This is a genomic window from Streptosporangium oxazolinicum, assembly GCF_039537505.1.
Taxonomy (GTDB): Bacteria; Actinomycetota; Actinomycetes; order Streptosporangiales; family Streptosporangiaceae; genus Streptosporangium; species Streptosporangium oxazolinicum.
On sequence record NZ_BAABAQ010000010.1, the window covers coordinates 1 to 57,671 of the forward strand.

42 protein-coding genes and 1 rRNA gene (1 of these 43 running past the window's edge) are annotated in these 57,671 nt (G+C 71.5%); 24 read left to right on the forward strand and 19 right to left on the reverse strand.

What is annotated here, in order from left to right; all coding sequences use genetic code 11:
• Positions 1–3 precede the first annotated feature (3 nt).
• A 5S ribosomal RNA gene (gene rrf, locus ABD817_RS24635) occupies positions 4–120 on the forward strand.
• Positions 121–485: 365 nt separating this feature from the next.
• Here rrf and ABD817_RS24640 read toward each other — a convergent pair.
• Positions 486–1,733: a phosphodiester glycosidase family protein gene (locus tag ABD817_RS24640; RefSeq protein ID WP_344920487.1), complete on the reverse strand. Its 1,248-nt coding sequence runs from the start codon at positions 1,731–1,733 to the stop codon at positions 486–488.
• Positions 1,734–2,276: 543 nt separating this feature from the next.
• On the opposite strand from ABD817_RS24640, the gene ABD817_RS24645 reads away from it, so the two are divergent.
• A complete protein-coding gene (locus ABD817_RS24645; protein ID WP_344920488.1) occupies positions 2,277–2,414 on the forward strand; it encodes a hypothetical protein in 138 nt (45 codons plus the stop codon).
• A gap of 170 nt (positions 2,415–2,584) precedes the next feature.
• On the opposite strand, the gene ABD817_RS24650 is transcribed toward ABD817_RS24645, so the two are convergent.
• On the reverse strand, positions 2,585–4,210 hold the full coding sequence (locus tag ABD817_RS24650) for a PucR family transcriptional regulator (protein ID WP_344920489.1): 1,626 nt from the start codon (positions 4,208–4,210) through the stop codon (positions 2,585–2,587).
• 444 nt (positions 4,211–4,654) lie between these two features.
• Between ABD817_RS24650 and ABD817_RS24655 the strand changes: the two genes are divergently transcribed.
• On the forward strand, positions 4,655–9,172 hold the full coding sequence (locus tag ABD817_RS24655) for a hybrid sensor histidine kinase/response regulator (protein ID WP_344920490.1): 4,518 nt from the start codon (positions 4,655–4,657) through the stop codon (positions 9,170–9,172).
• A 140-nt stretch (positions 9,173–9,312) separates the two neighbouring features.
• Here the strand turns inward: ABD817_RS24655 and ABD817_RS24660 are convergent, their stop codons facing one another.
• Positions 9,313–10,086, reverse strand: a complete 774-nt coding sequence (locus tag ABD817_RS24660) for a TetR/AcrR family transcriptional regulator (RefSeq protein ID WP_344920491.1) — start codon at positions 10,084–10,086, stop codon at positions 9,313–9,315.
• A 54-nt stretch (positions 10,087–10,140) separates the two neighbouring features.
• Here ABD817_RS24660 and ABD817_RS24665 point away from each other — a divergent pair, with 54 nt between their 5' ends.
• From ABD817_RS24665 to ABD817_RS24685, 5 genes are all read left to right on the forward strand, one after another.
• Positions 10,141–11,655, forward strand: a complete 1,515-nt coding sequence (locus ABD817_RS24665) for an MFS transporter (RefSeq protein ID WP_344920492.1) — start codon at positions 10,141–10,143, stop codon at positions 11,653–11,655.
• Positions 11,656–12,285: 630 nt separating this feature from the next.
• Entirely contained in the window at positions 12,286–13,584 is a 1,299-nt protein-coding gene (locus tag ABD817_RS24670) for an aspartate aminotransferase family protein (protein WP_344920493.1), read from the forward strand.
• Positions 13,581–15,086 carry a CoA-acylating methylmalonate-semialdehyde dehydrogenase gene (locus ABD817_RS24675; RefSeq protein WP_344920494.1) on the forward strand — a complete coding sequence of 502 codons (1,506 nt, stop codon included), beginning with the start codon at positions 13,581–13,583 and terminating at the stop codon, positions 15,084–15,086. Before ABD817_RS24670 ends, ABD817_RS24675 begins: the two co-directional genes overlap by 4 nt.
• A 165-nt stretch (positions 15,087–15,251) precedes the next feature.
• Positions 15,252–16,478, forward strand: coding sequence for a type 2 periplasmic-binding domain-containing protein (locus ABD817_RS24680; RefSeq protein WP_344920495.1), 1,227 nt, complete (start codon positions 15,252–15,254; stop codon positions 16,476–16,478).
• Between the two features lie 187 nt (positions 16,479–16,665).
• Positions 16,666–17,892, forward strand: coding sequence for a saccharopine dehydrogenase family protein (locus ABD817_RS24685; protein ID WP_344920496.1), 1,227 nt, complete (start codon positions 16,666–16,668; stop codon positions 17,890–17,892).
• Between the two features lie 79 nt (positions 17,893–17,971).
• Here the strand turns inward: ABD817_RS24685 and ABD817_RS24690 are convergent, their stop codons facing one another.
• The 4 genes from ABD817_RS24690 to gabT form a co-directional block, all read right to left on the reverse strand.
• Positions 17,972–19,225, reverse strand: a complete 1,254-nt coding sequence (locus tag ABD817_RS24690) for an RNA polymerase sigma factor (RefSeq protein WP_344920497.1) — start codon at positions 19,223–19,225, stop codon at positions 17,972–17,974.
• Complete coding sequence (locus tag ABD817_RS24695) at positions 19,222–19,575, reverse strand: YciI family protein (RefSeq protein WP_344920810.1); 354 nt, start codon at positions 19,573–19,575, stop codon at positions 19,222–19,224. Before ABD817_RS24695 ends, ABD817_RS24690 begins: the two co-directional genes overlap by 4 nt.
• Positions 19,576–19,897: 322 nt before the next feature.
• Complete coding sequence (locus tag ABD817_RS24700; protein ID WP_344920498.1) at positions 19,898–20,140, reverse strand: hypothetical protein; 243 nt, start codon at positions 20,138–20,140, stop codon at positions 19,898–19,900.
• Between the two features lie 244 nt (positions 20,141–20,384).
• Positions 20,385–21,737, reverse strand: coding sequence for a 4-aminobutyrate--2-oxoglutarate transaminase (gene gabT, locus ABD817_RS24705; protein WP_344920499.1), 1,353 nt, complete (start codon positions 21,735–21,737; stop codon positions 20,385–20,387).
• Positions 21,738–21,823: 86 nt separating this feature from the next.
• On the opposite strand from gabT, the gene ABD817_RS24710 reads away from it, so the two are divergent.
• The gene (locus ABD817_RS24710; protein WP_344920500.1) at positions 21,824–23,296 is read left to right on the forward strand and encodes a PucR family transcriptional regulator; all 1,473 of its coding nucleotides are present in this window, start codon (positions 21,824–21,826) and stop codon (positions 23,294–23,296) included.
• Positions 23,297–23,362: 66 nt separating this feature from the next.
• Here the strand turns inward: ABD817_RS24710 and ABD817_RS24715 are convergent, their stop codons facing one another.
• Complete coding sequence (locus ABD817_RS24715; protein WP_344920501.1) at positions 23,363–23,992, reverse strand: TetR/AcrR family transcriptional regulator; 630 nt, start codon at positions 23,990–23,992, stop codon at positions 23,363–23,365.
• A gap of 213 nt (positions 23,993–24,205) precedes the next feature.
• Here ABD817_RS24715 and ABD817_RS24720 point away from each other — a divergent pair, with 213 nt between their 5' ends.
• Positions 24,206–25,633 carry an aldehyde dehydrogenase family protein gene (locus tag ABD817_RS24720; protein ID WP_344920502.1) on the forward strand — a complete coding sequence of 476 codons (1,428 nt, stop codon included), beginning with the start codon at positions 24,206–24,208 and terminating at the stop codon, positions 25,631–25,633.
• A 24-nt stretch (positions 25,634–25,657) separates the two neighbouring features.
• On the opposite strand, the gene ABD817_RS24725 is transcribed toward ABD817_RS24720, so the two are convergent.
• Positions 25,658–26,719 (reverse strand): trypsin-like serine peptidase, encoded by a 1,062-nt coding sequence (locus ABD817_RS24725; protein WP_344920504.1) that lies wholly within the window; start codon positions 26,717–26,719, stop codon positions 25,658–25,660.
• 53 nt (positions 26,720–26,772) lie between these two features.
• Positions 26,773–27,882 (reverse strand): trypsin-like serine peptidase, encoded by a 1,110-nt coding sequence (locus tag ABD817_RS24730; RefSeq protein ID WP_344920505.1) that lies wholly within the window; start codon positions 27,880–27,882, stop codon positions 26,773–26,775.
• A 234-nt stretch (positions 27,883–28,116) separates the two neighbouring features.
• Here ABD817_RS24730 and dxr point away from each other — a divergent pair, with 234 nt between their 5' ends.
• From dxr to ABD817_RS24750, 4 genes are all read left to right on the forward strand, one after another.
• Complete coding sequence (gene dxr, locus ABD817_RS24735; RefSeq protein WP_344920506.1) at positions 28,117–29,301, forward strand: 1-deoxy-D-xylulose-5-phosphate reductoisomerase; 1,185 nt, start codon at positions 28,117–28,119, stop codon at positions 29,299–29,301.
• Positions 29,302–29,336: 35 nt separating this feature from the next.
• Complete coding sequence (gene ispG, locus ABD817_RS24740) at positions 29,337–30,503, forward strand: flavodoxin-dependent (E)-4-hydroxy-3-methylbut-2-enyl-diphosphate synthase (protein ID WP_344920507.1); 1,167 nt, start codon at positions 29,337–29,339, stop codon at positions 30,501–30,503.
• 181 nt (positions 30,504–30,684) lie between these two features.
• Positions 30,685–32,298 carry an alpha/beta hydrolase gene (locus ABD817_RS24745; protein WP_344920508.1) on the forward strand — a complete coding sequence of 538 codons (1,614 nt, stop codon included), beginning with the start codon at positions 30,685–30,687 and terminating at the stop codon, positions 32,296–32,298.
• Between the two features lie 60 nt (positions 32,299–32,358).
• Positions 32,359–33,201, forward strand: a complete 843-nt coding sequence (locus ABD817_RS24750; RefSeq protein WP_344920811.1) for a GNAT family N-acetyltransferase — start codon at positions 32,359–32,361, stop codon at positions 33,199–33,201.
• Between the two features lie 19 nt (positions 33,202–33,220).
• On the opposite strand, the gene ABD817_RS24755 is transcribed toward ABD817_RS24750, so the two are convergent.
• Both ABD817_RS24755 and ABD817_RS24760 read right to left on the reverse strand, forming a co-directional pair.
• Positions 33,221–33,598 (reverse strand): DUF3037 domain-containing protein, encoded by a 378-nt coding sequence (locus tag ABD817_RS24755; RefSeq protein ID WP_344920509.1) that lies wholly within the window; start codon positions 33,596–33,598, stop codon positions 33,221–33,223.
• A complete protein-coding gene (locus ABD817_RS24760) occupies positions 33,595–34,413 on the reverse strand; it encodes a HipA family kinase (RefSeq protein WP_344920511.1) in 819 nt (272 codons plus the stop codon). The genes ABD817_RS24755 and ABD817_RS24760 overlap by 4 nt, the downstream gene beginning before the upstream one ends.
• Positions 34,414–34,669: 256 nt before the next feature.
• On the opposite strand from ABD817_RS24760, the gene ABD817_RS24765 reads away from it, so the two are divergent.
• Entirely contained in the window at positions 34,670–36,703 is a 2,034-nt protein-coding gene (locus tag ABD817_RS24765) for a protein kinase domain-containing protein (protein WP_344920512.1), read from the forward strand.
• A gap of 23 nt (positions 36,704–36,726) precedes the next feature.
• Here ABD817_RS24765 and ABD817_RS24770 read toward each other — a convergent pair whose 3' ends face one another.
• Positions 36,727–37,269, reverse strand: a complete 543-nt coding sequence (locus ABD817_RS24770; protein ID WP_344920513.1) for a TetR/AcrR family transcriptional regulator — start codon at positions 37,267–37,269, stop codon at positions 36,727–36,729.
• A 124-nt stretch (positions 37,270–37,393) separates the two neighbouring features.
• Here ABD817_RS24770 and ABD817_RS24775 point away from each other — a divergent pair, with 124 nt between their 5' ends.
• Positions 37,394–39,628, forward strand: a complete 2,235-nt coding sequence (locus tag ABD817_RS24775; RefSeq protein ID WP_344920514.1) for an MMPL family transporter — start codon at positions 37,394–37,396, stop codon at positions 39,626–39,628.
• 212 nt (positions 39,629–39,840) lie between these two features.
• Here ABD817_RS24775 and ABD817_RS24780 read toward each other — a convergent pair whose 3' ends face one another.
• Complete coding sequence (locus tag ABD817_RS24780; protein ID WP_344920515.1) at positions 39,841–40,443, reverse strand: response regulator transcription factor; 603 nt, start codon at positions 40,441–40,443, stop codon at positions 39,841–39,843.
• A complete protein-coding gene (locus tag ABD817_RS24785; RefSeq protein ID WP_344920516.1) occupies positions 40,440–41,855 on the reverse strand; it encodes a sensor histidine kinase in 1,416 nt (471 codons plus the stop codon). Before ABD817_RS24785 ends, ABD817_RS24780 begins: the two co-directional genes overlap by 4 nt.
• Positions 41,856–42,027: 172 nt before the next feature.
• Here ABD817_RS24785 and ABD817_RS24790 point away from each other — a divergent pair, with 172 nt between their 5' ends.
• Positions 42,028–42,441, forward strand: coding sequence for a hypothetical protein (locus tag ABD817_RS24790; RefSeq protein ID WP_344920517.1), 414 nt, complete (start codon positions 42,028–42,030; stop codon positions 42,439–42,441).
• Complete coding sequence (locus tag ABD817_RS24795; RefSeq protein ID WP_344920518.1) at positions 42,434–43,015, forward strand: hypothetical protein; 582 nt, start codon at positions 42,434–42,436, stop codon at positions 43,013–43,015. The genes ABD817_RS24790 and ABD817_RS24795 overlap by 8 nt, the downstream gene beginning before the upstream one ends.
• Positions 43,016–43,320: 305 nt before the next feature.
• Here the strand turns inward: ABD817_RS24795 and ABD817_RS24800 are convergent, their stop codons facing one another.
• Positions 43,321–44,844, reverse strand: coding sequence for a CHAP domain-containing protein (locus ABD817_RS24800; protein ID WP_344920519.1), 1,524 nt, complete (start codon positions 44,842–44,844; stop codon positions 43,321–43,323).
• Positions 44,845–45,367: 523 nt separating this feature from the next.
• Here ABD817_RS24800 and ABD817_RS24805 point away from each other — a divergent pair.
• Positions 45,368–45,577: a DUF5999 family protein gene (locus ABD817_RS24805; protein ID WP_344920520.1), complete on the forward strand. Its 210-nt coding sequence runs from the start codon at positions 45,368–45,370 to the stop codon at positions 45,575–45,577.
• A 142-nt stretch (positions 45,578–45,719) separates the two neighbouring features.
• Positions 45,720–46,142, forward strand: a complete 423-nt coding sequence (locus ABD817_RS24810) for an ATP-binding protein (protein ID WP_344920521.1) — start codon at positions 45,720–45,722, stop codon at positions 46,140–46,142.
• A gap of 210 nt (positions 46,143–46,352) precedes the next feature.
• Here the strand turns inward: ABD817_RS24810 and ABD817_RS24815 are convergent, their stop codons facing one another.
• Together ABD817_RS24815 and ABD817_RS24820 are read right to left on the reverse strand one after the other, a co-directional pair.
• Positions 46,353–48,734 carry an ATP-binding protein gene (locus ABD817_RS24815; RefSeq protein WP_344920522.1) on the reverse strand — a complete coding sequence of 794 codons (2,382 nt, stop codon included), beginning with the start codon at positions 48,732–48,734 and terminating at the stop codon, positions 46,353–46,355.
• A gap of 282 nt (positions 48,735–49,016) precedes the next feature.
• Positions 49,017–51,272, reverse strand: coding sequence for a serine/threonine-protein kinase (locus ABD817_RS24820; RefSeq protein WP_344920523.1), 2,256 nt, complete (start codon positions 51,270–51,272; stop codon positions 49,017–49,019).
• A gap of 404 nt (positions 51,273–51,676) precedes the next feature.
• Here ABD817_RS24820 and ABD817_RS24825 point away from each other — a divergent pair, with 404 nt between their 5' ends.
• From ABD817_RS24825 to ABD817_RS24840, 4 genes are all read left to right on the forward strand, one after another.
• Positions 51,677–52,903: an ROK family transcriptional regulator gene (locus ABD817_RS24825; protein WP_344920524.1), complete on the forward strand. Its 1,227-nt coding sequence runs from the start codon at positions 51,677–51,679 to the stop codon at positions 52,901–52,903.
• Between the two features lie 226 nt (positions 52,904–53,129).
• Positions 53,130–54,545 carry an aldehyde dehydrogenase family protein gene (locus ABD817_RS24830; protein ID WP_344920525.1) on the forward strand — a complete coding sequence of 472 codons (1,416 nt, stop codon included), beginning with the start codon at positions 53,130–53,132 and terminating at the stop codon, positions 54,543–54,545.
• Positions 54,515–55,174, forward strand: a complete 660-nt coding sequence (locus ABD817_RS24835; protein WP_344920526.1) for a ThuA domain-containing protein — start codon at positions 54,515–54,517, stop codon at positions 55,172–55,174. The genes ABD817_RS24830 and ABD817_RS24835 overlap by 31 nt, the downstream gene beginning before the upstream one ends.
• Positions 55,171–56,193 carry a hydroxyacid dehydrogenase gene (locus ABD817_RS24840; RefSeq protein ID WP_344920527.1) on the forward strand — a complete coding sequence of 341 codons (1,023 nt, stop codon included), beginning with the start codon at positions 55,171–55,173 and terminating at the stop codon, positions 56,191–56,193. Before ABD817_RS24835 ends, ABD817_RS24840 begins: the two co-directional genes overlap by 4 nt.
• Before the next feature lie 114 nt (positions 56,194–56,307).
• Here the strand turns inward: ABD817_RS24840 and ABD817_RS24845 are convergent, their stop codons facing one another.
• Positions 56,308–57,671 carry the 3' portion of a GH1 family beta-glucosidase gene (locus ABD817_RS24845; protein WP_344920528.1) on the reverse strand. It continues 22 nt past the right edge of the window, so the window shows 1,364 of its 1,386 coding nt (coding positions 23–1,386); the start codon falls outside the window, past its right edge; its stop codon occupies positions 56,308–56,310.

Below are 57,671 nucleotides of genomic sequence, written 5' to 3' on the forward strand. Positions count from 1 at the left end.
GGTTACGGCGGTTATGGCGAAGGGGAAACACCCGGTTACATTCCGAACCCGGAAGTTAAGCTCTTCAGCGCCGATGGTACTGCACCGGGGACGGTGTGGGAGAGTAGGTCACCGCCGGACAATCGTTCATGAAGGGCCTCCACCGTTGGTGGGGGCCCTTCATGCTTTCCAGGACTTTTCCCGCTCACAGCCCTTCTGTGAATCCTGGCCACTCGTGCCCTGCTCACGCCCTGCGCTTACCGGCTTACCGGCCTTTTCTGAGGCCGGACCTTCCTCCGTTCACACCGAGATCACGCCGAGATCCGGCAGAGCGATCCGAGGAAAAGCAATCCCCCAGAAACAGGGGCCCCGGGAACGCGGGACCCCGACGAATGAGGATCCCGGGCGAACGAGGGTCCGGACAGCGGAGAGGCCCCGGTCCTTCCGGACCGGGGCCTCTCCGTTACGTCACCTGGATCATCGCTCATCAGGGAGTGGTGAACTCGTCAGGGAGTGATGAAGAGGCCGTCGCCCACGGTTCGCTCCGCGCCGTCCGAGGGCCGGTTCACGGCCTTGTGGCCGACGACCATCACACTGGAGCCGCCGCCGTCGAAGTTGATGGCCTGCTTGGCTCCCAGCCACCGCATCAGCTGGGCCGCCTCCACCATCGAGGCGCCCACGGTGACGCCCGGGTTGCGCCCGTCGACCGTGGCCAGGATCAGACCGCCCGACTTGTCGATACCGACCATCGTGCGCGGGTGGCGCCGGAGCATCATGTTGATCGAGGCGTGTCCGTCGGCCGCGGCGGTGATGCGTACCCGGCCGTTCCTGACCAGCCCGACCCCGCCGCCCATGATGTATGTCTCCGGGGTGAGTGGTATGGCCTGCTGGGTGCGCAGGTCGATGACCTTGTTGTCTACCTTCATCCAGGTTCCCTGAGCGTGTTCCTGGAGCCAGACGGCCATGAGGCCGGTGCCATGGAGCAGGTAGGTGCCCCGGGCGACGATGCCGCCGGCCTGGCGGACCTTGATGACCTTGTCCTGGGCGGCGTCGACGACGACCTCGATGCCCCCGTCGGCGGCCGTCTTGCCGCCGAACTCCTCGGTGTAGAGAACGAGCTCGTCGGCGTCGGCCGCCCGGTTGATGCCGTTAACCTCGGTCTTCGTCCCGTCGGAGGAGATCGCGGTGACCGTGGTCTTCAGCTCGGTGATGTGCGCCTTACGGCCCTGGGTGATGACGAGGCCGCTACGGCCCGGCACGGCCTCGCTGAGGAGCCTGCCGCCCACGACGGACACGCCGACAGGGTCGCCCTGGAGCGCCTTGGCCGTGTGGATGTTGAAGAAGCCACCGTTGACCCCGGCGATGGCGCCGGTCAGCTTCGACATCGAGCTGGTGGTCTCGCGCTTGGCCACGCTCTTGCCGACGCTCGTCTTGAAGGATCCCCTGAACACCTTCGGGTTCACCATCAGCACACGCATGTCCCAGGGGCCGGTGGTCTCGGTGCCGTCGTCACCGAGATAGTCGGTCTTGGCCCGGACGTCGAACTCCTTGAGCTCCTTCACGACCTTGTCGGCCTTGGCCCGCTGGCCGAACGACCACAGGCCGGTCCGGACCATGTAACGCTCCACGGAGGGAGCGTCCGCGGCGGCGGGCTGCACGACCTTCAGGATCTCGGGGATGAATCCCGCGGCCTCCACCGCCTGGGCCACCGTCTGCGCCGTGACAAGGGAACCGGCATCATGCCCGTTGGGCATAAGTGCGGAAACTGTCCACCCTTGGGTGGATTTGCCATGTTTCACACTAAAAAGGGTGATTCCTGGCGCCACGTTCTGCTGGTTCTTCACCGGCGCCACGCTCACGCCCAGAGGGAACGCGGAGGAGGGAAAGCCCGAACCCGCCTGCTCCGCCTCGGCGGGAATCGCCACGGTGGCAGTGAGCGTCAAGGCCGTCAATCCGGCGACAAGGTGTCGCGACATGTGCATCTCTCCCCGGTGGTCTCCGACTTCGTGCACCATCGTGCCGAGATCTACGAGTCAAGGGGAGCGAAACGCGTGAAACATCCCAAGAAAGTGTTGTTACTCACGCGCGGCCATCGGACGGACGAAGAGCGACGAAGGGGAATTCACCTGCCCGTGAAGACTCCGGAGGGGCAATGCCCCTGGTCAATAAGGATTAGTCCCCCGGCGTTTCGTCACGTGGGCGAGAAAGTGACGCTACGGTGCGGTAGGCCGCATTTCCTCAGATCAAGCGGCACAACTTTCCGAGAGGCAGCCGTCATGGGGCTGAGCGTTCTCATCGTGATCATCGCAAGCGTGCTCCTGGGTGTCATCCTCGGGGCGATCCTGACGCGTCCGCGCCGCTGGGATCTCCACATCTGCGCCGATGACCCCGTCGATCACGTCCGCATGGACGCCGCGTCCGACAGACACGGTTAGTCCGGACACCCACTTCAGAGACCGTCGATTCAGGCAGGCGCGGCCGGTCCGGGGAGGCCCAAAAGGGTCCCGGGAGCCATGGGGAGGGGAGTCCGAAGGAGTCCCGCACGACTTCGGGGAACCGTCACGGGACGGACCGGGAGACCGCGCCAAAGGACGGTGGGGACCTTTCAGGAACGGGGACTGTCTCTCCGGAAAGACTCCAGCGCCAGGAGGGCGACGTGCAGGGAGAGGCAGGATTCGACGTCGTCCAGATCGGTCTCCAGGACGCGTTCCAGCCTGCGGAGGCGGTCGTAGAAGGCGGGCCTGGAAAGGTGGGCCCGCTGGGCGGCGACGGCCTTGTTGCGGCCCGCGTCGAGATAGACCCGCAGGATCCTGGTGAGATCGCCGCCGCGCTGGGCGTCGTGGGCGAGCAGCGGTCCGAGCTCGCGCTCGGCGAAGGTCTGCAGCCGGGCGTCGTCGCGCAGAAGGTGGAGCAGACCTCTCAGGCGCAGGTCGGGCAGCCGGTAGAAGGCGCGGCCGTCGGGCTGCCTGACGGCCACGTCGGCGACCTGCTCGGCCTCCAGGAAACTCCTCCGTACGTCGCGAACCGACTCGACCACGGAGCCGGCGGCGAGGACGAAGGGGATCGCGAAGGCCGCGCGCAGGCGGTCGGCGAGCGTGGTCAGCGCGGACTCGGGGAGGACGCGCGGCGGCAGGGGGAGCAGGACGCCGATCCGGTTCTGGTCCAGGGCGCCGACGAGGGCGGGAAGGCGGGCCTCACGGCAGGCGGCGGCGGTCGCGTCCGCGAGCTCACCGAGCTGGGCGAGCTGCTCCTGGCCCTCCAGCGGTTTCTCCGTGGACTCGGCCAGGCGGAGCACCACGCTGATGAGCCTGCGGCCGGTGAGTGGCACACCGACCGCGCGGGCGCGTGCCGCGGCCTCCTCGGGGTCGGCGTACGCGTGGGTGAGGATTCCGGTGATGATCGTGCCGTGCGCCTGGCGTTCCAGTGACTCCTGGTGGCGCTCCAGCAGGCGGCCCAGGGCGAGGGTGGTCGCGGCGCGCTCGGCGAGCACGATGTCGCGCGGTCCCGGCTCCGTGTCGCAGATCATGATCAGGCGGCCCCAGTCCTGCCCCCGCGCGCCGACCATGGTGACGAGCCAGCCGGAGGCGGCGTCGTAGGCGGTGCGCGGGTCGGGTGCCACCGCGCGGGAGCGGGCCTCCCAGCCCGCCAGCAGCGAGCCGGTGTCGCGGCCGGCGGTCTCGCAGGCCAGCACCTGGTGGGCGAGGTTCTCCAGCAGCGCGGGGTGCCCGGACAGCCGGGCGACCTGGCCGAGGACCTCGGCGGGGGAGGCGCCCTCGACCGACAGCTCGGTGAAGACCTCGTGCAGTTGCTCGGAGGCGCGGAGCTCCTCCAGCTGGATGTCGATGATCCGGGCGTGCACCGACTCGGTGATCTGCACGAACGGCGTCTCCCTGGCCAGGGTGATCAGCGGCAGACCGTGATCCTCGGCGGCGCGGACCACGGCGCCGGGCAGCTCCCCGATGAACTTGCGGCCCAGCTCCACGATCAGCCCCGACGCGCCCACGGCGACGAGCTCGGCGATGTAGTCGGCGAGCTTGCCGGGATCGTCGGGCAGGGCTATGCCGGTGGTGAGCACGAGCTCGCCCCCGCGCAGCAGGTGCGCGATGTCGGTCACCTCGCCCACGTGCACCCAGCGCACCCGGCTGTCCAGCCGGTCCGCTCCCGCCACGACCCGTGGATTGCCCCGGCGGACGGTGTCCAGGGCGAGGACGTCGGCGACAGTAGGGAGCACCTGTCGAGAATATCCGATCAGCATGTAAGAGCGAGGGGGGCGTACTTTACAGCCTGTTGGACTCTGCCCGTTTCTGACCTGCTTCTCGTACGTATCCCCCCTTTTTCCCTGCTTCCCGACTGCTTTCACCGCCTACCGAGGGGGTTGGTGAGGGCTTCCAGGAGTGCCAAGCGTCCTGACCCGTCTGATCCGTCTGATTTATCTGCGGGGGTTGATGAATGCCATGGTTCGCCCGCCGGGGAGGTGGACTCCACCGGCGCGAGCGGCCTCAGCCATGTCCACCCGTATCCATCGGTCGGTGATGGGCCAGGTGGGGGAGGGTGCCCCACCAGGCCGGATGGTCGTCGGGTGCGCGGGATGATATTCAGGACGGCGGGAGTTCGTTCCCGTTTCATCGCCCTAGGATTACTTCACCTTTTACGGCCGAGGGACGCGATGGTGGACATGGTTGAGACCGCCGGTACGGTGCGGGGCAGAGCCCCGAAGGGCGCTTCGGGCGTGGAGGAGCTGGATCTTCGCCAGCTCCTGGCCGGTCTGACGGCGGTGCGCGACGGCGACTTCGGCACACATCTGCCCGAGGACGGCGACGGGCTGCTGCAGGAGATCGCCACCGTTTTCAACGGGATGGTGGACCAGCTGTCGCTGTTCACCTCCGAGGTGACCCGGGTGGCCCGAGAGGTGGGCACCGAGGGGCAGCTGGGCGGGCAGGCCGAGGTACCGGGCGTCTCCGGCACCTGGAAGGACCTCACCGACTCGGTGAACGCGATGGCGGGCAATCTCACCGACCAGGTGCGCGACATCGCCCAGGTGGCGACCGCGGTCGCCACCGGCGACCTGTCGCAGAAGATCACCGTGGACGTGCGCGGTGAGATCCTGGAGCTGAAGAACACGCTGAACACGATGGTGGACCAGCTGTCGTCGTTTGCCGACGAGGTCACCCGGGTGGCGCGTGAGGTGGGTACGGACGGCAGGCTGGGCGGGCAGGCGGAGGTGACCGGTGTCGCCGGTACCTGGCGCGACCTCACCGACTCCGTCAACTTCATGGCGGGCAACCTCACCGACCAGGTGCGCAGCATCGCGCAGGTCACCACGGCGGTGGCCAAGGGCGACCTGTCGCAGAAGATCACCGTGGACGCCCGGGGCGAGATCCTGGAGCTGAAGAACACCATCAACACGATGGTGGACCAGCTGTCGTCGTTCGCCGACGAGGTCACCCGGGTGGCGCGTGAGGTGGGCACGGACGGCAGGCTGGGCGGCCAGGCCGACGTCAAGGGCGTCTCGGGCACCTGGCGCGACCTCACCGACTCGGTCAACTACATGGCGGGCAACCTCACCGACCAGGTGCGCAACATCTCGCAGGTGGCAACCGCCGTCGCCCGGGGCGACCTGTCGCAGAAGATCACGGTCTCGGCGCGGGGCGAGATCCTGGAGCTGAAGAACACGCTGAACACGATGGTGGACCAGCTGTCGTCGTTCGCCGACGAGGTCACCCGGGTGGCGCGTGAGGTGGGCACGGACGGCAGGCTGGGCGGCCAGGCCGACGTCAAGGGCGTCTCGGGCACCTGGAAGGCGCTGACCGAGTCGGTGAACGTGATGGCCGACAACCTCACCGCGCAGGTGCGCAGCATCGCGCAGGTCACCACGGCGGTGGCCAAGGGCGACCTGTCGCAGAAGATCCGGGTCGACGCCCGCGGCGAGATCATGGAGCTGAAGGAGACCATCAACACGATGGTCGACCAGCTCTCGGCCTTCGCCGACGAGGTGACGCGGGTGGCGCGCGAGGTCGGCACCGAGGGCAACCTCGGCGGCCAGGCCACCGTGCGAGGGGTCTCCGGCACCTGGAAGGACCTCACCGACAACGTCAACTCGATGGCCAACAACCTGACCAGCCAGGTGCGCAGCATCGCGCAGGTCACCACGGCGGTGGCCAGGGGCGACCTGTCGCAGAAGATCACCGTCGAGGCGAAGGGCGAGGTCGCCGCGCTCGCCCAGACCATCAACACGATGGTCGACACGCTGAGCGCGTTCGCCGACGAGGTGACGCGGGTGGCGCGCGAGGTCGGTACCGAGGGCGAGCTGGGCGGCCAGGCGCGCGTGCCCAACGTGGCCGGTACGTGGAAGGACCTCACCGACAACGTCAACTCGATGGCCAACAACCTGACCAACCAGGTCCGCAACATCGCCCAGGTCACCACGGCGGTCGCGCAGGGCGACCTGACCAAGAAGATCGACGTGGACGCCCGGGGCGAGATCCTGGAGCTGAAGACCACGATCAACACGATGGTCGACCAGCTGTCGTCGTTCGCCGCGGAGGTCACCCGGGTGGCCCGGGAGGTCGGCAGCGAGGGGCGGCTGGGCGGCCAGGCCGAGGTCGAGGGCGTGTCCGGCACCTGGAAGCGGCTGACGGAGAACGTCAACGAGCTGGCCGGAAACCTCACCCGCCAGGTGCGGGCGATCGCCGAGGTGACGAGCGCGGTGACCTCCGGCGACCTCACCCGCTCGATCACCGTCGACGCCTCGGGCGAGGTGGCCGAGCTCAAGGACAACATCAACTCCATGGTGAAGTCGCTGCGCGAGACCACCCTGGCCAACCAGGAGCAGGACTGGCTCAAGTCGAACCTGGCCCGCATCTCGGGGCTGATGCAGGGCCACCGCGACCTCGCCGTCGTGGCCGAGCTGGTGATGAACGAGCTGGCCCCGCTGGTCTCCGCCCAGCACGGCACGTTCCTGCTCGCGGAGGAGAAACCGGACGGCTCCGAGCTGCGGGTGGTCGGCTGCTACGGCCACCGGGAGACCGGCCGCCGCCACTTCTTCGGGGACTCCCTGGTGGGACAGGCCGCCGTGGCCAAGCGGTCCATCCTGGTCGAGGACATCGCCCCCGGATACATCACCATCTCCTCAAGTCTGGGAGCGGCCGGTCCGGTCAACCTCATCGTGTTGCCGATCATCGTCGAGGACCAGGTGCTCGGGGTGATCGAGCTGGCCAGCCTCAGCCGCTTCACCCAGGTGCACCGGGCCTTCCTGGAGCAGCTGGTGGAGACCATCGGCGTCAACGTCAACACGATCGTCGCCAACGCCCGTACCGACTCCCTGCTCACCGAGTCGCAGCGCCTCGCGACCGAGCTGCAGGTCGGACAGGAGGAGCTGCAGCGCTCCAACGCCGAGCTGGAGGAGAAGGCGGAGCTGCTGGTCCGGCAGAACCACGACATCGAGACGAAGAACAGGGAGATCGAGCAGGCCCGGCAGGAGCTGGAGGACCGGGCCAAGCAGCTCGCGCTCGCCTCCAAGTACAAGAGCGAGTTCCTGGCCAACATGAGCCACGAGCTGCGCACCCCGCTCAACTCGCTGCTCATCCTGGCCCAGCTGCTGGCGCAGAACCCGGCCCGCAACCTCACCGCGAAGCAGGTGGAGTACGCCAACGTCATCCACTCGGCGGGCACCGACCTGCTCCAGCTGATCAACGACATCCTCGACCTGTCGAAGATCGAGGCGGGCAAGATGAACATCAGCCTGGAGCCGCTGCCGCTGCGGCAGCTCCTGGACTACGTCGAGGCCACCTTCCGCCCGCTGACCACGGAGAAGGGGCTGCGGTTCGACGTCGTTGTCGCCCCCGACGTGCCCGAGGAGCTGCTCATGGACGAGCAGCGGCTCAGGCAGGTGCTGCGGAACCTGCTCTCCAACGCGGTGAAGTTCACCGAGCGGGGCTCGGTCAAACTCCGCATCGAGCGGGTGGGCACGATGAACCTGCCGGGGGCGTACGGGCAGGAGGCGCTCGCCTTCCAGGTCGTCGACACCGGCATCGGCATCGCCGAGGAGAACCTCTCCCAGATCTTCGACGCCTTCCAGCAGGCCGACGGCACGACCAGCCGCAAGTACGGCGGCACCGGGCTGGGGCTGTCCATCAGCCGCGAGATCGCCGCGCTCTTCAACGGTGAGATCCGGGCGGTCAGCGCTCTGGGCTCGGGCAGTACCTTCAGCCTCTACCTGCCGATCGCCGACCTCACCCCGGGCTCCTCCCGCGCGGACACCGGCAGGAGTCCCGCCGCGACCGCCGCGGTCCTTCCGGCGCCTCCCACGCCGGCGCCCGTACCTTCGCACGAGAGGTTCCCGGGGACCGACGGGCGGCGCCTGCTCGTCGTGGAGTCCCGGCCCAACGGGCTGCTCTCGCAGCTGGCCGAGAGCGTCGTGGCCGACCTGCCCGAGACGCACGGTCCCGTCCAGGTGTCGACCGCGAACGACCCGGTCTCCGCGCTGGAGATCCTGGGGGCGGACGACCACCACTGCATCGTGCTCGACCTGGGCATGCGCCAGGACGCGGCGGCCGACTTCCTGCGCATGCTGGACGACGACCCGGTCCTGCGCGGGCTGCCGGTGCTCGCCCACCACACCCGCACGCTCACCCGGCCGCAGGAGAACCTCCTCAAGGGGCGGTCCAACACCCAGCCGCTGGAGCGCCTGCCCAGCCTCGACGAGCTGCGCGAGCGCATCACCCTGCACCTGTCGGCGCCGGAGCCCGGCGACGTGCTGCCCCTGGTGCAGCCCAGCCCCGACGAGCGGCCCCAGCCGGTGGAGGAGGTGGACGCGGTACTGATGGACAGGAAGGTCCTGGTCATCGACGACGACGTCCGCAACGTCTTCGCGCTCACCAACATCCTGGAGCTGCACGGCATGCAGGTCCTCTACGCGGAGAACGGCCGCAAGGGCATCGAGATCCTGTCGCGCAACGAGGACATCGACCTGGTCCTGATGGACATCATGATGCCGGAGATGGACGGCTACGCCGCGACCGCCGCCATCCGGAAGATGGCCGACTTCGCGGATCTGCCGATCATCGCGGTGACCGCCAAGGCCATGCAGGGCGACCGGGAGAAGACCCTGTCCGCGGGGGCCAGCGACTACGTCACCAAGCCCGTGGACGCCCAGGAGCTGCTCCGCCGCATCCAGCGGTGGCTGGAGATCTGAGGCGGGGGCTCCGGTGGCCGTGAGCCGTCCCGGCGCGCGTTCCTGACACGCGCCGGAAGGCTCCCCGCCACCGGGCCGCCGTGAGGGTTCCTCACGCGCCGGGAGGCTCCCGCCACCGGGTCAGCGCGAGCGCCACCGGGTCAGCGCGAAGCGGCGCTGTCGTCCTCGGCGGGCGAGCCGACCCGCGAGGACGGAGGTGACGCCGCGCGGTTCAGGCGGGCCTCCAGGCCGTCGAGGATGCAGGTCAGGCCGAACTCGAAGTTGAGCGCCCTGGCGGTGTCGACGTCCATGCACCGGTACTCCCTGTAGCGGGCGGTCAGCTCGGGGTAGTCCGCCGCGGCCTTCTCCAGCGCCGGTTGGATGGCCGCGTTCAGCTCGTTGGAGTCGAGGCCCGCCTCGTCGCGCAGGGTCCGCCAGGAGAGCTCGGGCGCGGTGACCCCCATCACGTACGCCATGAGCGTCGAGGCGGCGTAGTCCTGGTCGGGGCCGCGGAACCCGGCGTGGTCGAAGGTGGCGACGAGCCGGCTCATCATCCGCATCGCGTTGGGGCCGATGGCGGGGGTCGTCCCGATGAAGCTCATGACCCAGGGATGCCTGAAGAGCGCCTCGCGGATGCCGTACGCGAAGGAGGAGGCGGCGTTGCGCCAGGTGGTCTCCCGGACGTCCATGATGGTGAACTCGCCGTAGACCTCGTCGAGGACCAGCTCCAGCAACTCGTTCTTGTTGGCCACGTGCCAGTAGACGCTGGTGGTCCCCGAGCCGAGTTTGGCGCCCAGGCGGCGCATGCTCAGCGCGTCCAGCCCCTCGGCGTCGAGCAGCTCCAGGGCCGCGCGCACGATCTGCGCGCGGCTGAGGGTGGGACTCTTCGCGGTGCGCGGCTCGCGCGTCCAGACAGAGCTGAAGTGCTGTTTCACGCTTCAAGCATAAATCCGGTGGCACACTGTTCGAGGTTATCGTACGGTGTGCGAGTGGAATCGAACACTGTACGAGTCGAACGCGATCCGAGGCGCTGGTGGATCCTCGGAGTGCTCTGCCTGAGCCTGCTGGTCCTCGTGGTGGACAACACCGTCCTGAACCTGGCGATCCCCGCCCTCATGGTCGACCTGGGAGCCAGCCCGGCGGACATCCAGTGGATCATCGACGCCTACATCCTGGTCTTCGCCGGGCTGCTGCTCACCTCGGGCAGCCTGTCCGACCGCTACGGCCGCAAGCGCTTCCTGATCATCGGCCTGGTGCTGTTCGGCGGCGCCTCGCTGATCGCCGTGCTGGTCACCGAGCCCTGGCACCTGATCGGCGCCCGCGCGCTGATGGGAGTCGGCGGCTCCATCCTGATGCCGAGCACCCTGTCGATCCTGATCACCGTCTTCGACGAGGAGGAGCGCCGCAAGGCGATCGCCGCGTGGAGCGCGGTGGCGATGGTCGGCGTGATCGCCGGTCCGACGCTGGGCGGCTTCCTGCTCGAACACTACTGGTGGGGATCGATCTTCCTGCTCAACGTGCCGGTCGCGGTCGTCGCCGTGATCGCGGCGGCACTGCTGATGCCCGAGTCGCGCGGTCCGTCGAGAAGGCTCGACCCGATCGGTGTGGTGCTGTCCACGGTCGGCATGAGCGCCCTCGTCTACGTGGTCATCTCCGCGCCGACCGCGGGCTGGACCTCGGCGGAGGCGCTGACCGCCGCCGGGGTGGCGGTGGTCGCGCTGGGGGCGTTCGTGATCTGGGAGCTCAGGTCGGACCATCCGATGCTCCCGCTGGAGCTGTTCCGCAACCGGAACTTCAGCGGGGCGTCGTTCTCGATCGTGCTCATGTCGTTCGGTACGGGCGCGCTGCTGCTGATGCTCACCCAGTACCTGCAGTTCGTGCTGGCCTACGGCCCCATGCGGGCCGGTCTCGCGCTGCTGCCGTACGCGGTGGCCGCCGCGCTGTTCAACGGGGTCGGCGCCGCTCTGGGACAGAAGGTCAGCAACCGGGTGCTGGTCGCCGCCGGTCTCGCCGTGATGGCCGGTGGCTTCGTGGTGCTCGCCTTCATGACCGCCGACACCGGGTACGGCCTGCTGATCACCGGTCTCATGCTCATGGGGGTCGGCGGGGGTCTGGCGGGGCCCGCGGCCTACGCGACGCTGATGGGCGCGGTGCCGCCCGCGCACGCCGGTGTCGGGTCGGCGCTCAACGACACCGTCCAGCAGGTCGGCATGGCGCTGAGCATCGCCGTGCTCGGCAGCGTGCTGGCCGGGGTCTACACCTCGTCGATGCCCGCCGACGCCCCGGCCGCCGCGCGCGAGTCGATCGGTGAGGCGCTGCGGCTGGGAGACGCGGGGGTGATCGGGACCGCGCGCGAGGCGTTCGTCTCGGCCATGTCGTTCGGCTCCTGGGTGGGTGTCGGCTTCACGCTGGCCGCCGCCACGCTGGCGTTCCTGGTGCTGCGCCCCGCGCCCGCGCCGGAGACCGGTTCCGACGACGCGGACCTGGTGAGAGCGGAGAGCTGAGAGGTTCTCCAGACCGCCGACCCCGTGCGCCCGCCCACCGGTGGCCGACCCGCTTAAGCGGGTCGGCCACCGGGTGTGGCGGTCGTCCGCGCGCTGTTCAAGAGAGTGTCCATACGCTGTCCAAGAGGGTGGCGGGCGCGTTGGGTGCGGCCACCACGCGTGGCGGTCGTACTCGGCGGCGTGGGCGCCCGGGGCTGGCTGAAGCGCCGGGCGCCAGGCGCCGTACGTCACGCACTCGCACGCACTCGCACGCACTCGTACTTCGTGTCGAGCCGGTGGCTCCGCGTGCCACGGCGGGCGGTCATGCCCGCCGGGCATGATTCATGTATTTCAGGTTGCTTTGATAGGAAATGTGGGCGATGCTGGACTTTACAAAGCCGCATGACTGGCGAAGCTCGGGCGGGGAACCTGGGGGGTGCTCCGCCCGACCCTCCTGTGCGGCTCGCGCCATCCGTCGCGTGGCGCGAGCCGCGCAGGTTCCGTCACGGGGCGCGAGCCGCACGGGTCCGTCGCAGGAGAGGGGTCTCGCGGGCGAGACCTGACCGAGACCTGACAGTGTGCTGGGTTCCGCGAGAATATGCCGACATGTTGCGGGTATGAGCGATCGCCGCGAAAGGCGATACTCGAAGTATGTCGGACCTCCTTGCGCGCCATCGCGCGGTAATGCCCAACTGGCTGGCCCTTTACTACGACGAGCCCATCGAGATCGTCTCGGGCAAGGGCAACCGGGTCGTCGACGCGTCGGGCAAGAGCTATCTCGACTTCTTCGCGGGCATCCTGACCAACATGATCGGGTACGACGTGCCCGAGGTGCGGGAGGCCGTCGAGCGGCAGATCGCCACCGGCGTGGTGCACACCTCCACGGTCTACCTGCTGCGCGGCCAGGTCGAGCTGGCCGAGAAGATCGCCAGGCTCTCCGGCATCCCGGACGCGAAGGTCTTCTTCACCAACTCCGGCACCGAGGCCAACGAGACCGCGCTGCTGCTGGCGACCTACGCGCGAAAGTCCGACCAGGTGCTCGCCATGCGGCAGAGCTACCACGGCCGCTCCTTCGGAGCGGTCAGCGTGACGAGCAACCGCGCGTGGAAGAACAACTCGCTGTCGCCGCTGAACGTGCACTTCCTGCACGGCGCCGACCGCCACCTCGCCCAGTTCCGCGGCCTGTCCGACGAGGGCTACATCGCGGCCTGCGTCGACGACCTGCGCCACGTGCTCTCCACCGCGGTCTCCATTGACGTGGCGGCGCTGATCGCCGAGCCGATCCAGGGGGTGGGCGGCTTCACCATGGCCCCCGACGGGCTGTTCGCCGCCTACAAGGAGGTCCTCGACGCCGAGGGCATCCTGCTCATCTCCGACGAGGTGCAGACCGGCTGGGGCCGTACCGGCTCGGCCTTCTTCGGCATCCAGAACCACGGCGTCACGCCCGACATGATGACCTTCGCCAAGGGGCTGGGCAACGGCTTCGCGGTGGGGGGCGTCGTCGCCCGAGGCGACCTGATGGACAACCTCCACGCCGTCGGGCTGGCCACCTTCGGCGGCAACCCGATCTCCATGGCCGCCGCCAACGCCACCCTGGACTACGTCCTCGACCACAACCTGCAGGCGAACGCGGCCAGGACCGGCACCCTGATCATCGGGGGGCTCCGCGAGGCGGCGCCGCGCCTGCCGATCGTCGGCGACGTCCGGGGCAAGGGCCTGATGTTCGCCGTCGAGCTGGTGGACCCGGCGACCGGCGAGCCCGCACCGGCCCTCGCCACCCGGTTCATGGAGGAGACCAGGAAGTCCGGCCTGCTCGCGGGCAAGGGCGGCCTGAAGGGCAACGTGCTCCGGATGGCCCCGCCGCTCACCCTCACCCTCGACGAGGCCACCGAGGGACTCGGGATCATCGTCAGCGCGCTCGAAACCATCAACGCCGAGGTCGTCTCGTGAAGAACGTCACCCACTGGATCGGCGGCGGCCCCGTCGAGGGCTCCGGCCGCACCTCGGAGATCTTCAACCCCGCGACCGGAGAGGTCGCCGGGCGGGTCCACCTCGCCTCCGTGGACGAGGTGGACGCGGCCGTGGCCGCCGCCGTCGCTGCCTGGCCCGCGTGGCGGGACGCCTCGCTGGTCAGGCGCTCGCAGGTGCTGTTCCGCTTCCGCGAGCTGATGTACGCCCACCGCGACGAGCTCGCCGCCCTCATCTCGTCCGAGCACGGCAAGGTCCACTCCGACGCGCTGGGCGAGGTCGCCAGGGGCCTGGAGGTCGTGGAGTTCGCCTGCGGCATCCCGCACCTGCTCAAGGGCGGTTTCTCCGAGGGCGTCTCCACCCGGGTCGACTCCTACTCGATCCGGCAGCCGCTGGGCGTCGTCGCCGGGATCACCCCGTTCAACTTCCCGGCCATGGTGCCGATGTGGATGTTCCCGATCGCGATCGCCGCGGGCAACGCCTTCATCCTCAAGCCGTCGGAGAAGGACCCCTCCGCGTCGCTGCTGATGGCCTCGCTCTGGAAGGAGGCCGGGCTGCCCGACGGCGTCTTCGGCGTCGTCCAGGGTGACAAGGTCGCGGTGGACCGGCTGCTGGAGCACCCGGACGTGCGCGCCGTCTCGTTCGTCGGGTCCACGCCCATCGCCAGGTACGTCTACGAGACCGGCACCGCCCACGGCAAGCGGGTCCAGGCGCTCGGCGGCGCCAAGAACCACATGCTGGTCCTGCCCGACGCCGACCTCGACCTCGTCGCCGACGCCGCGGTGTCGGCCGGTTTCGGCTCGGCGGGGGAGCGCTGCATGGCGATCTCCGTCGTGCTGGCCGTGGACCCGATCGGGGACGAGCTGGTCGACAGGATCGTCTCCCGGGTCTCCGCGCTCACCGTCGGCCCCGGCGACGACTCGGCCTCCCAGATGGGCCCCCTCGTCACCGGGGCCCACCGCGACAAGGTCGTCTCCTACCTCGACCTGGGCGTCTCCGAGGGCGCGAAGCTCGTCGTGGACGGCCGCCTCACCTCCGTCCTGGGCGGCGGCGCCGCCCAGGAGACCCCCGGCTTCTGGCTGGGCCCCACGGTCCTCGACCACGTGCCCGCCGGTTCCCGGGTGCACCGGGAGGAGATCTTCGGCCCGGTCCTGTCGATCGTCCGCGTCTCCTCGTACGAGGAGGGCCTGGAGCTGATCAACGGCGGCGAGTTCGGCAACGGCACCGCGGTCTTCACCAACGACGGCGGCGCGGCCCGGCGCTTCCAGAACGAGGTGGAGGTCGGCATGATCGGCATCAACGTGCCGATCCCGGTGCCGATGGCCTTCTACAGCTTCGGCGGCTGGAAGGCCTCACTCTTCGGTGACACCCACATTCACGGGACCGAGGGCGTGCACTTCTACACCCGGGGCAAGGTCGTCACCTCCCGGTGGCTCGACCCGAGCCACGGGGGCGTCAACCTCGGCTTCCCGACCAACGGGTAGCCTGCGACCCGCGAGGCCCGCGCCCCTCCTGCCGGGGCGCGGGCCTCGCGTACTCTCCGGGATCCTCCGGCGGAGCGTGCCGATCCGCGCGTTCGCGGGGCCCCGGGGCGGGCGCGGGCCGGTAGGCTCCCGGGCAGGTCGGTGGCGACGTCGGGAGGAAACCTCGTGGGCCTCGTGGACAGGGACAGGCTCCGCCGGGCGCGTCTCGGCGCGCTGCTGGGAGTGGGCGGGCTGGCGCTCGCCGCCTGTGCCCAGGCGGGAGCCGTGAGCGTGGCGCGGCCGGTGCGCGGCCCCTCGCCCTCCGCCACGCCCACCGCGACCTCCGTCGCGACCCCCGTGGCGACCCCGAGCCCGACGCCGTCGGCGTCCATCGGCAAGGGCGAGGGCACGCTCCGGGTGCTCACCTTCCAGGGGTACGTCGAGTACGGCGGGACCAGCTCGCGGGTGAACTGGCTCACCCCCTTCGAGCGGGAGACCGGCTGCGTCGTCAAGCTCGACCGGGTCCGTACGAGCGAGGAGATGGCCGCCAGGTTCGCCACCGGCGGCTACGACGCCGTCTCGCCCGCCGCCGACCTGGCCGGGCTGCTGGTGGCGGGGGGGAAGGTGGCGCCGCTCGACACGGCGCTCGTCGAGGACTACAAGCGGATCCCCAAGCGCCTGCGCGAGCTGCCCGGCCTGCGCGAGGACGGCAGGGTCTACGGCATCCCCTACCTGTGGGGGGTCAACCAGGTGGTCTCCGAGGAGGGCGTGCCCGAGGGGCCGTCGGCCCTCTACGGGACGTCTCCGGCGGCGATCAGGAACAGCCCGCTGAGCATCGCCGACGCCGCGCTCGCCCTCGGGGAGAGGCGCCCCGAGCTGAAGACCGAGGACCCGTTTCAGCTCACCTCCGCCCAGCTCGACGCCGCCGTGCGGCTCCTCGCCGAGGGCGACGGCCCCGACCGGGTTTACTGGGACGGCTCGCTCGACCTGGTCAGGGCCCTGTCGGCGGGGCCGGTGTGGATCGCCCAGGCCCTCCCGTACCACCTGGACCTCTTCCGGCGCGCGGGCCGGCCGATGAAGGCGCTGGAGGGGGTGCCGATGACCGGGTGGGTCGACTCGTGGATGCTCGCGGCCAGGCCCGCCAGCCCGAACTGCGCCTACCGGTGGCTGAACTGGGTGAGTTCGGCGTCGGCGCAGCGCCCCGCCGCGGCCTGGACCGGGCTCGCCCCGGCCAACCCGGAGGCGTGCGACGGCCACGCCCGCCGGATGTGCGAGGTCTACCACGTACGGGACAGCCGGTGGCTGCGCGACGTCGTCTTCGCCACCCGCCCGACGCGCGACTGCGGGGGGCAGGGCGGGGAGTGCACCGACTACACCGACTGGGTGGAGCGCTGGAAGCAGCTCCTGAAGTGACCGGTTTCCCGCCGGTCCGAGCCTGACGGGCCGCGGGCCCCTCCCTCTCCCGTTCTCCTGCCATGCCCGAACGCTTCGCGCATGGCCACGTTTTTCGTTGCGGTGATCGCGTTTGGCGATGGATTCAGTGGGAAAATCATGGCCTCGCTATCGACTGGTTGACCAGTCAGTGGGTAGGCTGGTCGCCATGAGAATCCTTCTTGTTGGAGCGGGCGGCGTGGGTTCCGCCGTCGTGCCGATCGCCGCGCGCCGAGATTTCTTCGAACACATCGTGGTCGCCGACTTCCAGCAGGATCGGGCCGCCGCCGTCGTGGCCAGGATCGCGGACCCGCGCTTCAGCGCCATCGGGCTGGACGCCTCCGACCGTGCGGCGGTCGAGGCCGCTCTCGCCGAGCACCGCTGCGACGTGCTCTTCAACGCGGTGGACCCCCGCTTCACCATGTCCCTGTTCGAGGCGGCGCTCAACGCCGGGGTCCGCTACCTCGACATGGCGATGTCGCTGTCGCGGCCCCACCCGCGCAGGCCGTACGAGCTGACCGGGGTGAAGCTCGGCGACGAGCAGTTCGCCCTCGCCGAGGCCTGGCGCCGGAGGGGCGGACTGGCGCTGGTCGGGATGGGCGTGGAGCCGGGGCTGGCCGACGTGTTCGCGCGCTACGCCGCCGAGCACCTGTTCGAGAGCATCGAGGAGATCGGCATCCGCGACGGCTCCAACCTGGTGGTCGACGGCTACGACTTCGCGCCGACGTTCTCCATCTGGACGACCATCGAGGAGTGCCTCAACCCGCCGGTGATCTGGGAGAACGGCGACTGGCACACCACCGAGCCGTTCAGCGAGCCCGAGGTGTTCGACTTCCCCGAGGGGATCGGGCCGGTCGAGTGCGTCAACGTCGAGCACGAGGAGGTGCTCCTCGTGCCCCGCTACATCGACGCCAAGCGGGTGACGTTCAAGTACGGCCTGGGGGAGGAGTTCATCGGGGTCCTGAAGACCCTGCGCAAGCTCGGCCTGGACAGCGCGGAAAAGATCAGGGTGGGTGGTGTCGAGGCCTCGCCGCGCGACATGGTCGCGGCCAGCCTCCCCGACCCGGCCACGCTCGGCGACCGGATGCGGGGCAAGACCTGCGCCGGGACCTGGGTGAAGGGCGTGGGTAAGGACGGCGCGCCGCGCGAGGTCTACCTCTACCACGTGGTCGACAACGAGTGGTCGATGCGGGAGTACGGCTGCCAGGCTGTGGTCTGGCAGACGGCCGTGCACCCGGTGGTCGCCCTGGAGTTGCTGGCCACCGGCGCCTGGTCGGGCAGCGGGGTGCTCGGCCCCGAGGCGTTCGACGCGGTGCCCTTCCTGGAGCTGCTCAACGCCTACGGTTCGCCGTGGGGCATGCGCGACGAGACCCCCAGGGCGCTCCTGTCCGCCTGACCCCTCTCTCGGACTTACTTCGTAAAGGCGGTCCGGGGTTCCGGCCGCGCCGACGTGGCGAAGGCGGTCCGGGTGTCGCTCAGGGTTCCGGCTGCGCCAGCCGGGCGGCCCGGCCCTCCAGGTAGCGCTGCTCGGGAAGGCTGGTGGTGCGGCGCGCGGCCTCCCGGTATCCGGCGCGGGCGCCCTCGCGGTCACCGGCCGTCTCCAGCAGGTGCGCGCGCACCGCGTGCAGGCGGTGGTGCCCGGCCATCCGCTCGTCGGCCTCCAGGGTCTTGAGCAGGACGAGCCCGGCTCCCGGGCCCTCCACCATCGCGAGCGCGACGGCGTGGTTGAGCGTGACCATCGGGTTGGGGGCCAGGTGTTCGAGCAGCGTGTAGAGGGCGACGATCTGCGGCCAGTCCGTCTCCTCCGCCCGCGCCGCCTCGGCGTGCACCGCGGCGATCGCCGCCTGGAGCTGGTACGGCCCGAGCGGGGCCCGCGTCAGCGCGCCGGTGATGAGCGCCACCCCCTCGGCGATGGACTCCGTGCTCCACAGGCTCCGGTCCTGCTCGGCGAGCGGGATGAGCGCGCCGCCGGGGCCGGTGCGGGCCGGGCGGCGGGCGTCGGTGAGGACCATGAGGGCGAGCAGCCCGGTCACCTCGCCGTCGTCGGGCAGCAGTTCGCGCACCGCGCGGGTGAGCCTGATCGCCTCGCCGGTCAGCTCGCGGCGCTGCAGGTCGGGGCCCGAGGTGGTCGTGTAGCCCTCGTTGAAGATCAGGTACAGCACGTGCAGGACCACCCGCAGCCGTTCGGCCCGCTCGGGCTCGGGGGGCGGCGCGAAGGGGATGGCGGTGCTCTTGATCCGCTGCTTGGTCCGGCTGATGCGCTGGGCCATGGTCGCCTCGGGGACGAGGAACGCGCGGGCGATCTGCGCGGTGGTCAGACCGCCGACGGCCCGCAGGGTGAGCGCGACCTGCGAGGCGGGGGTGAGCGCGGGGTGGCAGCACAGGAACAGCAGGGTCAGGGTGTCGTCCCGCGCGCCGACGGGCTCGGCGTCGGCGGCGGGTGACAGGAACTCGTCGGCGGGCGCCCGCGCCGCGAGCATGCTCTCCCTGCGGGTGCGCGCGGACTCGCTGCGCAGCTCGTCGGTGAGCCTGCGGGAGGCGACGGTGACCAGCCAGCCCCGGGGGTTGTCCGGCGGGCCCTGCTCGGGCCACTGCAGGGCGGCGGCCAGCAGCGCCTCCTGTACCGCGTCCTCGCACGCGTCGAAGTGCCCGTAGCGCCGGACGAGCGCGCCGAGGACCTGCGGCGCGAGCTCGCGCAGCAGGTCCTCTGCCCCGGTGGGAGCGGTCACGCCTCGGTGCCGGTCACGTCCATGATCGGCCGTACCTCCATCGCGCACAGCCGGGCGTCCGGCCAGCGGGCGGCGATCTCGGCCGCCCGCTCCGGGGTCTCGCAGTCGATCACGCAGTATCCGGCGAGGTGCTCCTTGGCCTCCAGGAACGGCCCGTCCGTGGTCGCGGGGACGCCGTCACGCACCTTCACGGTCCTGGTCTGCGACGGGTCGGCGAGCGCCTCCCCGCCGACCCACTCCCCGGAGTCGGCGAGCTCCTTCATGATGGAGTCGGCCTCGCCCATCAGCCCGTTGAGCTCCTCGGTGGACAGGGTCTCCCAGGTCGCGGGGTTGCTGTAGATCAGCAGCATGTACTTCACGATCTCGCTCCTCGTGCTCGCGGCGCCCGGTCCGGGCGTCTCTCACAGGCATGTCGGAGCGGGGGGTCCGGTCTCGACATCCGTCCGCGCGTTCCGGGCGCGGATGTCGTCCCGGCCGTACGGCGGCTCGGGGTCGGGGGGTGGGCGTGCTCCGATGTTCCGGTGGTTCGGTGTTCCGGTGCTTCGATAGGGAGAAACTACCGGAGTGGCCGGTTCGGATGAGCCGGGCCCGGCGGGCTTCCGGGTGAGCCGGGCCCGGCGGCCGGTGCGGGCTCGCGGGCCCGCACCGGCCGTCCGGAGAGGTTCGGCGGGTTCAGAAGAAGGCCACGCGCCGGGGTAGGGAGCGGGTGTCGTCCTGCTGCGGCAGCAGCGCGTCGGCGCACTCCGGGCAGGCGAAGAGGGCTGTGCCGTCGGGAAGGCGGCCGATCCGGATCCGCGGGCGGGGCCACTTCTTGTGGCAGGCCACGCAGGCGTCGCCCTCACGCTGGGTGCGGGTCAGCCCCTCGGGATCGAAGGTCATCGTGACGTGTGCCGTTCTGGGCGGCCCCCAGTTCATCTACATACCTCCGGCGTGATGACTCCTTGTTTTCTCCCGTGGCTCGGCCGCGGGGAGGACGTCGACACGTTTCCTGTCGTGATCGCGCACTTTCGTATCGGAACCGTTATAACGCGGTCACGATCCGTGGTCGTTGTGGCGGATGTCAAGCGGTGGTTAAATCACGGCCTACATGCGGGCCGTATAACGGCAAAAGGGACACTCGGCATCAAGCCGGGTGCCCCTTTTGGTGCGTTCTAAACGGTCAGACCTCGTTCATGGCCTTCTCCAGGATCGCGAGCCCCTCCTCCAGGAGATGGTCGGGGATGACCAGCGGCGGCAGGAAGCGCAGCACGTTGCCGTAGGTGCCCGCGGTCAGCACGACCAGGCCCTCGGCGTGGCACCTCCTGGCGATCTCGCCCGCCGCCGTGGGGTGCGGCTCCTTGGTGCCGGGGACGACCAGCTCGATGGCGATCATGGCGCCCCGGCCGCGTACGTCGCCGATCACCGGGTTCCGCTCCGCCAGGGCGCGCAGCCGGGGAAGCATGGTCTCGCCGATGCGGCGGGCCTTCCCGGTCAGGTCGTCGGCCTCGATGGTCTCCAGCACGCCCAGCGCGGCCTCGCAGGCGAGCGGGTTGCCGCCGTAGGTGCCGCCCAGCCCGCCCACGTGGACCCTGTCGAGGATCTCGGCGCGGCCGGTGACGGCGGCCAGCGGCAGGCCGCCCGCGATGCCCTTGGCGGTGACGATGATGTCGGGCACGATGCCCTCGTCCTCGCAGGCGAACAGGTGGCCGGTACGGGAGAAACCGGTCTGGACCTCGTCGGCGACGAAGACGATGCCGTTGGCGCGGCAGAACTCCAGGATCCTCGGCAGGAAGCCCCTGGCGGGCTCGATGAAGCCGCCCTCGCCCGAGATGGGCTCGATCACCACGGCGGCGACGTTCTCGGCGCCGATCTCCTTGGTGATCTGGTCGATCGCCAGGGCGGCGGCCTCCTCGGCGCAGTTCTCCGGGCCGGTGGGCCAGCGGAAGGGGTAGGCGAGCGGCACCCGGTGGACCTCGGGGGCGAACGGCCCGAAACCATGCTTGTACGGCATGTTCTTCGCCGTCAGCGTCATCGTCAGCAGGGTCCGGCCGTGGTAGCCGTGCTCGAAGACGACGACCGCCTGGCGGCCGGTGGCGTGGCGGGCGACCTTGACCGCGTTCTCCACGGCCTCGGCGCCGCTGTTGAGCAGGAAGGTGCGCTTCTCGTGGTCGCCGGGGGTGATCTCGTTGAGCCTCTCGGCGACCCGCACGTACGACTCGTACGGCGTGATCATGAAGCAGGTGTGGGTGAAGTCCGCCACCTGCCTGCTCACCCGTTCGACGACGCGCGGGGCGGAGTTGCCGACGCCGGTCACCGCGATGCCGGACCCGAAGTCGATCAGCGAGTTGCCGTCGGCGTCGACCACGACACCGCCTCCGGCGTGCGTCACGAAGACGGGCAGCGTGGTGCCGATGCCCGGCGGTACGGCGGCCTGTTTGCGTGCGAGCAGCTCGCGGGACTTCGGGCCGGGAATCTCGGTGACGAGGCGGCGCTCCTGCGGAAGCGTGGGGCCGCCCTCGGTGACGGTGCTCATGATGCGAAGCTATGTCGCGGATGTCGGTGTGCCGATGATGCACTATGGCAAAATTGCAAGGGACAGAATAGACATAATGGATAAAAGTGGGGGTGGTCGTGGCGCCGAGGCTGAGCACCGTCGTGCGGCGGCTTCCACTCGGCCTCGTCGTCCTCGCCGGGCGGGAGGCGCTCGACCGGCCGGTGCGCTGGGTGGCGGTCAGCGAGCTGGAGGACCCCACCCCCTTCCTTGAGGGCGGCGAGCTGGTCCTGACCACGGGCATGCGCCTGGACGCCCGCAACGCCGGCCCCTACGTCGGGCGCCTGGTCGCCAGGGGGGTCGCCGGGCTCGGGTTCGGGGTCGGGCTCGGGCACGAGACGATCCCCGAGGCGCTGGTCGAGGCCGCCACGCGGGCCGGGCTGCCGCTGGTCGAGGTGCCGCGCGACACCCCGTTCGTCGCCATCGGCAAGGCGGTCAGCGAGCTGATCGCCGCCGAACACTACGACGAGCTCAGCAGGGCCTTCGCCGCCCAGGGCCGCCTCACCCGCGCCGCGCTGCGCCCGGAGGGCCCCCGCGCGGTGATCGACCGCCTGGCCCGTGAGCTGGGCGGCTGGGCGATCCTGCTCGACGAGGCGGGGGCCGTACGGCACCTGGCGGGCCGGGGCGCGGCGGAGGCGGCCGGAGACCTCGGCCCCGAGCTGGAGCGGCTGAGAAGGATCACGAGCGGGGGCGCTCCCGCGAGCGTGGCCCTCTCCTCGCCGGAGGAGCACGTCATCGTGCGGCCGCTCGGGGCCCGCCGCGTCAGGGGATTCCTCGCCGTGGGCATCGGCCGGTCCTTCACCCCGGTCGCGCACACCGTGGTCAACGCCGCCGCCTCCCTGCTGACGCTCGCCGTCGAGCACGGCGGGGAGCACCTGGCCGCCGAGCGCCGGGTCCGCTCCGCGGTGCTGCGGCTGCTGCTGGCCGGGCAGGTGGAGGCCGGGTGCGAGACGCTGGAGCGGCTGGGGGAGCGGCTCGACGGCGAGCCGCTGGTGGCGGTCGCCTGCGCCGGTGACCCCGAGGTGGTGCTGGAGGCCGCCGGGGGCGAGTTCGCGGCGGCCGACGGCGACCGGGTGGTCCTGCTGGTAGCGGCCTCGCGGGCCGGGGCCGTGGCCGCGGCGCTCGGCGAGCACGGCCCCGTCGGGGTCGGCGCCCCGGCGGGTCTCGGCGACCTGCGCGCGGGGCTCGACCAGGCCGACAGGGCGCTCGCCTCGGCCAGGCGCGGCACCGCGCGGGTGGTGCGCTTCGCCGACCTGGCGGGTCAGGGACTGCTCTCCCTGCTCGACCCCGGCGCGGCGGAGGCGTTCTCCCGCGCGCTGCTCGCCCCGCTCAGGGAGTACGGCTCGCGCGCGGACCTGCTGGGGTCCCTGCGCGCCTACCTGGACTGCAACGGCCACTGGGACGCGGCGGCGCAGCGGCTCGGGGTGCACCGCCACACCCTGCGCTACCGCATGCGCCGGGTCGCGGAGCTGGTCGGCCGCGACCTTGAGGACCCCGCGGTCCGCGCCGAGCTCTGGGTCGCCCTGGCCGTCGCGAGATGATGGGTCGTCCTGGCCGTCGCCAGATGATGGGTCGCCTTGGCCGTCGCCAGGTGACACGCCGCCGGATCAGTGGCGGTCGACCACCAGGTAGCGGGAGATGACGGCGTAGGTGACCGTCTCGTAGGTGCCGCTGTCGCGCAGGTGCCCGGCACGTTCCAGGCTGATCGCGCCCTGGGCGGCGGCCCACACGGCGTCGGCGATCTTCCTGGGCTGGGTGGGGACGATGTATCCGGCCGAGATGCAGTCGGCGATCACCCGGTCGATGATGTTCAGCGCCGCGCGGGCGAGGGTCCTGGCCCGCTCACTCGGCACGAAGCCGGGGATCGCGCGCTCGAACATCAGGGCGTAGTAGCCGGGCTCGTCCAGCGCGGCCTCCCGGTAGACGGGGCCCAGCGCGATGAGGTGCTCCAGGGCGTCCTTGCGTGAGGGCACGCCCTCCAGGCGGCGCCGGAAGCGCTCGAAGCCTTCCAGGTACAGCGCCTCGGCCAGGCCCTCCTTGCTGCCGAACATGGTGTAGATGACGGTGGTCGAGCAGCCCGCCTCGGTGGCGATGCGGCGCATCGACAGGCTCTCCGGCCCGATGGTGACCAGCAGCTGGCTGGCGACGTCGAGCAGCCTGGTGCGCAGCTCGTCCTGAGACGCCCGCTCACCGACCAGATAGGCACCCTGAAGGCCGCGCGGCGCCGAGGAGGTCATGCGCCCACGCCCTTCCGGTCTCATCGTCCATTCGGTGACTTTGCCAGGGTGAAGATCATTCAAACCGGTCCCTTGTCATGAATATCCCCGAATACCCCTGTTTTCGTTACAGGGCATGGGCGGACGGGTTTTATGCGGAACGGCGTACCGGTACGGGGCTGTTGTGCGGAGTGGAGTAAGGCCGCTCCCGCGCCGGTGACATAGCGTCGGGGTATGGACGTGCGCCCCTTCTGGCTCGCCGGACGCCCCGCCACGGGCGAGGCCGAGCTCACCGTGACCAACCCGCACGACGGCCGTGTCGTCGCCGTCTGCTCCGTGCCGACCGACGGCCAGGTCGAGGAGGCCGTCGCCGCCGCGGCGGCCGTGCGCAAACAGGCGGCCGCGCTCCCGATCCACGTGCGGGCCGAGGCCCTCGCGCACGTCTCGCGCCGCCTGGCCGAACGCGCCGACGAGATCGCCGCCCTGATCACCGCCGAGAACGGCAAGCCGATCTTCTGGGCGCGCGGCGAGGTCGGCCGGGCGGTCTCCACCTTCAGGTTCGCGGCCGAGGAGACCCGCCGCCTCGGCGGCGAGACCGTGCGCCTGGACACCGAGGCCGCCTCCGCGGGCCGCCTCGCCTACGTCTCACGGGTTCCGTACGGCCCGGTCCTGGGCATCAGCCCGTTCAACTTCCCGCTCAACCTGGTGGCGCACAAGGTGGCCCCCGCCATCGCCGTCGGTGCCCCGATCGTCCTCAAGCCCGCTCCGGCGACGCCGGTCTCCTCGCTGGTCCTGGGCGAGATCCTCGCCGAGACCGACCTGCCGGAGGGCATGTTCTCCGTGCTCCCCGTGCCCAACGACCGCGCCGGCGCGCTGGTCGAGGACCCGCGCCTGCCGGTCGTCTCCTTCACGGGCTCGGCACCCGTGGGGTACGCGATCATCGACCGGGTTCCGCGCAAGCACGTGACCCTGGAACTCGGCGGCAACGCCGCGGCGGTCGTGCTCGCCGACGCCGACCTCGACTGGGCCGCCTCGCGGATCGCGCTGTTCTCCAACTACCAGGCCGGTCAGAGCTGCATCGCCGTCCAGCGGGTGATCGTCGAGGCGTCGGTCCACGACGACTTCGTGGCCCGGCTCGTCCCGGCCGTCGAGGCCCTGGTCACCGGCGACCCCGCCGACGAGAAGACGCAGGTCGGGCCGCTCGTGTCGGCCGAGGCCGCCGAGCGCGTGGAGGGGTGGGTCGGCGAGGCCGTCTCGGCGGGCGCCCGCCTGCTGACCGGCGGCACCCGCGACGGCTCCACGTTCGCGCCGACCGTGCTCGCCGACGTACCGGCCGACGCCAAGGTCTGCCGCGAGGAGGTCTTCGGCCCCGTGATGGTCGTCCAGAAGGTGTCCGGGGTGGACGAGGCGTTCGCCACGGTCAACGACTCCAGGTACGGCCTGCAGGCCGGGGTGTTCACCCGCAGCCTCGACAACGCCTTCCGGGCCAACCGGGAGCTTGAGGTCGGCGGTGTGATCATCGGTGACGTGCCGTCGTACCGCGCCGACCAGATGCCCTACGGAGGGGTCAAGGACTCGGGGGTCGGCCGCGAGGGCCTTCGCTCGGCCATCGCCGACCTCACCTACGAGAAGGTCATGGTCCTCACCGGCATCACCCTCTGAACCGGCCACGCCTCCGCGCCGGTGTCACGACGCGGAGGCCGTGGCGTAGAGGGCCTTGGCGGAGTCGCCGAAGTAGGGGCCGTACATGGTGTGGCGGTCGTCGCTGTACTTGAAACTGCTCACCGAGACGAGCGTGCCCCGGCCGGTGGAGGCGTCGAAGCCGCTCAGCCAGGGACCCCCGCTGGATCCGGCGGTCATGTCGCAGCGCATGCCCTGGTCGCCGGTCTGCCCGTTCGGGTCGTCGCGGAGCGGGCCCGCGCAGTAGACCAGGTGCTCGCCGTCGTAGGGCGTGTCGGCGGGAAAGCCGAAACCGCTGGCGAGGCGTCCCCGGGGAGCGCCGAAGGCGATGTCCTGGCCGCCGACGGCGTCGCCGAGGTGCTTGCCGCCACTGGTGTTGACCGCCACCATGCCGATGTCGTGGCTGTCGTCGCCCTGACGCGACCAGGGGCCCGCGACGAACATGCGGCGCGCGGTGTACTGCCCGTACGGGCGGCGGCCCTGGCTGTAGCCGGGGACGAAGGTCCAGTTGTCGGCCCAGGCGCCGGTGCCGTCCTTGACGCAGTGGCCGGCGGTCACCACCAGGTCCCTGTTGGCGCTCTTGACCGAGCTCGCCGAGCACACGAAGTCGCTGCCCTTGATGGTGAGGAACACCCGCCCCGTGGTGCGGCCCACCGCCCCGCCGGAGGTCCAGCGGGCGCCGGCGGTGCGGGACGCGGCGCCGTGCGGGCTCCGGCGGGGGACCACCTCCTGCCCGGCGGCGGAGAGCCGCCTGAGCACTCCGGTGACCTTGGCGAGCCGGTCGACGGGGAGCGCCGAGGCCATCCGGCGGGGGGTCCAGTAGCCGAGCACGCGTTTCCGCTCCGACGCGGTGGGAGCGGTCGCGCGCTCGACGACGTCCGGCAGGCCGGGCGCCGCGACGGTTCCGGTTTTCCCGGTGCTTTGCGTGGAGGGGTGGACGAAGGTCTTCGCGGCCCGCTGCCCGGACTCGGTGGCCGGCTGCCCGGTGGCCGTCGCGCCGGTCGCCGGGGCGCTCAGCAACCCGGCGACGAGCGGGACGGCCGCAAGCAGGGGGAGGCTTGAGGTCATGAAACCCGAGTTTGCACTACGAGGGGTGTTCTTGTAATTACTTTTGGTGAATATCAGGGGGTGCCGGTGGTCTGGGCCGCCTCGTAGACGGCCCGTGCCTCGGTTCCGAAGTAGGGGCCGAACATCCAGCCGGAGGCGAAGCCGTACTTGAAGCTGTTCACCGAGTTCAGGGTGCCCAGGCCGGTGTTCTCGTTGAAGCCGAGGAACCAGGGCCCGCCGCTCGATCCGCCGGTCATGTCGCAGTTCAGCCCGATGTCGCGGGACATCAGGAAGTCGTCGAACGCGCGCCCGGCGCAGTAGACCAGCTTGGAGCCGTCGTACGGGCTGGCCGCTGGGTAGCCGAAGGAGTGCATCTGCTGGCGGCGCCCCTGGTTGAAGGAGATGCCCTGGCCGCCGACCACGTCGGTCAGCGACCTGCCGTTCAGCGGGGCCACCACGGCCGAGGCCACGTCGTGGTTGATGTCCTCGCTGTTGTTCCACTGCGGGGTGGTGTAGAGGGTGGTCGCCACCCACGTGCCGTGCGGCCGGTCGCCGTTGTGGTAGCCCGGCACGAAGACCCAGTTACCGTGGAAGGCGCCGCCCATCCTCACGCAGTGCCCCGCCGTGATCACGGTGCTTTTGTTCTCGCTGGTCACCGCGCTCGCCGAGCATGAGGCGTTGCGGCCCTGGTAGGTGAAGAACACGCGGCCCGTGGTCTTGACGATCGCCCCGCCGCGGGTCCACGCCGCTCCGGTGGAGGCGCGGGCCGCCGACCCCCTGGTGGCCGTGACGGTGTCGCCGCCGGGCTCGGTCGCGGGGACGGAGACGGGGTCGGCCGCGGCCTGGGCCGCGAGCGCCCCCGCGGCGAGCCGGGCGCCGTCCTTCTCGGGGACGAGGGCGGCGAGTGGCTTGGCCGCCTCCATCTTCGCCTCGGTCCAGTAGCGCTGGACGGTCTGCTGTTCCTTCCTGGTGTCGGCCGCCTCCTTCTCGACCGGCTGGGGAACGGCCCGCGCCGCGGTGACGCCGCCCCCGCCCGTGCTCCCGCCCGCTGTGGCGCCCGCCGTGACACCTGTCGCGGCGTCCGCTGTGGCCTCCGCCGTGGCACCGTGCGCGATCGTCGTGGAGAGCAGGGTGCTTCCCGCGATGGCGGTGAGAATAGGGACGAGTCGTACCGTGCGCCGCATATGTACCTCCCGAGGGCCTGTCGCTGTTCCGGGAAGCTAGTGCGCTACACATGTGCATTTCTCAGGCTTTACAACTATTGATATGACTAAATTCGGACTTAAATACCGCCTTTTATCGCGCGTTCCACGGCTAACAGATTTTCGCCATGATCCGGCGTGATCCGGCCTGATCCAGACCGGTCCGGCCCGGTACGGCCGATTCGACAGCGCGGTCCGAGCCGGGAGAATGGGGCGGTGCAGCCAGACACCGTCCGTTCCGTCGTCCTGCTCGGCTCGACCGGGTCCATCGGGACCCAGTCCCTCGACGTCATCGCCCGCAACCCCGGCAGGTTCCGGGTGGTCGCGCTGGCCGCCTACGGTGGCCGGATCGACCTGCTGGCCAGGCAGGCGGCCGAGTTCCGGCCCGACGTGGTCGCCGTCGCCGACCCCTCCGCTGTGCCGGAGCTGCGCGAGGCCCTGGCCGCGTACGGGGTGGGCGCCCGGGTGCTGGCCGGGCCCGAGGGGGTGGCGGAGGCCGCCGCCTGGCCCGCCGACGTCGTCCTCAACGGCATCACCGGGGCGCTGGGACTGACCTCCACGCTGGCCGCGCTGGAGGCGGGCCGGACGCTCGCGCTCGCCAACAAGGAGTCGCTGATCGTCGGCGGGCCGCTGGTGAAACGGCTGGCCAAACCCGGCCAGCTGATCCCTGTCGACTCCGAGCACGCCGCGCTGGCCCAGTGCCTGTGGGCGGCGGGACCCACCGGCCCCGACGCCTCCGCCGTGCGCCGCCTGGTCGTCACCGCGAGCGGCGGGCCCTTCCGCGGCAGGTCGCGCGCGGACCTCGCCGACGTCACCCCCGAGCAGGCCCTCGCCCACCCCACCTGGTCGATGGGGCCGGTCATCACGGTGAATTCCGCCACACTCGTCAACAAGGGCCTGGAGGTCATCGAGGCCCACCTGCTCTTCGACATCGGCTTCGACCGCATCGAGGTCGTCGTCCACCCGCAGTCGGTCATCCACTCGATGGTCGAGTTCGTCGACGGCTCGACCATCGCCCAGGCCAGCCCGCCGGACATGCGCCTGCCCATCGCGCTCGCCCTCGGCTGGCCCGAGCGGGTCGCCGGCGCCTCCCCGGCGGTCGACTGGACCACCGCCCACACCTGGACGTTCGAGCCGCTCGACGACGAGGCCTTCCCCGCCGTCGCGCTGGCCCGGCGGGTCGGCGAGGCCGGTGGCACGGCCCCGGCCGTCTACAACGCCGCCAACGAGGTCTGCGTCGAGGCCTTCATGGCCGGGCGCCTCCCCTTCCCCGGCATCGTCGACACCGTGGCGGCGGTGGTCTCCGAGCACACCGTGACCGAGGCCGGTTCGGTCGCCGAGGTGCTCGACGCCGACTCCTGGGCGCGGATACGGGCACGCGAGCTCACCGGGACTGCCTAGACTGGTGAGCGTCGTCGACTCTTCAAGGGCTGAAAATGACTTCTGTTGCTCTCGGAATCCCGTCCGTAAGGACCAGGCCGATCGCCGAGCGACGCGTATCCCGTCAGATCATGGTCGGCTCCGTCCCCGTGGGCGGGGACGCGCCGGTCTCCGTCCAGTCGATGACCACCACGGTCACCGCCGATGTCAACGCGACGCTCCAGCAGATCGCCGAGCTGACCGCCTCGGGCTGCCAGATCGTCCGGGTCGCCGTCCCCTCCCAGGACGACGCCGACGCGCTGCCGATCATCGCCAGGAAGTCGCAGATCCCGGTGATCGCCGACATCCACTTCCAGCCGAAGTACGTCTTCGCCGCGATCGAGGCGGGCTGCGCGGCGGTCCGGGTCAATCCCGGCAACATCAAGAAGTTCGACGACAAGGTCGGTGAGATCGCGCGGGCGGCCGGTGAGCGCGGCGTGCCGATCCGGATCGGCGTCAACGCCGGTTCGCTCGACCCCCGCCTGCTCCAGAAGTACGGCAAGGCCACCCCCGAGGCGCTGGTGGAGTCGGCGCTGTGGGAGTGCTCCCTGTTCGAGGAGCACGGCTTCCGCGACATCAAGATCTCCGTCAAGCACAACGACCCGGTCGTGATGGTCCAGGCCTACCGCCTGCTCGCCGCCCGGTGCGACTACCCGCTCCACCTCGGCGTCACCGAGGCGGGCCCGGCCTTCCAGGGCACGATCAAGTCCGCGGTCGCGTTCGGCGCCCTGCTCGCCGAGGGCATCGGCGACACCATCCGCGTGTCGCTGTCGGCCCCTCCGGTCGAGGAGGTCAAGGTCGGCAACCAGATCCTGGAGTCGCTCAACCTGCGCGAGCGCGGTCTGGAGATCGTCTCCTGCCCCTCCTGCGGGCGCGCCCAGGTCGACGTCTACACCCTGGCCGAGCAGGTCCAGGCGGGGCTCGAAGGGCTGAAGGTCCCGCTGCGCGTCGCGGTGATGGGCTGCGTCGTCAACGGTCCCGGCGAGGCCCGCGAGGCCGACCTCGGCGTCGCGAGCGGCAACGGCAAGGGCCAGATCTTCGTCAAGGGCGAGGTCATCAAGACCGTCCCCGAGTCGCAGATCGTGGAGACCCTGATCGAGGAGGCCCTGCGCCTCGCCGAGGAGATGGGCGTGGAGGTCGACCTCGACGATGACGCTCCCGGACCCCAGGTCGTCGTCAGCTAGCCGCCCTGCTCGCGCCGGATTCGTACCGGGCCCACGCTGGGCCCGCGTCGTTCGCATTCCTGGCGTCATTACACTTAGCAATTATCTGACTACACTTTGCTAGACCTTCGGCTGTGTTCCGGATGATCGCGCCGCCTCCGGGAGACCATCGCCTCTGCCGTACGAGTAGGGGGATCACACAGTGAAGAAGAGGGTCGTCGGGATCGCCGCGAGCATCGCGATGCTGGCCGTGGCGGTGGGGGTGCCGCAGGGGGCGGTGGCCCAGGAGAGACAGCAGAGGGAGGCGCTGGTCTGGGGGCCCTGCGAGGGCGGGGCCGCGGTGACCGGGGCGGTGCTCGCCTCCGCCGGGCGGGTGGACAACCCGATGGAGTGCGCCACCCTGAGGGTGCCGCTCGACTACGCCAACCCGGCCCAGACCATCGGCATCGCCCTGAACCGGATCAGGGGGAAGGCCGTCCAGGACCGTCTCGGCGCGCTGCTGGTCAACCCGGGTGGCCCCGGAGCGTCCGGCCGCGACCTGGTCAGGAGTGTCGCGGCGGGGCTTCCCGACGGCCTGGCCGACCGGTTCGACGTGGTCGGCTTCGACCCGCGCGGGGTGGGGGCCAGCGACCCCGCGCTGAAGTGTGTCGATCCCAAGAAGTACTACGAGGCGCCCCGCCCCGACCAGGTGCCGGTCACCAGGCGCGACGAGAGCGTGCTGATCGGCCGGGCCCGCAGGTACGCCCAGGCGTGCGGCGAGCGGTGGAGCTGGATGCTGCCGCACATGACCACCGAGAACTCCGCCAGGGACATGGACCTGATCAGGGCGGCGCTCGGCGAGTCGAAGATCAGCTTCCTGGGTTACTCGTACGGGACCTACCTCGGCGCGGTCTACGCGACGCTCTTCCCCGACCGGATCAAGCGGCTCGTCCTGGACAGCGTGGTCGATCCGCGCGGCATCTGGTACCGCTCGAACCTCGACCAGAGCATCGCCTTCCAGGACAGGCACCGGGACTTCCTGAAGTGGATCGCCCGCCACAACCCGGTCTACCGGCTCGGCGCGACCGAGAGGGCGGTCTCCTTCGCCTGGGACGCCATGCGGGACCGGCTGGCCGACCGCCCGGCCGGAGGGGTGGTCGGCCCGAGCGAGCTCGACGACGTCTACACCCTGGGCGGCTATTCCGACGTCATCTGGCCGCAACTGGCCAGGGCCTTCTCCGCCTACGTCAAGAAGGGGGAGGCGGACCCCCTGGTCAACGCCTACCGCAAGCACGCGGTGAACGACGCCAAGGACGAGAACAACTACGCGGTCTACCTCGCGGTGCAGTGCCGCGACGCCGCCTGGCCGCGCGACTGGGCCCGCTGGCGGGCTGACATGACCAGGGCGAACCTCAAAGCGCCCTTCCTCACCTGGCCCAACGCCTGGTACAACGCGCCGTGCGCGTTCTGGCCCCAGCCCGCCGGGACCCCCGTGCGGATTCAGGACGACGACAGGCTGCCGCCGATCCTGCTGATCCAGGGACAGCGCGACGCCGCCACCCCGTACGCCGGGGCGGTGCGGATGCGCGCCCTGTTCCACCGCTCCCGGCTGCTGGCCGTGCCCGGCGGCAACCACGGGGTCGCGCTCAACGGGAACGCCTGCGTCGACCGGCGCCTGGCCGCCTACCTCAGGGACGGCACCCTTCCCGGCCCTCGCCAGAACTCCGCCCCGGACGCCCGGTGCCCGGGAGTCCCCGCGCCCGTACCGGTGACCGTCCCCGCGACCGTCCGCGTGCCCGCCGGGCACCTGGCGGAAAGAGGTGGCCAAAGCAGGTAGATGAGAGGCTCTGTGTTGGTTCCTGCCAAATTCGAGGGGGTCGCGTAGGCTGAGCACGTGATGCTGCGCACAACGGCGTCGCGCGTGCTCGACGACAGCGATCGAGACGAGGTCCTGGCGCTTCTCGACACCGACCCCGTCGGCAATGTCTTCGTCGCCTCCAGGGTCCGTTCGGTCGGGCTCAATCCGGCCAGGCTCGGTGGCCAGATGTGGGGATTCGGGCCGCGCGGCGGCCTGACCTCCATCTGTTACGCCGGGGCGAACCTGGTCCCGGTCAACGCCGGTACGGACGCCGTCTACGCCTTCGCCGAGCGCGCGCGCAAGCAGGGCCGCCGCTGCTCCTCGATCGTCGGCCCGGCGGACGCGGTGGAGGTGTTCTGGGAGCGGCTGGAGCCGTACTGGGGGGCCGCCCGCGCGATCCGCTGGGCACAGCCGGTCATGGTGATCGCCGAGCCGTCGCCCGTCCCCGCCGACCCGCTGGTGCGGCGCGTCCGGCCCGACGAGTTCGACATCCTGCTTCCGGCCTGCGTGGCGATGTTCACCGAGGAGGTGGGCGTCTCCCCGGAGGCCGGGGACGGCGGCGCCCTCTACCGGTCCAGGGTCGCCGAGCTGATCAGGATCGGCAGGTCCTACGCCCGCATCGAGGGCGGCAGGGTCGTCTTCAAGGCGGAGATCGGCGCGGTGACGCCGCACGCCTGCCAGATCCAGGGGGTCTGGGTCCACCCCGACCTGCGCGGACGCGGCCACGCGGTGGCGGGGATGGCCGCGGTGGTCAAGCACGCGCTCGACTACTTCGCGCCGGTGGTCTCGCTGTACGTCAACGACTACAACGCCCCCGCCAGGGCCGCCTACCGCAGGGCCGGTTTCGTCGAGGTCGGCACGTTCATGTCCGTGCTCTTCTGAGTCTTCCGCGAGACCGGGCTCAGGGGCTGCGGACCAGCCGGGTCACGAGGCGCTCCAGTTCCGCCTCCGGGTCCGCGGTGAGACCGGCGTGGACCGGGCCGGTCTGCACGATCGTGCTGCGCGGGGCGGTCAGCCAGCGGAAGCGGCTGCCCAGCGGCTCCCTGGTCAGGGGCCCCGAGTCGCTGTCGCAGGTGCGCTGGTAGGCGCCGAGCGCGTGCCGTACCCCGTCGAGGTCCACGCCGGTGTCGAGGGCGCGCAGGCGCGCCTCGTCCAGCTCCACGCGGGCGCACAGGTAGCCGCGGGGCTGGCAGTAGAGCAGCACTCCGGCGTTGATGAGCTCGCCGCGCTCCACGCGGGGGACGACCCGGATGACCGCGTACTCGTAGACGTCCTTCACCGGTTGTCCTTCCAGAACGCGCCCACCGAGCCGGTCTTCCTCTCGTGGTCCTGACCGGGCTCCCGGCCCGACGGCCGCGGCAGCCAGGTGCGCGGCCCCTGTGCTCGGGCCAGCAGGTGCTCGACGTACGCCTGCCGCACGGCCTGCGCCCCGTCGAACCCCGGCTCGTCCTCCAGCCACTCGTCGGGGACCTCGTCCACCACCCCGTCGAGCAGGTCCCTGGTGATCATCTCACTGAACTCGGCGTCGGCCTCGGGCACCCGGGTGGCGAAGGGCGCCATCACGTGGTCGCTCGCGTCGAAGTCGCGCAACGGGTCGGCAGAAGGCCAGTTGTGGTGGAACCAGAGCGCGGCGCCGTGGTCGATCAGCCAGGTGTCGCCGTGCCACAGGAGCAGGTTCGGGTTGCGCCAGCTCCGGTCGACGTTGTGGATCAGCGCGTCGAACCAGATCAGGCGGGAGGCGAACCCGGGCTCGGGGGGCCAGGCCAGCGGCTCGAAGCCCAGCGCGCCCGGCAGGAAGTCGACCGCCAGGTTGTTGCCCTCGCTCGCCTTGAGCAGGTCCTGGATCTCCTCGTCGGGCTCGCGGGCGCCGAGCTGCGGATCGACGTCGATCACCTTCAGCTCGGGCGTGCGGAACCCCAGGCGGCGGGCCAGCCCCGCGGACACGATCTCCGCGACCAGGACCCGGCGCCCCTGCCCGGCGCCGCGGAACTTCACCACGTGGGTGCCGAGGTCGTCCGCCTCCATCACCCCGGGCAGCGAGCCGCCCTCGCGCAGCGGTGTCACGTAACGGGTGGCTTTGATCGCTTCGAGCACTTCGCCAGGCTACCGGGTCGGCCCGGGACCGCCGCCCGTGCGAGGGGGGCGTCCCTTGCTCCGGGCCACGGCGTGCCCGCCGGAGGTGGTCGATGCCGGGAGAAAAAGCGGCTGCGTATTCGGGGGATGTGTTGTGGCTTGCCCTGACCTGAGCATCACATGAGTGTCACGGTGAGGAAGACAAGACCTTCATCCCCGTTGACTGTCGGCGATGCTTCTTCTTGAGTGAGAAGGGTGGCGGCGAGGGGAGGCTCGCGTGCCGTATGCGCAGCCGCTCAAAACGGGGGATCCGGCGGCGCTCGGTGAGTACGAGATCATCGGGCGTCTCGGAGAGGGTGGGCAGGGGGTGGTCTACGTCGGGGTGCGCCCCGACACCGGCTCCGAGCCCTACGCGGTCAAGCTTCTGCACGGTTCGGTGGGCGACGACCCCGAGGTCTTCCTGCGCGAGGTCGAGCTGGCCAAGCAGGTGGCCCGGTTCTGCACGGCCCAGGTGATCGACGCCGGGCTGGACGGCGACCGGCCCTACATCGTCAGCGAGTACGTCGACGGCCCGTCGCTCCACCGTGAGGTCGCGGTCAGCGGGCCTCGCGAGGGAGGCAGGCTGGAGCGCCTGGCCATCGGCACGGCCACCGCGCTGGCGGCCATCCACCGAGCCGGGATCGTGCACCGCGACTTCAAGCCGCAGAACGTGCTGCTCGGTTCCGACGGGCCAAGGGTGATCGACTTCGGGCTGGCCAGGGCGCTGGACGCCGCGGCCACCCAGAGCGGGCGCGGCGCGGGCACCCCCGCCTACATGGCGCCCGAGCAGGTGGAGGGCGCCGAGATCAACCCGGCGGCCGACGTCTTCGCCTGGGGCGCCACGATGTGCTTCGCCGCCAACGCCCAGGCGCCCTTCGGGCAGGACTCGATCGCCGCCGTCCTGAACCGGATCCTCACCGCGGCCCCGCAGCTGGGCCGTCTCGACGGGCTGCTCGGCGCGCTGGTGGTCGACTGCCTGGACAAGAATCCCCGCAACCGTCCCACCAGCCGGGAGCTGCTGCTCGCGCTGCTCGGCGACGACGGGGGCCGGTCGGTGGCCGAGTCCCGGTTCTCGCCGGTGCCGGGGTTCTCGTTCGAGTCCGGCGGTCCCGACGTGTCCGGCCCCTCGGGCTCCTCCGGCCGGTCCGGCCTCACGGGTCTTTTCGGCCTGCGGGGCGCGCCTGGGGCCGCCCGGCGGGCCGGGCTCGGTGGCTCCGGTGGCTCCGGTGGGCGCGCGTTCCACGTCGGGGGCGAGGGCTTCGACGAGCCCCGGACCCACCCGGGACGGGCGGCCACCAGGGCCTCGGTCGCGGTCTCCGGCGCGCTGCTCGTCAGCGCCGCCGTGCTGGTGGGGGTGCTGGTCCCGGCGCTGAGCGGGGTGGCGCCGGGAGGCGTGCCCGCCGCGCCGGTCGTCCCGGCGGTGGAGGCCACCTCCCAGGGCGCCACCGAGCCGCACGCGGGCAGGACGAGCGCTCCGGTCAAGCCTCTCCCGCCCCTGCCGACGGTCCCGGCCAGGCCACCGCGCGCGGAGGGTGTCAAATCCTCCCCCCTGCCGCCTCCCGCCGCCACGGTGGTCGTGCCCGCGCTCATCGGACTGGATCGTTCCGAGGCGGCCCGTCTGATCAAACGGGCCGGGCTGGTCGCCGGGGCCGTCGAGGCGGTCGACTCCGACCGGCCGCTCGGGGAGGTGCTCGGAAGCAGCCCGGCGCCGGGGACCGCGCTGCCGAAGAAGGGCAGGGTCGATCTGCGGGTCTCCGGCGGCGTCCAGGTGCCCACGCTGGTCGGTCTCGCCAGGAGAAGCGCCCAGGAGGCTCTGGCCCAGGCCGGGTTGGTCTCCGGCGGGGTCAGCACACGCTGCTCCGACCAGCCGGCGGGGCGGGTGCTGGCGAGCACCCCCGGCGCGGGCAAGCGCGTCTCCCCGGGGAGCGCGGTGGCGCTCGTCGTCTCCAAGAACGGTGTCCCGGTGCCGCCGGTCACCGGCCAGAGAGCGGCCGACGCCTCCAACACCCTCGGCGGGGCGGGTTTCGCCGTACGGACGCGGGCACGGCTGGTCACCGGCGAGGCCCAGGACGGAGTGGTGCTGGCGCAGAGCGTGGCGCCCGGCACCTGCGCCAGGTCCGGCGCGACGATCGTGATCACAGTCGGTGTCGGGGGTCAGAGCGGGCCGGGCCCCGGACCGGGGCCTGGACCGGGTCCCGGGGAGACCACCGAGCCTCCCGATCCCTCGGCCCCGCCGGAGACTGTTCCCGGGGAGGCCGCCCCTTCCGGGTGAGGCACCCGGGGTGCGGGCGCGACTCACCCCTGTTGGAGGGAGGCCAGGACGGTGGTCAGGAGGGTCCTCCTGACGTCCTCCTGGGGGAGGTCGATCGTCTTGACCACCGCGTACTGGAGCGAGCCCAGCGTGGCCCAGGCCCAGACCCGGTGGGCGGTGTCGGGGTCGGGTCCGGCCAGGCGCCGGTAGATCTCGTCGCGGAAGACGCGGATGGCCTCGCCGGGGGAGCCGGGGGGCGCGTCGTCGGCGCAGCTGATGTCCTCCATGATCAGCCGTATGATCGCCCGGTGCCTGACCGCGAAGGTCACCAGGGCCTCGACGAAGGCGCGGTCGTCGTCGAAGTCGCTATCGAGCAGGGCCAGGATGTCCTGGATCGCGGGTGCGGTCAGCTCCGTGGCCAGGCGGTCCTTGGGGTGGAAGTGGTAGGCGACGGCCGTCTTCGTCAGGCCGACGGCGGAGGCGATGTCGGCCAGCGAGGTCGCCGCGTAGCCGTGCTCGGCGAACAACCTGCGGGCGGCGTCGAGGATCCGCCCCCGCGTGTCATGCCCGTGTTCGAGTGTGGTCATCGTCTCACTCCCACGCCGTCTAGAGCATTTCCTGATTTATCCCCCTACGCTCTACCGTAGGCTCTGTACGAGCGTACAGTACGGCTTTTCAGAACCTTTGACACTCAAAGCGGGGCGGTCACCGATGTCTGGTTTGCTGGGGCGGCTGGGAAGCTGGTGCGCGCGGCACGGCGGGGCCGTGCTGGCCCTGTGGGTGGCCGCCGCGGTGCTGCTGACGGCGGGATCGGTGTTCTTCCCCGGCCCGGTGAGCAACGACGTCAGCATTCCCGGCACCGACGCCCAGCGGGCCGTCGACCTGATGAAGGACGGTTTCGGCCCCGGTTACGGGGCGGGGGGCTCGGCCCAGATCGTCCTCTACTCGCCCGACGGCCCCCTCGTCACCGAGACCAGGAAGCGCGCGGTGGAGCGCGCCGTGGACCTGATCCGCGAGGTGCCGCACGTGAAGGAGGTGAGATCCCCCTACCAGGTGGGCGGTCTCGCCCCCAGCCTGGAGATCGGCGTCATCGCGGTCAAGCTGGAGGGGAACGACACCGCCAAGCTGGCCGAGACCACCAGACTCCTCTCCGAGGCCGCCGAACCCGCGCGGGCGGCGGGCATCGAGGCGGTGCCCGCCACCTCGGCCAGCCCGGCGGACAAGGAGATCAAGACCGGGACCAGCGAGATCATCGGCGTGGTCTGCGCGCTGCTGGTCCTGCTGCTCGCGTTCGGCACCCTGGTCGCCGCGATGATCCCGATCTTCGCCGCGCTGGTCAGCATCGCGACCGGTCTCGGCGTGGTGAGCCTGCTCGGCCACGTCGTGGACGTGCCCAAGCAGGCGTCGATCATGGCGACGATGATCGGTCTCGGCGTCGGCATCGACTACGCGCTCTTCCTGCTCAGCAGGCACCGCAAGCTGCTCGCCGACGGCGTGCCGGTCCGCGAGGCGGTCCGCCGGGTGGTCGCGAGCTCGGGCGGCGCGGTGGTGTTCGCCGGGGGTACGGTGATCATCGCGCTCAGCGCGCTCATGCTCGCGGGGTTCCCCCTGCTGCAGACGCTCGGCTGGATCACCGGCATCTCGGTCGTCTGCGCGGTGTTCACCTCGGTCACGCTGGTCCCCGCGCTGCTCGGCCTGCTCGGGCACCGGATCAACGCGCTGCGCCTGCCGTTCACGGGACGGCGGGGCAGCCACGGCTCCTCCGGCTGGGCCTCGCTGGGCGACTGGGTGGCCCGGCGGCCGTGGAGCGTGCTCGCGCTCAGCGTCGCCCTCCTGGCCGCGCTGGCCGCCCCCGCGCTCGCCCTCAAGCTGGGCCCGCTCGACAACGGCTACGCCGACCGGGGCACCGACACGCGACGCTCCTACGAGCTCCTGCAGGCCGGGTTCGGGCCCGGTATGAACGGCCCGCTCGTCGTGGTGGCCGACCTGGACACGAGGGTCGTCGACCGGGAGCCGGCCCCGGCCGTACTGGGCAACCTGAAGGACCGCGTCGCGGACGTCGAGGGAGTGGTCCACGTCGGCGACCCGGTCCTCAACAGGGGCGGTACGGCGGCGCTGATGCAGGCGATCCCCGCCTACGCCCCCGGCGACCCCCGGGCGCTCGACGTGGTCAAGGCGGTGCGCGCGCTCGACGTCGAGGGTGCCCGGGTGCACGTGGGCGGGCAGGTCGCCGGTATGGCCGACGCCGGGGAGAGGATCGCCGGGCGCACGCCCCTGGTCGTCGGCGTCGTGGTCCTGCTGAGCGCGCTGCTGCTGCTCCTGGCGTTCCGCTCACCGGTCGTCGCGATCAAGGCCGCGCTGATGAACCTGGTCTCCCTCGGCGCCGCGTTCGGCGCGCTCTCGCTGGTCTTCTCCCTGGGACTGGGCAGCCGCCTGGTCGGCATGGACACACCGGTCAGCGCGGACGGGTCCTACCTGAGCACGGTGTTCTTCACGGTGCCGATCGACAGTTACATCCCGCTGATGCTGTTCGCGATCCTGTTCGGCCTGTCGATGGACTACGAGGTCTTCCTGCTCACCGCCGTGCGGCAGGCGTACCTGAGGCACGGCGACAACCGCAGGGCGGTGGCCGAGGGGCTGGGGTCGACCGGCAGGGTCATCACCTCCGCCGCCCTGATCATGGTCGCGGTCTTCGTCGCGTTCGTCGCCTATCCCGATCCCATGGTCAAGATCTTCGGTGTCGGCCTGGCGGTGGCCATCGCGGTGGACGCCACGATCATCCGGGGCCTGCTGGTCCCGGCGACCATGGCCCTGCTCGGCAGGGCCAACTGGTGGTGCCCCGCCTGGCTGGACCGCATCCTGCCGAACCTCTCCGTCGAGGGCCACGAGGAGGACGAGGAGAAGGAGGAACCGCGCAGGGAGCTTGTCGGCGCCGGTCGCGACTGAGAGGCGGGGATTCGCTCCGCCCGGTCCAGGTCCCGATCCAGGTCCAGGTCCGAGGCTCTGCCGGTCCGCTCCAGGTCTCGGTCCTGTTTGAGGCTCTCCCGATCCCGGCCGAGGTCCCGTCGGCCGTGCCGTCCGTGGCGTCGGCCCGTCTCCGGCCCGTCTCCCGGGCCGGGGACGGCGCGTTCACCGCGACGTCACGGGCCATGGAACCCCTAGATCCAGCCCTCCTCCCAGGCGCGGTGTGCGGCGGCGTGGCGGGAGCCGGCGCCAAGCTTGGCCATGGCCGCCGACAGGTAGTTCCTGACCGTGCCGGGGGCGAGGTGGACCTGCGCCGCGATCTCGTTGATCGAGGCGCCCGTCCGTGACGCGCGCAGCACCTCCAGCTCCCGTTCGGACAGTGGGCAGTCGTCCTCCGACAGCGCGGAGGCGGCGATGTCCGGGTCCACGTAGCGCCGGCCGGCGGCGACGTCGCGGATGATTTCGGCCAGCCGGGTGGCGGGCGTGGTCTTGGGCACGAATCCGCTCACCCCCGCGGCCAGGGCGCGCCGCAGCACGCCGGGCCGGGCGTGCCGGGTGACGAGGACGATCCGGGTGGGCAGCTCGGAGCGGATCACCTGCGCGGCGCGCAGCCCGTCGGCGGGTGGCATCTCCAGGTCGAGTACGGCGATGTCCGGCCGCCGCTCGCGGGCCAGCCGCACCGCGTCCGTGGTGGTGGCCGCCTCGGCGACGACGTCCAGGTCGTCCTCCAGTGCGAGCAGCGCCGCCAGGGCTCCTCTGATGAGGTCCTCGTCGTCGGCGATCAGCAACCGGATCACCGCGCGCCCACCCCGGCCGGGTACGCGCGCGCATCGGCGGGCAGCGAGGCCACCACCTCGAACCGGTCACCGTCGCACCGCCAGTCCAGCGTGCCGCCGGCTCGCTCCAGCCGCTCGGCCAGGGAGCGCAGTCCGGTGCCGGTGCCCGTCCCCGCCGGGGGCCGCCCCGCGTCGCCGTCGCCGCCGATCCCGAGCAGGGGACGACCGTCCCCGGCGCCTTCACCGTCGTCCCCCGGCCGGGCACGGTCGCCCTCGGTGTTCTCGCTGTCGATCCCCGGCCGGACACGGCCGTCCGCGACGCCGTCACCCTCCGGCCGGATACCACCGTTCTCGACGCCGTCGTTGCCGACCCGGAGGCGGGCACGGCCGTTCGCGACGTCGTAGGCGATGTGTGCCCGGCGGGCCCGGCTGTGGCGCAGCACGTTGGTGGTGGCCTCGCGCATCACCAGGCCCAGGACATGGCGGGCGGGCTCCGGCAGGGGGTCCGTCCCCGTGGTCCGGCCACGGTCCACGGCCGTGTCGATGCCCGCGGCGGCCAGCACCTTCGCGGCGTTGGCGATCTCGTCCTCCAGGGTCGTGCGCCGGTATCCCTGCACCACGGCACGGGTGTCGCGGAGCGCGTCGGCCGCCAGCCGCCGTACCTCCCGCATCTCCGCGGCGGCCCGGACGGGGTCGGACTCGGCGAGCCTCTCGGCCAGTTCGCTCTTGAGCGCGACCACCTGCAGGTGATGCCCCTGGATGTCGTGCAGGTCGGCGGCGAACCGCAGCCGCTCGTCCTTGACCGCCACCTCGGCGGCCAGGTGTCGCGCCTGGTCCAGCCGGTCGGCGACGTCCCAGGCCCACAGCATGCCCAGCGCCATCCAGGCGACGGAGACGACCACGCCGGCCGGGAAGACTCCCGCGAGGAGCCACCCGGTGTTCCCCGAGGCGAGGGCCACGGACCCGCCGAGCGTCGCCGCGACGACCACCGCGCCGCCGATGAGGGTACGCCGGTGCGGTGCCCGCAGGAACATCGCCGTGATCGACACCATCACCGCGGGAGCCACCGCCCACAGCCTGTCGTCGTGCGAGGCGAGCGGGATCGCGCCCAGCACGGCCGCCGCCAGGCTCCCCGCCACCAACCAGCCCACCGGTGGCCCGCTCGCCCGTTCACGCGTGCCCGAGGCGCCGGTCGGGTCCCGTGCGTCGCCGGGTGAGCGCGACAGCCGGCGGCCGAGCAGCACGCCGACGGCCACGACGAGTACGGTCAGGGCCAGGCCGGTGACCCCCCTGACCCAGGGGGGCACGCCCTCGTCCATGGCCCAGGCCCTGACGAAGAGCACCAGGGAGACCGTGATGCTCCCGGCGAGGCTCCACCACATGTAGCGACGGAAACCGCTCAGTCCCGTCCCGCGCTCCATACCCCCCGTCACGCGGTCATTGTCTCCCGCGTGACGGGGGCTATGGAGCACCCCGATGACAAATGTCACGAGATTTCGTGACACGCCCATGCCGGGACGTGCCATGTCGGCACTACTGGCGGCTCCCGCCCTCCCGCAGTCTGGGGGTCACATACCCCGACCCCGTACACCGGAGGAGCACGACATGAGAGTAAGAGCCGTCCACGCCCAGGGCTGGTGGCCCTTCTTCCGTCACTACCTGGAGATGCTCGCGGCGATGGTCGTCGGCATGGCGGTGCTCGGAGCCGCCGCGTCTGCCGGCCTGGCGCTCGCGGGCCTGGAGTTTCCGGCGCGAGCTGAGGTGGTCGCCCTGAAGATGGCCGTCGACATGTCCGTCGGGATGATCCTCTGGATGCGCTACCGGGGCCACGGCTGGGCCGCGACGCTGGAGATGGCCGGGTCCATGTTCGTCCCCGCCCTCGCGCTGTTCCCGCTGCTGTGGGCGGGCGTGATCTCCGGCGACACGCTGCTCCTGCTGGAGCACGTCGTGATGCTCCCGCTCATGTTCCTGGTGATGCTCCGCCGCCGCGACGAGTACGGAGGTCCCTCCCGTGTCTAGCGTCACGCCGTCCGGTGTCACGCCGCGCCGTCCCGGCTGGAGGGCCGCGCTGCGGCGCTGGCCGACCGCCCTGGCCGTCGGGCTGTGGGTGGTGATGTCGGCCGGAGGCTCCGGGGCGGAGGAGGTCGTCTCGCTCGCCGAGGTCCTCCTGTTGCTGCCCCTGGTCTACCTCGTGGTGGCCACGATCCGGCGGCGGGAGGCGTCGTGGCCGGTGCTCCTCGCTCTGGTCGCCCTCTACGTGGTCCTGCGGGCGCTGGACGTGGTCGCCGCACCGGCCGTGGTCGCCGCCGTGGCGCTGGCCGTCATGGTGTGGGGTGCCGTCTCCGGTGATCTGCGCCGCTCGGGCGCGCTCCGGGAACAGGCCCTGGGAATGATCGGATTCGGGAGCCTGGCGCTGACCGTACTGGTGGCGGAGCCCGACCTGGGCCGCTACCTGGTGGCGGCGGGCTGGTTCCTGCACGGCTTCTGGGACTTCGTTCACCTCAGGAGGAACGCGGTCATATCGCGCTCGTACGCGGAGTGGTGCGGCGTCGTCGACATCCTCGTCGCCGTGTGGCTGGTGTTTCTCGAATGACTCGGATGAGCGGTGCGTACCGCTCAAAGGCGCACGCTCCCCGCGGTCGCGTGGGCTGGTGTTTCTCGAATGAGCGGTGCGTACGGGCTCGCCTCGTACGCACCGCTCGAACCTGTGATGTCGGCCGCCGTTTCGACGACTCCGCTGGGACCTGTTTTGTGGATCTTCGCCGTAGCGAGGATCGGCCAGATGGATGCCCCGCAAGGCGGAGGAGGAGCTCATAACGGAGTTATGGGCGACGACGACAACGCGGCGGGGTGCCGTCTGGGCGACCGCAGTAGGCGGAAAGATCCACAAAACAGGTCCTAGACCAGCGCCTTGGCCCGGCGGCGTCCCCGGTAGCCGCTGTGGACCAGGACGTCACCCGGTTCCGCGAGGAGCGCGGCGGAACCGGCCGGGACGGCGGGGCCGTCGCCCTGACGGGTCCGGGGCGCCGGGACCGGGACGGCCGTTCTCTGTCCGGTGACCGGGCGGGCGGGCGCCGCGGAACGGGCGGGCGCGGTGGGGCGAGCGGGACGGGTGGGACGCGCCGGGGTGGCCGGGACGGTGGTGGTGGTCGCGGAGTCGGGCCGGCGGTGGCGGCGGCCGCGCGGCGGGGCGTCCCGCACCCAGGTCGACGACTCCACCACGGCCTGCTCACGCAGGCGGCGCCGGCCCCGGTAGGGGGCGCGGGGACGGTCGTCGTGAGGGCGCGGCGCGGGCGACCGCACGGGGGAGTGCGGGGGTGACTCCACGGGGAGCTCCTCGACGTGGGCGACGGGGGTCGTGACCGAGGGGAATCCGGCGGTCGCGGCCGGGGTGAACGTGCTCCCGGGAAGGGTCTTCCGGCGCGGGACGGCCGCCCTCGACTGCCTGGCCTTGCCGCGCGCGAGGATCGCGACCGCGGCGAGCAGCACCGGGGCGAGCACGGCGGGGGTGTCGAAGCCGGGGACGGGCGCGGCGAGGTCGCGGACGGTGGCGGTGGGGGCGACGGCGAGTGCGCTGGTGTCGGCGGTGGAGGCCTTGGCGTGCTTGCCCGGCGAGGTACGGCCGGTGGATGCCGGTACCCGGGGTGTGACGGGTGCCCCCGCGCTCACCCGGTCACTTCGCGGGGCGTTCTCCCCGGACGCGGTCCGGCCGTCGTTCCCCGAGGTGGCCTTGCCGGGCTTCCCGGTCGCCGTCACGGCGGCGTGCTTGGGAGCCGTCTCAGCCCTGACTGTATCCCTGCTCGTCTCCCTGTCCGCTCCCTTGCCCGGTCCGGTGGACACCCGGTTCTCCCGCGCGGGCGCGGGGGCGGGGACCATCGCGAGCAGGTTGGGCCCGGGGCCGATCACCACCGCGTTGTCCCCGGCGGCGGGTGTGACGATCGTCTGCTTCTCGGTGGCCTCCCGGTCCAGCCGGGCCTTGATCTTCTCCGGATACCCGTAGCCGACGACCTTGCCGGTGTCGCGCTCCTTGCGCTTGGCGACCCCGCCGTCGATGTTGCCCTCGATCGTGTGGATCCTGTCCTCCTCGACCTCGGTGACGATCCCGACGTGGTCGATGTGGTCGATCCTGTCCGAGCCGCTCCAGTCGAAGAAGACGATGGCCCCCGGCCTGGGAACGGTGCCCCAGGCGTCCTGCTGCCGGAACCACTGGGCGTGGTGGACGGTGTAGGCGAACTGGCCGACCCACTCCTGGTAGCCGAGCCGCTCCGCCGCCCACGACAGGTACATGTCGCACCAGGGGGCGGTGGCGTAGTCGGCGTCGAACTCGACGTTCTCGCCGTACCAGGCACCGAACTTGGTGTAGCCGCCGCTCTTCTCGGAGTATCCGAGCTGGCTCTCCAGCAGCTCGACGAACTTGTGCATCTCAGGTGTCATAGGGGGTTTCAGGGGGACCCCCGGCGGCCGTGCGGGCATGGTCGCTCCGCCTCGCGACCTGGCCACCGGGAGACGGGGTTGAGCGACGGCACGTTCACGCGAGCCCACCGAGGAGGGACGCGTGTGGCGGCACCGCTGGCCAGTTGTCTTCCGTGACGAGGGAGGTTACCCGCCCCCAAGGACAGGTCACGACAGACTAAAGGCCGCGTCAAATCGCTTGGCATCACATAAGTGGACAAAAGCCGATGTCAGGGGGGTGCTATGTGATCTTTGATGGTAAAACGCTCGGGAAAAAGATCTACGGACGATCGCGGGAGGGGCCGGAACCGCCGTAACCACGCCGATCGATCTTGTCGATCGTCCTTTGCGTCGGCGCCCGGTTTCTTTACCTTTTGTCGAAATAGGTAGACATATAGGTATTTCTCCCGATATGCGGGTGTCGTCATCGGGAGATGCTGGTCACACCAGGAAAGGCTCAACAGCAACCAGCGAAGGTTAAAAGGTACGAGTCATGTGCCATCACCAGCCGCGATGCCCACTCGCAAGCGCCCCCGATCACGAAGCCGCGTCTCTCGTGGCCTTCCACCCCGAGCAGGGGTGGGGTCTGCTCTGCAACGGTGTGGTGGTCTTCGACGACACCGGAGCGCTCATGCCCGACGGGCGTAGCACTCCTGTCCACGGCATGCCGCTCCACCGGGTCTCCCTGGGCCAGGCGGCATGATCGCGCGCCGCGCGCCCGTCGCACCGGGACCGAACGTGCCAGGCGGACAGGTGGTCCCGCGGTGGCCGGCGGCCTCCGGCAGCGGACGCGCGTGCGGACCGCGTCCGATCGAGGTGACCGCCGACCAGGTGGGAGGACGCTCATGACCCCTCTCCTCGAAGCGCTCGAAGGGCCGTACGGCCGGGAGACGTCGTGCTCCTTCCCGCCCGAGTCGGCATCGGTGCCCCAGGCACGCCACCTGACCCGCGCCTGCCTGGCGGACTGGGGACTGCACGAGCACAGCACGGTCGCCGAACTGCTCGTCAGCGAGCTGGTCACCAACGCGCTGCGCCACTCGCGAGGGACCATCAGGCTCGTCCTCTCCTTCCAGGACGGCCTCCTGCGCTGCGAGGTCGAGGACGCCGACCCCTTCTCGCTGCCCCGCGCGTGCCGGGCACGCGACGACGAGGAGCGGGGCCGAGGGCTGCACCTGCTCGAACTCCTGTCCTGCTGCTGGGGCAGTGCCCGCACCTCCGAGGGCAAGGCCGTCTGGTTCGAACTCACGGCGGACACGGTCGCGGCCTGACCGCGAGGCCGACCGGCGCGGCGGGCGCCGGACACGCGAAAACCCCCGGAAAACCCCCGCGAGGCCCCTTCGGGGGGCTGAGCACACATGCCACCTCCGAGGGCTGGCGCCGAGTCCCCCGACTCGGTCTCGGCCGGACGCCGGAGCCGACGGGATCATCGCACTCGTCGGCTCCGGCGTCCCCCTTCCACGGCCGCTCCGTCCCGCCCGTCAGGCCCCGGGCGGGTGGTCCTCGTTCGCGTTCCGGATGCGCTCGCCCGTCCAGACGGCGATCTGGGCCCGCGAGTGGAAGCCGAGCTTGGTCATGATGTGCTCGACGTGACCCTCCGCGGTGCGCTGGGCGATCGTCAGCGAGGCCGCGATCTCCTTGTTGCTCAGCCCCTGGGCGACAAGCCTGGCGATCTCCGTCTCCCTGCGGGTCAGCGGCGACGGCTCCCCGGCCTCGCCGGCGGGCTCGCCCCGGGGCGCGCTCTCCCCGAGGGCGAAGGCGATCGCCTCGTCGCAGTGCATCTTCGAGCCCTGCCTGACCACGGTGTCGAAGACCTGCTTGCCGAGAGCCTCGCGCGTACGCTCCTCGCACTCGTCGTGGTAGCGCCTCAGATGCCCGAAACCGGACAGCGGAGCTCCGATCGCCCGCCAGACCGGCTCCAGGATCCCCAGCAACCTGGCCGCCCGCTGGTGATCGTCGTCCCGGGCGGCGATCCAGGCCAGCACCTCCAGGTTGACGCCGACGCCGAGGAGATCGTCGAGCGAGCGGTTGAACCTGAGGCTCTCCTTCTCCAGCTCGGCGGCACGCCGGGCGTCGCCCCGGCACCAGACCCCGACACCGAGCGCCATCATCGCGTACGCCCGGTGCCAGCCCTCCTCGTGGGCGTCGCACAGCGCGACGCACTCCTCCCCGGCGGCGACGGCGCCCGGCCAGTCGCCCTGGAAGGAGCGGGCGAGGCAGAGCCGGATGAGCGCGAGGGCCTGGCCCGTGGGGTCGTCGTCGGCGCGGTGACGCGCCGCCGCCTCCTCGTACAGGCCGATCGCGAGATCGACGTCCCCCCGGAACATCGCGATCATCCCCGAGTAGAGCGCGACGTAGGCCAGGATCGGCTCGTGCCCGGGGCGCCCCCCGAGCTGCCTGGCCTCCTCCAGCATCGCCGCGGCGGAGACGATGTCGGCCTGGATGATCGCCAGCCAGCTGTTGGACCACAGCGCGCGGCCCCGGATCTCGTCCGTTCCGGTGCCGCTGAGGAGGCTCAGATCCATCCAGCGGCGCCCTTCCCTGAGGTAGTGGCTCGTGATCCAGTGGTAGAGCAGGTCGGTGGCCATGCCCAGGGCGGTGGAGGTCTCCCCGGGTTCGGTGAAGCAGTACTCCAGCGCGGTGCGCAGGTTGGCGTGGTCGAGCTTCAGCCTGCCGAGCCAGGACACCTGGAGCGGGCCGAACCGATGCGCGTACGCCTCCGCGGCCAGCCGCCGGTAGTGGTCGCGGTGCAGCCGCTGCAGCGCGTCCTCCCGCCCGGAGGTCACGAGCCGCTCCCTGCCGTACTGCCTGATCGTCTCCAGCAGCCGGTAGCGGGTCGCCGTGGAGGCCGAGGGAGGGTCCTCCCGGATCAGGATCGACTTGCCCACCAGCCCGATCACCAGGTCGACCACCTCGTCGCGGTCGATGCCGTCCCCCGAGCAGACCGCCTCCGCGGCTTCGAGGTCCAGGCCGTCGGCGAACACCGAGACGCGCTCCCACAGCAGCTGCTCCTTCTCGGTGCACAGGACGTAGCTCCAGTCGATCAGCGCGCGCAGCGTCTGCTGGCGGGGCAGCGTCGCGGGTGAACCGCCGGTGAGCAGCCGGAACCGGTTGTCCAGCCTGGCCAGCAGCTCCTCGGGGGAGAGGGCGCGCAGCCGCACCACCGCCAGCTCGATCGCGAGCGGGATGCCGTCCAGCCGTCGGCAGATCCGCTCCACGGCGGGCCGGTTGGCCTCGGTGAGCGTGAAATCCGGCAGGACGGCGGTGGCCCGTTCGGTGAACAGGCGTACCGCCTCCGACGGGGCCGGCGGCTCCGCGGGCGGGCCGAGGCCGGAGCCCGGCGGCGGTGGCAGCGGCAGCGTGGGGACGACCAGCGTCTGCTCGCCGGCGATGCCCAGCGCCTGCCGGCTGGTGACGAGGATCCGCAGGGAGGGGATCGAGCGCACGAGGGTTCCCGCCAGTACGGCGCAGGCCCGCAGGAGATGCTCGCAGTTGTCGAGGATCAGCAGTGCCCGCTTGTCCCGCAGGTGGCCGATGAGCACCTCCACGGGGGACCGGTGGGAGACGTCCCTGATCTCCAGGGCCTCGTTCACCGTCCCGGCGAGCGGTTCCGGACTCTCCAGCCCGGCGAGCTCGACGAGCCACACGCCGTCGGGAAACGCCCGCTGGACGTCGGCGGCGACGTGCAGCGCCAGCCGGGTCTTGCCAACCCCGCCGGGGCCGGTGAGGGTCACCACGTGTGCCCCGGACAGCAGGCGCTTGACCTCGGCCATCTCGTGCCGACGTCCCACGAAACTGGTCACCTCGGGGGGCAGGCCCGTCGCCTGCCACCGCCTCGGGGTGGCCGGTGCCACCTCATTCATCAGCAACCATCAGCGTCTCATGCCGGTTTTGGCAAGCGGATCGCCGTATGTCGGAATCCACCCGGCACAGTCCACACTATGTGCCGGGCGTTTCCCCGGGCACACCTCGTGGCAGGGCGGGCACTCATCGGGGCGGGCCCGTGGGGCGGTGGCCCGCCGCCCGCGTCACGGGCCGCCGCGTCCGGTCATCGGGTTCGCCTGCTGGTCCGGTGGCCGGGTTCGCCTGCCTGTCCGGTGGTCGGTCAGGTCGCCGGGCACCGCGCCGGTGCGGGCCCGGTCACCTCACAGGACGCCGTCCAGGATGCCGCCCAGGTCGATGTCCAGATCGAGGTCCACCAGGCCCGGCTTGTCGCGGGTGGGCCGCTCCGAGTCCCGAGGCTCCCCCGGCCCCGGCCCCGGCCCCGGCCCCGGGTCCGTACCCGTGTCCTGGCCGTTGTCCGTGCCTGCGTCCGTGTCCTGGTCGTTGTCCGGACCGGTGCCCGGGTCGGGGGCGCAGGAGGGCAGGGCGATCCGTACGGTCCGGGAGGGCGTGTCGCCCCCGGGAACGGTGGTGATCGTCACCGTCCGGGTGACGTGACCCCCGCACCGGGGCGGATCGGCGAACTCCCCGGTCACCTCCCGCTCGTACTCGGTGGCGCCGGACAGCTCCAGCTCCCGTGTGCCGCCGGACAGCGTCTCGCGCGTGTCCCCGACCCGCTGGGCGAACCCGAGTCGCACGGTCACCGCCGAGGGACCGGAGGTCCTCACCCGGAAGCCGACCGTGGTGCCGTCGAAGGAGGTGATCGAGACCTCGGGCGGCGCGCACGGCTCGCCGCGGACCCGCTCGGTACGGCTGGACGTCCCGCCCGAGGAACGGGGCACGGTGGAGACCGTGACCCGGCGGTAGAGGGTCTGCCCGCAGGCGGGGACGGCGAAGGTGTGCGGGACGGTGTGGGAGTAGGTCTTCAGCCCGCCGAGCACGGAGGTGCGCGGGGCCGCCCGGACGAGCCGGTCGCGGTCGGGCCCCTCGGCGAAGGTGACGGTCACCGCGACGTTCCCCTTGGTGGAGGCCCGGAAGCCGACCGTGGTCCCGTGCGCGTCGATCCCCACGACCCTCAGGCCGCTGACCGTGTGCGCGGACGCCCCCGTCCCCGTGGGGTCGGGGGCCGGGGTCCGCGTGCGGGTGGACGTGGGCATGGGCGTCGGCGTGGGCGGGCGCGTGGGGGCCGGGGTGCGGGTGCGCGTGGGCAGCGGGGGCGGCGGCTGCGAACCGGTGGGCGAGGGAGGGGAGAGCGGCGGGGAGATGATCGTCCGGGTGGGGGAGGGGGCCCGCGAGGGGGGCGAGGTGACCTGGCCGGGGTTCGCGCCGTTCGAGGGGGAGCCGGGCTTTCTGGCGGCGGCGCCTCCCGAGGGGCGGCCCGGCCCGGAAGAGGGCTCCGGCGGCGCCGACACCTGGCTCCGCCGCCGCTGCTCGGGGGTTTCCTCGATCATCGCGGAACTGGGCGGCGGGGTGAAGATCGTGTCTGCGGAGAGCCGGTCCTGCGGCCGGTTGGCCGCGATCACACCGGCGGTCATCGCGACGGTGATCACCCCCAGCCCGGCCAGGGTCCTGGGGCCCAGCCGGGGGCGGCGCACCCGCCCCACCCGTCCCACCCCGCCGAGCACCGTCTGGGCGACCGAGGAGCTTGCCTTCGGCGCGGGCTTGGCCAGCGGGAACGCCAGGGCCAGCAGCGTGGCGAGCTCGGCCAGGTGCCGCCGCCCGCGCTGCTCCCACTCCGGCCCGTACGCCGCCCGCGCCGCCGCCTCCAGCTCCTCCAGGAACGCCCGCGCGCTCCGCGGCCGGTCCGCCGGGTTCTTGGCCATGCCCCGGGTGACCAGCCCGCGTACCGAACTCGGCACCTCATCCACCGGGATCGGCTCGTGCCGGTGGCGGTGCATCAGCACGACGCGGTGGTCGGCCAGGTAGGGCCTGCGCCCGGTGAGGCACTCGAAGAACACGCACGTGGCCGCGTAGACGTCGGTCGCCGTGCTCGCCGGGGCTCCCTCCCACTGCTCGGGGGCCATGTAGGCCGGGGTGCCGGTGGTCCCACCGGCCTCCCCGACGTGGGCGGCGATGCCGAAGTCGGCCAGCTTGCTGCCGCCGTCGGCCTGGATCAGCACGTTCTCCGGCTTGTAGTCGCGGTGCACGACCCCGGCGGAGTGCGCGAAGGCCAGGCCGAGCAGCGAGCCCTTGAGCACGGTCAGCGCCGCCTCCGGGCTCGTGCTGCCGTGCTCGGACAGGATCCGCCTGAGCGCGACCCCGTCGACCAGCTCCATCACGATCGCGGCTTCGAGCACGTCCTCGTAGTACTCGTAGAGCTGGACCACGTTCGGGTCCTGCAACTCCACCATGACGCGCGCCTCCGCGCGGAAGCGCGCCAGGAAGCGGTGATCGTCCTTGAGGGTCGCGTTGAGGTACTTGATGGCCACGTAGGCGCCGGTGGGGGCGTACGTGGCCAGCACCACGCGCCCGCCTCCGCCGGCGCCGAGCTCTCGAACCTCGCGGTATCCCGGAACCATCCCGTCCCCTTCCGAGCGCCGTCGACTTGTTCGACGGTCTCACCCCCGCGGTTGGTTGTCACGATTGGTCAACTTTTGCGAAGGGTGACGTTGAAATCGTGATCGGTGGCCGATCAGGTCGCCCCCGCTCTCGCCCGTCTCGCACCCACATGAAGTGAGCACTTGCTTGGTGGCCGAGCCTAACAACCGGAGCCGTCCAGGCACAGGAGACGCCCGGGAGACAGGGGTTTCGGCGCGACCCGGGAAAGCGGGGCGTGGCGACGCGGGGCGCGACCTGGGAAACTCGCCTCACACGCGTCACGGGGGTTGTCCGAGGCCGGGTTGGAGCGTGACAGGGAAGCCCGCACCGACAGTGACTAGAGTAGTTGTACTAACATCTGAAATTACTTCCCCGGGGGAGAAGCATGAGCCGTCCACAGCGGGGGACCCTTCGTGACGTGCGCAAGGGCAACCGGTCCGTGGTCCTGTGGACGCTGTATTTCGCCAACGAGCTGAGCAGACACGATCTGGCCCAGCTGACCGGGCTCAGCGCCGCCACGGTCAGTAACGTGATCGGCGACCTCATCGCGGACGGCATCGTGGTGGAGACGGGCTCGGTCGACTCCGACGGCGGGCGACCGCGGATCATGCTCAGGGTCGATCCCTCGTACGGATACGTGGTCGGGGTGGGCGTCGGGGAGACGCGCGTCCGCGTGGAGCTGTACGACCTGGCGATGCAGGAGCGGGCGAGGAAGGAGTTCGCCCTCGACCCGAGCCACCACGAGCCGGCCGTGGTGGCCCGGCACATCCTCGACGGTCTTGAGGCGGTCCTGTCCGACGCCGGGGCCACGGAGTCGGAGGTGCTCGGCATGGGCCTCGGCGTCCCCGGCGTCGCCGAGCAGGGCCCCGACCTGCTCATCCACGCCCGCGCGTTCGGCTGGGACGGCGTTCCGCTGGGCGCGCTCATCCGGGAGGGCACCTCGCTCCCGATCTTCGCCGACAACGGCGTCAAGACGACCGGCCAGGCCGAGCTCTGGTTCGGCGCGGGCAAGGGCGCCCAGCACCTGGTCATGACCTTCATCGGTACGGGGGCCGGGGCGAGCATCATCAACGGCGGCGTCACCTACCGGGGAACGGCGAGCGGCGCGGGCGAGTGGGGCCACACGAAGATCGTCCTGGACGGGCGCCCCTGCCGGTGCGGCAGCCGGGGCTGCCTGGAGGCCTACGTCGGCGCCGAGGCGATCCTCGCCGGCGCCGGAAGGGACCTGGGCGGAGACGACGAGGAGAGCGTCTTCGCCGAGCTTCTCACCGACCCGCTGGCGCGGCCCGCGCTCGACGAGGCCATCCGCTGCCTGGGGGCCGGGCTGGCCAACCTCATCAACCTCTTCAACCCGGAGCGCGTCATCGTCGGCGGCTGGGCCGGGTCCCTCCTCGCGCGGAGGTTCCTCCCCGAGATCCGCACCGCCGCCGCCCGGTACGCCCTGCCCCTGCCCTTCTCGCAGGCGTCGATCGAGCTGGGCAGGCTCGGCGCCGAGGCGGTCGCCCTGGGCGCGGCCACCCTGGTCGTCGAGGACTTCCTGCTGCGCAGCCACGCGGTGCGCCCCGCGGGCCGCGTCGCGACCCCGGCATCGGCGGGACACGCGCCCGCCTGACCTCGGGCGCGTCCGGCCCTGGACCGGCACGCCTCGGACGACCCGGCTCCGCGCCCACCCGCCTCGCGTCCGCCCGGCGCCGGGGGCGCTGGACCCGCGCCCGTCGTGACCTCGGAAGCGAGGCGCCGGGCCCGCCCGTACGGCGTCCCGAGGCTGTTGACGCCGCCTCCGTTCAGCACTTATTTTGCATTCTGTACTAAGAGTAATAATGAAGTAGGGGATGGCTGTGGGCAGGTTGTACATCGACGGGACATTCCAGGACGCCGCCTCGGGACGAGCCGCCCCCGTGCACGAGAAGGCGACCGGCGCGCGGATCGGCACGTACGCGCTGGGAGGCCCCGCCGACGTCGATCGGGCCGTCGACGCGGCCCGCGCCGCGCAGCCCGCCTGGGCCGCCCTGTCGGCACCCGAGCGGGCCGGATACCTGCGCGGCCTCGCCGAGCACCTCCAGGGCCGCTACGAAGAGCTGGTCGAGCTGAGCATGCGCGAGACGGGCGGGGTGCGGGCCAAGGCCGAGGACGAGGTGGGCACGAGCATCCGCCAGCTGCTCATCTCCTCCGTCCAGGCGACCGAGAACGCCGGGGACATCCTGCCCCCGTACAAGGCGGGCAAGCTTTCGCTGTCGCGCGCGGTGCCGCTGGGTGTCATCGGCGTCATCACGCCGTGGAACTACCCGATGAACCTCGCCATGCGGATGGTCGCGCCCGGCCTGGCGTTCGGCAACACCATCGTGCTCAAGCCCGCCGAGCTGACCCCGCTCGTCGGCGGCCACGTGCTGGCCGAGGCCGCCGAGGCCGTCGGGCTGCCCGCGGGAGTGTTCAACGTGGTCACCGGCGACGGCCCCGACGCGGGCTGGGCGCTGGCCGACCACCGGGGGCTGGACCTGCTGGACTTCACCGGCTCCCGCGAGGTCGGCCTGGCCATCGCGGCCTCCGCCGCCACCGACCTGCGCGCGATCCGGCTGGAACTCGGCGGCGACAACGCCTTCATCGTCCTGGAGGACGCCGACGTCGAGCTGGCCGCGTCCCACGCCATGATCGCCTCGCTGGAGTTCCAGGGGCAGACCTGCATCAGCTCCAGCCGGCACATCGTCGTCCGCGAGGCCGCCGACCGCTACCTGGAGGCCGTGACCAGGCGGGTGGAGGCGCTGCGCCTGGGCGACCCGATGTCGCCGGACACCGACCTGGGACCGCTGATCAGCGAGGGCCAGCGGGACCGGCTCCACGAGCGGATCGTCGCGCCCTCGATCGCCAAGGGCGCCCGGCTGGTCACCGGCGGCACCTACGACGGACTGTTCTACCGCCCCACCGTGCTGGCCGACGTGACCCCGGACATGCCCGCGTTCACCGAGGAGATCTTCGGGCCGGTCATCCCGGTGACGGTCGTCGACTCCGAGGAGGAGGCCGTCGAGCTGGCCAACCGGCACCCGATGATGATGGACTCGGTGTTCACCACGGACCTGATGCGCGGCATGGACGTGGCCGAGCGGCTGCGGGCGGGCGAGGTCCACGTCAACGACGCGCACGCCCGCCACGGGGCGGAGAACCAGATGCCGGGCTTCACCAGGCGTCAGTGGATCGGGGTCCAGCGCACCCCGCTCACCCTGCCCGAGTGGGCGAGCGACCCGGCGGGCCGCCGATGAGGAGGGCACTGGTCGTCCGCGGCGGCTGGGAGGGGCACGTCCCCGTCGAGGCGACCGAGCTGTTCGTCCCCGAGCTGGCCGGCGCGGGCTTCGAGGTGACCGTCGCCGACGACCTGGAGGTCTACGCCGACGGGCCGCTGCTGGCCGGGACCGACCTGATCGTGCAGTGCTGGACGGGCGGCGTCCTGACGCCGGAGCAGGAGGCGGGACTGGTGTCCGCGGTCCGCGCGGGCACCGGCTTCGCCGGCTGGCACGGTGGCCTGGTGGCGACCTTCGACGGCAGTCACGACTACCTGCGGATGGTCGGCGGGCTCTTCCTGCACCACCCCGAGGACTTCCTCACCTACGACGTCGTCATCGACCCCGCGTACGCCGATCACCCGATCGTCGCCGGGCTGGACGACTTCACCGTCGAGACCGAGCAGTACTGGATGCTCACCGACGCCCACAACGAGGTCCTCGCCACCACGCGGTTCGTCTCCCCCGACACCCCCATGCCCGTCGTCTGGACCCGCCGGTGGGGGAGGGGCAAGGTCTTCTTCTCCGCCGTCGGCCACCGGCTCGCCGACCTGCGGCACCCCACCGTGTACGAGCTCACCCGGCGCGGCCTGATCTGGGCCTCCCGGTGACCGCGGACCCGCCGTCGGTGGTGCTGGCGATGTATCCGGAGCTGCCGGCCCGCCTGTTCCCCGTCGCCGTCGGTGACCGCCTGCGCGCGGTCGCCGGGGCCGACCTGGCGGCGCCGCTCACCGAGTTCGCCTCCGAAGAGGCGCGGGCCCGCCTGGAGCGGGCGGAGGTCCTGGTCACCGGCTGGGGCTGCCCGGTCATCGACGAGCGGGTGCTGCGGCACGCGCCGCGCCTGCGGGCCGTCGTGCACGCGGCGGGAAGCGTGAAGGGCCACGTCGGCCAGGCCGTGTTCGACCGGGGCATCCCGGTGAGCTCGGCGGCCTCGGCCAACGCCCTGCCGGTCGCCGAGTACACCGTGGCGATGATCCTGCTCACCGGCAAGTCCGTCCTCGCGCTCGCCCGCGAGTACCGGACCAGGCGAGAGGACCTCCGCCTGTTCCAGGGGGCGGGTGACCACGGTGAGTACGGCAACTACGGCAGGACCGTCGGCCTGGTCGGGGCCTCCAGGATCGGCAGGAGGGTCGCCGAGCTGCTCGTCCCCTTCGACCTGGACGTGCTGATCGCCGATCCGTACCTGGACGCCCGGGACGCGCGGACGCTCGGTGCCCGCCTGGTCGGGCTCGACGAGCTGTTCGCCGCCGCCGACATCGTCTCCCTGCACGCTCCCGCCACCGACGACACGCGGGGGATGGTCACCGCGGCCCGCCTGGCCGCGATGCGCGACGGCGCGACGCTCATCAACACCGCGAGGGGCTCCCTGGTGGACCAGGAGGCGCTGGTCGCGGAGCTGGTCACCGGCAGGCTGTCCGCGGTGCTCGACGTGACCGAGCCCGAGGTCACCCCCGCGGACTCGGTGCTGTGGGACCTGCCCAACGTCATCCTCACCCCCCACGTCGCCGGAGCGCTGGGCAACGAGCTGGCCAGGCTGGGGGCGTGCGCGGTGGACGAGGTGCTCCTGGCGCTGGAGGGCCGGCCGCTGCGCCACCCGGTGGACCCGGACCTGCTGGCGATCACCGCGTGACGTGAGGAGGGCGGTCCCTCGGGGCCGCCCCCGAGCCGTGGCAGATCGCCCGGCGTGACGGGAACGGATGTCCCCCGCCGTCGGGGGCCGGGGGACATCCGTGTCAGGTCCTCGTCAGATCCCGTTCCTGGCGATGACCCCGCTGTACCACAGGGCGCTGTCCTTGGGGATGCGCGTCTGGGTGTCGTAGTCGACGTGGACCAGCCCGAACCGCTTGTCGTAGCCGTACGCCCACTCGAAGTTGTCCATCAGCGACCAGGCCAGGTAGCCGCGCAGGTCGACTCCCTCCTGGATCGCCTGGTGGGCGGCGAGCAGGTGGGTGCGCAGGTAGTCGACGCGCTCGGCGTCGGCCACCCTGCCGTCCTCGGCGGAGTCGGTGTAGGCCGCGCCGTTCTCGGTGATCATCAGCGGGGTGGACGGGTAGTCCCGCGCCAGCCGCACGAGGAGCCTGCGCAGGCCGTCCGCCTCGACGGGCCAGCCCATCGCGGTCACCGGCAGGCCGGGGTCGAGGTGCTCGACGCCCTCGGTGCCGGGGAAGCGGTCGGAGGAGGGCGTGCCCACCTTCGCCGCGACGTGGGTCGGCGCGTAGTAGTTGATCCCCAGGAAGTCGATCGGGGCGCCGATGACCTCCTCGTCGCCGTCGAGGATGTGGTCCAGGCCGGTGAAGCGGGCCGTCTGCTCCAGCATGTCGGCCGGGTAGTGGCCCTTCACGATCGGGTCGAGGAAGATCCGGTTGTGCAGGCCGTCGACGAGCCTGGCCGCCGCGACGTCGTGCCGGTCCTGCGGGTCGCGGGGGGAGACCGGGGTGAGGTTGACCGTGACCGAGACCTCCCTGGCGCCCGCCGCGCGCAGGGCGCGGGCCGCCAGGCCGTGGCCGAGCAGCAGGTGGTGCGCCGCGAGGAAGGCCGAGGCGGGCTCGGCGCGGCCGGGCGCCTGGTCACGGGTGCCGTACCCGAGAAAGGCCGAGCACCACGGCTCGTTGAGGGTGGTCCAGGTCCTGACCCGGTCCCCGAGCCGGTCGTACACCGCCTCCGCGTACGCGACGAAGTGGTGGGCCGTCTCCCGTACGGTCCACCCGCCCCGGTCCTCCAGGGTCTGCGGCAGGTCCCAGTGGTACAGCGTGGCCATGGGCTCGATGCCGACGGCCAGCAGGGTGTCCACCAGCCGGTCGTAGAAGTCGAGGCCGCGCGGGTTCACCGGCCCCGTGCCGTCGGGCTTGATCCGGGGCCAGGAGACGGAGAAGCGGTAGGTGTCGACGCCGAGGCCCTTCATGAGGGCCACGTCCTCGGCGTAGCGGTGGTAGTGGTCGCAGGCGACGTCGCCGCTCTGGCCGAGGTGCACCCGCCCGGGGGTCCTGGAGAAGGTGTCCCAGATGGAGGGGGTGCGGCCGTCCTCCGCGGCGGCGCCCTCGATCTGGTAGGCGGCGGTGGCGACCCCCCAGCGGAAGGCGGGTGGGAACAGGGCCAGGCCGGTGCCGG

Excerpts from the sequence above, each read along its gene's own strand:
- ABD817_RS24725 (WP_344920504.1), bottom strand. The coding sequence starts at position 26,719 with ATGACCTCAAGCCTCCCCCTGCTTGCGGCCGTCCCGCTCGTCGCCGGG.
- ABD817_RS24815 (WP_344920522.1), bottom strand. The coding sequence starts at position 48,734 with ATGAATGAGGTGGCACCGGCCACCCCGAGGCGGTGGCAGGCGACGGGC.
- ABD817_RS24670 (WP_344920493.1), top strand. The coding sequence starts at position 12,286 with ATGTCGGACCTCCTTGCGCGCCATCGCGCGGTAATGCCCAACTGGCTG.
- ispG (WP_344920507.1), top strand. The coding sequence starts at position 29,337 with ATGACTTCTGTTGCTCTCGGAATCCCGTCCGTAAGGACCAGGCCGATC.
- ABD817_RS24730 (WP_344920505.1), bottom strand. The coding sequence starts at position 27,882 with ATGCGGCGCACGGTACGACTCGTCCCTATTCTCACCGCCATCGCGGGA.
- ABD817_RS24640 (WP_344920487.1), bottom strand. The coding sequence starts at position 1,733 with ATGCCCAACGGGCATGATGCCGGTTCCCTTGTCACGGCGCAGACGGTG.
- gabT (WP_344920499.1), bottom strand. The coding sequence starts at position 21,737 with ATGAGCACCGTCACCGAGGGCGGCCCCACGCTTCCGCAGGAGCGCCGC.
- ABD817_RS24770 (WP_344920513.1), bottom strand. The coding sequence starts at position 37,269 with ATGACCACACTCGAACACGGGCATGACACGCGGGGGCGGATCCTCGAC.
- ABD817_RS24720 (WP_344920502.1), top strand. The coding sequence starts at position 24,206 with ATGGACGTGCGCCCCTTCTGGCTCGCCGGACGCCCCGCCACGGGCGAG.
- ABD817_RS24805 (WP_344920520.1), top strand. The coding sequence starts at position 45,368 with ATGTGCCATCACCAGCCGCGATGCCCACTCGCAAGCGCCCCCGATCAC.
- ABD817_RS24790 (WP_344920517.1), top strand. The coding sequence starts at position 42,028 with ATGAGAGTAAGAGCCGTCCACGCCCAGGGCTGGTGGCCCTTCTTCCGT.
- ABD817_RS24695 (WP_344920810.1), bottom strand. The coding sequence starts at position 19,575 with ATGCTGCTGATCTACAGCAACCCCGCGACCTGGGAGACCCTGTCCACC.
- ABD817_RS24825 (WP_344920524.1), top strand. The coding sequence starts at position 51,677 with ATGAGCCGTCCACAGCGGGGGACCCTTCGTGACGTGCGCAAGGGCAAC.
- ABD817_RS24820 (WP_344920523.1), bottom strand. The coding sequence starts at position 51,272 with ATGGTTCCGGGATACCGCGAGGTTCGAGAGCTCGGCGCCGGCGGAGGC.
- ABD817_RS24715 (WP_344920501.1), bottom strand. The coding sequence starts at position 23,992 with ATGACCTCCTCGGCGCCGCGCGGCCTTCAGGGTGCCTATCTGGTCGGT.
- ABD817_RS24655 (WP_344920490.1), top strand. The coding sequence starts at position 4,655 with ATGGTTGAGACCGCCGGTACGGTGCGGGGCAGAGCCCCGAAGGGCGCT.
- ABD817_RS24810 (WP_344920521.1), top strand. The coding sequence starts at position 45,720 with ATGACCCCTCTCCTCGAAGCGCTCGAAGGGCCGTACGGCCGGGAGACG.
- ABD817_RS24775 (WP_344920514.1), top strand. The coding sequence starts at position 37,394 with ATGTCTGGTTTGCTGGGGCGGCTGGGAAGCTGGTGCGCGCGGCACGGC.
- ABD817_RS24685 (WP_344920496.1), top strand. The coding sequence starts at position 16,666 with ATGAGAATCCTTCTTGTTGGAGCGGGCGGCGTGGGTTCCGCCGTCGTG.
- ABD817_RS24750 (WP_344920811.1), top strand. The coding sequence starts at position 32,359 with ATGCTGCGCACAACGGCGTCGCGCGTGCTCGACGACAGCGATCGAGAC.
- ABD817_RS24700 (WP_344920498.1), bottom strand. The coding sequence starts at position 20,140 with ATGAACTGGGGGCCGCCCAGAACGGCACACGTCACGATGACCTTCGAT.
- ABD817_RS24800 (WP_344920519.1), bottom strand. The coding sequence starts at position 44,844 with ATGCACAAGTTCGTCGAGCTGCTGGAGAGCCAGCTCGGATACTCCGAG.